The sequence below is a fragment of the Gemmatimonadaceae bacterium genome, assembly GCA_019752115.1.
Taxonomy (GTDB): domain Bacteria; phylum Gemmatimonadota; class Gemmatimonadetes; order Gemmatimonadales; family Gemmatimonadaceae; genus Gemmatimonas.
Map to the genome: position 1 here is coordinate 1 of JAIEMN010000004.1, position 57,671 is coordinate 57,671.

49 protein-coding genes (1 of these 49 running past the window's edge) are annotated in these 57,671 nt (G+C 67.3%); 21 read left to right on the forward strand and 28 right to left on the reverse strand.

The window, feature by feature from the left end; translation table 11 throughout:
* Positions 1-461 precede the first annotated feature (461 nt).
* Together K2R93_01765 and K2R93_01770 are read right to left on the reverse strand one after the other, a co-directional pair.
* On the reverse strand, positions 462-950 hold the full coding sequence (locus tag K2R93_01765; GenBank protein ID MBY0488543.1) for a hypothetical protein: 489 nt from the start codon (positions 948-950) through the stop codon (positions 462-464).
* Entirely contained in the window at positions 947-1,477 is a 531-nt protein-coding gene (locus K2R93_01770; protein ID MBY0488544.1) for a DinB family protein, read from the reverse strand. The genes K2R93_01765 and K2R93_01770 overlap by 4 nt, the downstream gene beginning before the upstream one ends.
* Before the next feature lie 100 nt (positions 1,478-1,577).
* Between K2R93_01770 and K2R93_01775 the strand changes: the two genes are divergently transcribed.
* Positions 1,578-2,516: a ChaN family lipoprotein gene (locus K2R93_01775; GenBank protein ID MBY0488545.1), complete on the forward strand. Its 939-nt coding sequence runs from the start codon at positions 1,578-1,580 to the stop codon at positions 2,514-2,516.
* 6 nt (positions 2,517-2,522) lie between these two features.
* Here K2R93_01775 and K2R93_01780 read toward each other — a convergent pair whose 3' ends face one another.
* From K2R93_01780 to K2R93_01790, 3 genes are all read right to left on the reverse strand, one after another.
* Positions 2,523-3,104, reverse strand: coding sequence for a hypothetical protein (locus K2R93_01780; protein ID MBY0488546.1), 582 nt, complete (start codon positions 3,102-3,104; stop codon positions 2,523-2,525).
* Positions 3,105-3,155: 51 nt separating this feature from the next.
* Positions 3,156-3,713, reverse strand: a complete 558-nt coding sequence (locus K2R93_01785; protein ID MBY0488547.1) for a hypothetical protein — start codon at positions 3,711-3,713, stop codon at positions 3,156-3,158.
* Positions 3,714-3,890: 177 nt separating this feature from the next.
* On the reverse strand, positions 3,891-7,151 hold the full coding sequence (locus K2R93_01790) for a hypothetical protein (GenBank protein MBY0488548.1): 3,261 nt from the start codon (positions 7,149-7,151) through the stop codon (positions 3,891-3,893).
* A gap of 72 nt (positions 7,152-7,223) precedes the next feature.
* Between K2R93_01790 and K2R93_01795 the strand changes: the two genes are divergently transcribed.
* From K2R93_01795 to K2R93_01815, 5 genes are all read left to right on the forward strand, one after another.
* Entirely contained in the window at positions 7,224-8,276 is a 1,053-nt protein-coding gene (locus K2R93_01795; protein MBY0488549.1) for an NAD(P)-dependent alcohol dehydrogenase, read from the forward strand.
* 124 nt (positions 8,277-8,400) lie between these two features.
* Positions 8,401-8,940, forward strand: a complete 540-nt coding sequence (locus tag K2R93_01800; protein MBY0488550.1) for a GAF domain-containing protein — start codon at positions 8,401-8,403, stop codon at positions 8,938-8,940.
* Positions 8,940-9,224, forward strand: a complete 285-nt coding sequence (locus K2R93_01805; GenBank protein ID MBY0488551.1) for a hypothetical protein — start codon at positions 8,940-8,942, stop codon at positions 9,222-9,224. The genes K2R93_01800 and K2R93_01805 overlap by 1 nt, the downstream gene beginning before the upstream one ends.
* Positions 9,225-9,376: 152 nt before the next feature.
* The gene (locus tag K2R93_01810; GenBank protein MBY0488552.1) at positions 9,377-10,099 is read left to right on the forward strand and encodes a response regulator transcription factor; all 723 of its coding nucleotides are present in this window, start codon (positions 9,377-9,379) and stop codon (positions 10,097-10,099) included.
* A gap of 3 nt (positions 10,100-10,102) precedes the next feature.
* Positions 10,103-11,221 (forward strand): PAS domain-containing sensor histidine kinase, encoded by a 1,119-nt coding sequence (locus K2R93_01815; protein MBY0488553.1) that lies wholly within the window; start codon positions 10,103-10,105, stop codon positions 11,219-11,221.
* Here the strand turns inward: K2R93_01815 and K2R93_01820 are convergent.
* Positions 11,214-12,335: a hypothetical protein gene (locus K2R93_01820; GenBank protein MBY0488554.1), complete on the reverse strand. Its 1,122-nt coding sequence runs from the start codon at positions 12,333-12,335 to the stop codon at positions 11,214-11,216. The genes K2R93_01815 and K2R93_01820 overlap by 8 nt on opposite strands.
* A 27-nt stretch (positions 12,336-12,362) precedes the next feature.
* Positions 12,363-13,373, reverse strand: a complete 1,011-nt coding sequence (locus tag K2R93_01825) for a DUF4956 domain-containing protein (protein MBY0488555.1) — start codon at positions 13,371-13,373, stop codon at positions 12,363-12,365.
* Positions 13,374-13,559: 186 nt separating this feature from the next.
* Between K2R93_01825 and K2R93_01830 the strand changes: the two genes are divergently transcribed.
* Entirely contained in the window at positions 13,560-15,170 is a 1,611-nt protein-coding gene (locus K2R93_01830) for an alkaline phosphatase family protein (protein ID MBY0488556.1), read from the forward strand.
* Between the two features lie 102 nt (positions 15,171-15,272).
* Here K2R93_01830 and K2R93_01835 read toward each other — a convergent pair whose 3' ends face one another.
* Positions 15,273-16,442 (reverse strand): aminotransferase class I/II-fold pyridoxal phosphate-dependent enzyme, encoded by a 1,170-nt coding sequence (locus tag K2R93_01835; protein MBY0488557.1) that lies wholly within the window; start codon positions 16,440-16,442, stop codon positions 15,273-15,275.
* Between the two features lie 57 nt (positions 16,443-16,499).
* On the opposite strand from K2R93_01835, the gene K2R93_01840 reads away from it, so the two are divergent.
* From K2R93_01840 to K2R93_01855, 4 genes are all read left to right on the forward strand, one after another.
* Positions 16,500-16,967, forward strand: coding sequence for a DUF3429 domain-containing protein (locus K2R93_01840; protein MBY0488558.1), 468 nt, complete (start codon positions 16,500-16,502; stop codon positions 16,965-16,967).
* Between the two features lie 651 nt (positions 16,968-17,618).
* Complete coding sequence (locus K2R93_01845; GenBank protein MBY0488559.1) at positions 17,619-18,770, forward strand: type IV pilus twitching motility protein PilT; 1,152 nt, start codon at positions 17,619-17,621, stop codon at positions 18,768-18,770.
* Between the two features lie 127 nt (positions 18,771-18,897).
* Positions 18,898-21,924: a protein kinase gene (locus tag K2R93_01850; GenBank protein MBY0488560.1), complete on the forward strand. Its 3,027-nt coding sequence runs from the start codon at positions 18,898-18,900 to the stop codon at positions 21,922-21,924.
* A gap of 15 nt (positions 21,925-21,939) precedes the next feature.
* Positions 21,940-22,851, forward strand: coding sequence for a hypothetical protein (locus K2R93_01855; protein ID MBY0488561.1), 912 nt, complete (start codon positions 21,940-21,942; stop codon positions 22,849-22,851).
* A 10-nt stretch (positions 22,852-22,861) separates the two neighbouring features.
* Here K2R93_01855 and K2R93_01860 read toward each other — a convergent pair whose 3' ends face one another.
* A complete protein-coding gene (locus K2R93_01860) occupies positions 22,862-23,320 on the reverse strand; it encodes a RidA family protein (GenBank protein MBY0488562.1) in 459 nt (152 codons plus the stop codon).
* 82 nt (positions 23,321-23,402) lie between these two features.
* On the opposite strand from K2R93_01860, the gene K2R93_01865 reads away from it, so the two are divergent.
* Positions 23,403-25,088 carry a GMC family oxidoreductase gene (locus tag K2R93_01865; protein MBY0488563.1) on the forward strand — a complete coding sequence of 562 codons (1,686 nt, stop codon included), beginning with the start codon at positions 23,403-23,405 and terminating at the stop codon, positions 25,086-25,088.
* Between the two features lie 10 nt (positions 25,089-25,098).
* The gene (locus tag K2R93_01870) at positions 25,099-25,746 is read left to right on the forward strand and encodes a gluconate 2-dehydrogenase subunit 3 family protein (protein ID MBY0488564.1); all 648 of its coding nucleotides are present in this window, start codon (positions 25,099-25,101) and stop codon (positions 25,744-25,746) included.
* 16 nt (positions 25,747-25,762) lie between these two features.
* Here the strand turns inward: K2R93_01870 and K2R93_01875 are convergent, their stop codons facing one another.
* The gene (locus tag K2R93_01875) at positions 25,763-27,133 is read right to left on the reverse strand and encodes a hypothetical protein (GenBank protein ID MBY0488565.1); all 1,371 of its coding nucleotides are present in this window, start codon (positions 27,131-27,133) and stop codon (positions 25,763-25,765) included.
* Between the two features lie 135 nt (positions 27,134-27,268).
* Here K2R93_01875 and K2R93_01880 point away from each other — a divergent pair, with 135 nt between their 5' ends.
* The gene (locus tag K2R93_01880; GenBank protein MBY0488566.1) at positions 27,269-27,772 is read left to right on the forward strand and encodes a hypothetical protein; all 504 of its coding nucleotides are present in this window, start codon (positions 27,269-27,271) and stop codon (positions 27,770-27,772) included.
* A gap of 10 nt (positions 27,773-27,782) precedes the next feature.
* Here the strand turns inward: K2R93_01880 and K2R93_01885 are convergent, their stop codons facing one another.
* Both K2R93_01885 and K2R93_01890 read right to left on the reverse strand, forming a co-directional pair.
* Entirely contained in the window at positions 27,783-28,685 is a 903-nt protein-coding gene (locus K2R93_01885; GenBank protein MBY0488567.1) for a histone deacetylase, read from the reverse strand.
* Positions 28,686-28,810: 125 nt separating this feature from the next.
* Complete coding sequence (locus tag K2R93_01890; protein MBY0488568.1) at positions 28,811-31,807, reverse strand: hypothetical protein; 2,997 nt, start codon at positions 31,805-31,807, stop codon at positions 28,811-28,813.
* An 82-nt stretch (positions 31,808-31,889) separates the two neighbouring features.
* On the opposite strand from K2R93_01890, the gene K2R93_01895 reads away from it, so the two are divergent.
* Positions 31,890-33,797 carry a M20/M25/M40 family metallo-hydrolase gene (locus K2R93_01895; GenBank protein MBY0488569.1) on the forward strand — a complete coding sequence of 636 codons (1,908 nt, stop codon included), beginning with the start codon at positions 31,890-31,892 and terminating at the stop codon, positions 33,795-33,797.
* 142 nt (positions 33,798-33,939) lie between these two features.
* Here K2R93_01895 and K2R93_01900 read toward each other — a convergent pair whose 3' ends face one another.
* Both K2R93_01900 and K2R93_01905 read right to left on the reverse strand, forming a co-directional pair.
* Entirely contained in the window at positions 33,940-35,487 is a 1,548-nt protein-coding gene (locus K2R93_01900; protein MBY0488570.1) for a HAMP domain-containing protein, read from the reverse strand.
* Between the two features lie 8 nt (positions 35,488-35,495).
* Entirely contained in the window at positions 35,496-36,176 is a 681-nt protein-coding gene (locus K2R93_01905) for a response regulator transcription factor (GenBank protein ID MBY0488571.1), read from the reverse strand.
* Positions 36,177-36,263: 87 nt separating this feature from the next.
* Here K2R93_01905 and K2R93_01910 point away from each other — a divergent pair, with 87 nt between their 5' ends.
* The gene (locus K2R93_01910) at positions 36,264-36,509 is read left to right on the forward strand and encodes a hypothetical protein (protein MBY0488572.1); all 246 of its coding nucleotides are present in this window, start codon (positions 36,264-36,266) and stop codon (positions 36,507-36,509) included.
* Between the two features lie 84 nt (positions 36,510-36,593).
* Here the strand turns inward: K2R93_01910 and mprF are convergent, their stop codons facing one another.
* A complete protein-coding gene (gene mprF, locus K2R93_01915; GenBank protein MBY0488573.1) occupies positions 36,594-39,287 on the reverse strand; it encodes a bifunctional lysylphosphatidylglycerol flippase/synthetase MprF in 2,694 nt (897 codons plus the stop codon).
* Between the two features lie 115 nt (positions 39,288-39,402).
* On the opposite strand from mprF, the gene K2R93_01920 reads away from it, so the two are divergent.
* Both K2R93_01920 and K2R93_01925 read left to right on the forward strand, forming a co-directional pair.
* A complete protein-coding gene (locus K2R93_01920) occupies positions 39,403-43,515 on the forward strand; it encodes a glycosyltransferase (protein MBY0488574.1) in 4,113 nt (1,370 codons plus the stop codon).
* Positions 43,516-43,650: 135 nt separating this feature from the next.
* Positions 43,651-43,998 carry a hypothetical protein gene (locus tag K2R93_01925; GenBank protein ID MBY0488575.1) on the forward strand — a complete coding sequence of 116 codons (348 nt, stop codon included), beginning with the start codon at positions 43,651-43,653 and terminating at the stop codon, positions 43,996-43,998.
* 99 nt (positions 43,999-44,097) lie between these two features.
* Here K2R93_01925 and K2R93_01930 read toward each other — a convergent pair whose 3' ends face one another.
* From K2R93_01930 to K2R93_01950, 5 genes are all read right to left on the reverse strand, one after another.
* Entirely contained in the window at positions 44,098-44,940 is an 843-nt protein-coding gene (locus K2R93_01930; protein MBY0488576.1) for a hypothetical protein, read from the reverse strand.
* 1 nt (position 44,941) lies between these two features.
* Entirely contained in the window at positions 44,942-47,131 is a 2,190-nt protein-coding gene (locus tag K2R93_01935; GenBank protein ID MBY0488577.1) for a penicillin acylase family protein, read from the reverse strand.
* Between the two features lie 55 nt (positions 47,132-47,186).
* Entirely contained in the window at positions 47,187-47,726 is a 540-nt protein-coding gene (locus tag K2R93_01940) for an RsmD family RNA methyltransferase (protein ID MBY0488578.1), read from the reverse strand.
* Positions 47,727-47,729: 3 nt separating this feature from the next.
* Positions 47,730-48,110 carry a group II truncated hemoglobin gene (locus K2R93_01945; GenBank protein MBY0488579.1) on the reverse strand — a complete coding sequence of 127 codons (381 nt, stop codon included), beginning with the start codon at positions 48,108-48,110 and terminating at the stop codon, positions 47,730-47,732.
* Positions 48,111-48,178: 68 nt separating this feature from the next.
* Positions 48,179-48,883, reverse strand: a complete 705-nt coding sequence (locus K2R93_01950) for a hypothetical protein (protein ID MBY0488580.1) — start codon at positions 48,881-48,883, stop codon at positions 48,179-48,181.
* Between the two features lie 190 nt (positions 48,884-49,073).
* On the opposite strand from K2R93_01950, the gene K2R93_01955 reads away from it, so the two are divergent.
* Complete coding sequence (locus K2R93_01955; GenBank protein MBY0488581.1) at positions 49,074-49,724, forward strand: nuclear transport factor 2 family protein; 651 nt, start codon at positions 49,074-49,076, stop codon at positions 49,722-49,724.
* Here K2R93_01955 and K2R93_01960 read toward each other — a convergent pair whose 3' ends face one another.
* The 8 genes from K2R93_01960 to K2R93_01995 form a co-directional block, all read right to left on the reverse strand.
* The gene (locus tag K2R93_01960) at positions 49,725-50,453 is read right to left on the reverse strand and encodes a hypothetical protein (GenBank protein ID MBY0488582.1); all 729 of its coding nucleotides are present in this window, start codon (positions 50,451-50,453) and stop codon (positions 49,725-49,727) included.
* Between the two features lie 20 nt (positions 50,454-50,473).
* Positions 50,474-51,259 carry a hypothetical protein gene (locus tag K2R93_01965; GenBank protein ID MBY0488583.1) on the reverse strand — a complete coding sequence of 262 codons (786 nt, stop codon included), beginning with the start codon at positions 51,257-51,259 and terminating at the stop codon, positions 50,474-50,476.
* Positions 51,253-52,611 (reverse strand): hypothetical protein, encoded by a 1,359-nt coding sequence (locus K2R93_01970; GenBank protein ID MBY0488584.1) that lies wholly within the window; start codon positions 52,609-52,611, stop codon positions 51,253-51,255. Before K2R93_01970 ends, K2R93_01965 begins: the two co-directional genes overlap by 7 nt.
* Positions 52,612-52,613: 2 nt before the next feature.
* The gene (locus K2R93_01975) at positions 52,614-53,387 is read right to left on the reverse strand and encodes a hypothetical protein (GenBank protein ID MBY0488585.1); all 774 of its coding nucleotides are present in this window, start codon (positions 53,385-53,387) and stop codon (positions 52,614-52,616) included.
* 208 nt (positions 53,388-53,595) lie between these two features.
* Positions 53,596-54,069: a tRNA (cytidine(34)-2'-O)-methyltransferase gene (locus K2R93_01980; GenBank protein ID MBY0488586.1), complete on the reverse strand. Its 474-nt coding sequence runs from the start codon at positions 54,067-54,069 to the stop codon at positions 53,596-53,598.
* An 8-nt stretch (positions 54,070-54,077) separates the two neighbouring features.
* The gene (locus K2R93_01985; GenBank protein ID MBY0488587.1) at positions 54,078-54,419 is read right to left on the reverse strand and encodes a cupin domain-containing protein; all 342 of its coding nucleotides are present in this window, start codon (positions 54,417-54,419) and stop codon (positions 54,078-54,080) included.
* Between the two features lie 10 nt (positions 54,420-54,429).
* Positions 54,430-54,900, reverse strand: coding sequence for a hypothetical protein (locus K2R93_01990; GenBank protein MBY0488588.1), 471 nt, complete (start codon positions 54,898-54,900; stop codon positions 54,430-54,432).
* Positions 54,901-54,988: 88 nt separating this feature from the next.
* Complete coding sequence (locus tag K2R93_01995; GenBank protein ID MBY0488589.1) at positions 54,989-55,429, reverse strand: SRPBCC family protein; 441 nt, start codon at positions 55,427-55,429, stop codon at positions 54,989-54,991.
* A 124-nt stretch (positions 55,430-55,553) separates the two neighbouring features.
* Here K2R93_01995 and K2R93_02000 point away from each other — a divergent pair, with 124 nt between their 5' ends.
* Positions 55,554-56,006: a heme-binding domain-containing protein gene (locus K2R93_02000; GenBank protein ID MBY0488590.1), complete on the forward strand. Its 453-nt coding sequence runs from the start codon at positions 55,554-55,556 to the stop codon at positions 56,004-56,006.
* Between the two features lie 122 nt (positions 56,007-56,128).
* Positions 56,129-57,671, forward strand: the 5' portion of a protein-coding gene (locus tag K2R93_02005; GenBank protein MBY0488591.1) for a PAS domain S-box protein. It continues 578 nt past the right edge of the window; only the first 1,543 of its 2,121 coding nucleotides appear in the window; it begins with the start codon at positions 56,129-56,131; the stop codon falls past the right edge of the window.

Sequence of the window (57,671 nt, forward strand, 5' to 3'; positions counted from 1 at the left end):
CGCCGGGCCGCTCGACGCAGCCGCCATCAACCGAATGGGATCGTGGGATTCCGTGAGGATTCGGGGATAACCGAAACAACATGAGGGATCAAAGAGGATCTCACGGATTTCGCGGATACTGCATGCCGTATCCCATTGATCCCGTTGATCCTTGAAATCCTTCCTGCTGTTTCTGTTATCCCGAGATCCGACGAGCCATCGAACGCGCCGGGCCGCTCGACGCAGCCGCCATCAACCGAATGGGATCGTGGGATTCCGTGAGGATTCGGGGATAACCGAAACCGCATGAGGGATCAAAAAGGATCGCACGGATTTTGCGGATACTGCATGCCGTATCCCATTGATCCCGTTGATCCTCAAAATCCTTTCTGCTGTTTCTGTTATCCCGAGATCCGACGCACCATCGAACGTGCCGGGCGTTTCGGAGTCGCTCGCTTCGACGGGCGAGAAGGTGCCCAGCGTCAGGAAGACTCGGGCACCGGCGGCGCGACGCCGCCGAGTGAGGACACGAGCGGCAGCAGCCATGCGTCGAGCGTCTCATGGGTCACCGGCTCTGGTGCCGGCAGGCCGGCCTGGGCGAGCATGTACCATTCCTCGCGCAGCTTGATGGCCTCGACAACGTCGGCCGGCAGCGCGGTATCCGTACGCATCACGCGCAGCATGTGGAGGCGATCGGCGACGCCGCGCGTGTGGCGCGAAGGATCGTGGGCCAGTGCGGCGAGCACGACGATCGCCACCGCATCGGCCGGCGCCGAGGCGGCGAGCGGCGCGAGCGCCTCTCGCAGCGGCGACAGGGCGACCAGTGCCGTGATGACGTCGACCAGATCGGCGGACACCTCATGCAGCTCGAGCCACCGGAGGGCCCACGCGTGCACGTCCGTCTCGCGACTGAGTCCCACGAGCAGCGACAGCCGATGCACCGCGGCTTCGAAGGCGAGGGCCGTGTTCATGCGCGCAGCGCCTCGGGGAGGCGCGCGCGCAGCAGGCGAATCTGTCCGCGATGATTGAGTTCGTCTTCCATGACGTGATACCACGCCCAGAACGGCGTCGCGGGCCCGCTGAGCCAGGGGAGTGTCAGCGTGGTGGTCAGCCACGCGTCGGCGCGCTGCGACAGCGCGGCGACGGTGCGGGCGCGCACCGCGGCCATCACCCCGAGCAGGTCGTCGAGCGAGCGCCCTTCCGCCGCCGCCCAGGCGGCCGGACCGAGCCGGATCAGCGGACCGTGAACGGTCCATTCGTCCATGCTCGGTGGCGTCGTTTCGAGGGTGGCCGTGAGATACGCGTACTCGATGGCCGTGATGTGGGCGATGAGCGCGCCGATCGGATTGGCGGTCGCATCGTGCCGGTGCGCCAGCGCGGCGGTCGACAGGCCGGCCACGGCCGCAAGGGTGGACGCGCGGGTCGCCTCGAGCATGGCGAGGAGGGCGCCGATCTGGGGGGAGGCGCCGGGGGTCGGCTGCAACAGCAAGACAGACATGCGGGTGGGGTTGGGTCTCCAATCCTAGCACCGGGCACGCCGCACGGTGCATCGAACTCCCGAATCGGGTAGCTTCCCGGTGACCTCTAGCCCATTCGCCATGCGTGCTCCCGCCCTGCTCTTCCTCGCCGCCAGCACCCTGCTGACGTCCGCCTGTGCCTCGCTCGGTCGCGGTGCAAGCCAGTCCCTGCAGCCGCAGGCGGCGGTGCGCATCTACGACACCAAGTCGGCGAAGTTCGTGACCTGGCGGGAGTTCACGCAGGTGGTGACGAGCAAGGACCTCGTGTTCTTCGGGGAGCAGCACGACGACCCCGCGACGCATGCCTCCGAAGCGGCGGTGCTGGCGGCGATCGGCGAAAAGCGCGACCACGTCGTGCTGTCGATGGAGATGTTCGAGCGCGACGTGCAGCCGCTCGTCGATCAGTACCTCGCGGGGACCATCTCCGAGCAGAACTTTCTCGCCGGCTCACGACCGTGGGATCGCTACACCACCGACTACCGCCCCATGATCGAACTGGCGCGCGTGCACGGTTGGCCCGTCGTGGCGGCGAACGTGCCGCGGCGACTGGCCAGTGCCGTGAGCCGCCGTGGCCTGGCGCTGCTCGATACGCTCAATGCTGCCGACAAGCGCTTCATGGCGCGTGAGCACCTGTGCCCCAAGGACGCGTATTACGAGAAGTTCGCCGAGACGATGAAGGGGCACGGTGCCGGCGGCGGCCCGCCGACGGCCAGCGACGCGGCGATGATGGCCTCGATGACGGACAAGTTCTACGAGGCGCAGTGCGTGAAGGATGAAGCGATGGGCGAAGCCATCGCCGACGCGTGGAAGAAGGCGCCGAAGGGCGCGATCGTCTTTCAGGTCGACGGGGCATTCCACAGCGACTACGGACTGGGCACCGCCGCTCGGGCGCGACGCCGGGCGCCCGAGGCGAGCAGCGTGGTGATCACCGCGGTGCCGGTGGAGAACCTCGCCAAGGCGAAGGCCGGCGAGGACGCGAAGAAGGCGGACTATCTGCTCTTTACGCGCGCGCCCAAATAGGGCGCGTCACCCGTCCGTGGTGTCGGCGGCGTCGCCGTCGCCCGTGCGGTCGCCCGTGCCGTCGGCGTAACCGCGCTCGAGCAGGAACGCCCGCACCTTCTCCGGATTGCGCTCCACTTCGAGGGAACCCGGGCGCAATCCGGTGCGAATGAGAATGCCGCGCCCGGCGCCGCTCGCGACCACAAAGGCGTCGGTGGTGATGCACACCACCTCGGCCGTTTCCGACAGCTGCTGCGGGTGTCCGGAGAAGTGCATCGCCGCGCCCTGCTGCACCCCGGCGGCGTTCATGCCGCCGTGCGGTTCACTCCAGGTGACGCCGGTGAAGAGCACAACGTCGTTGCCGCCGTCGATGAAATCTTCCACGGGCACGCCCAGCAGCCCGGGATTGTCGGCCACGTCGGCGCGCACGCGATAGGCGTCGAAGAGCCCTTCGACATCGGCCGTGTCGATCCCGATGCGCACGGCCTGCCCGTCGCGCAGCACGACGGTGAGTTCATGCTCGGCGGTGATCAGTCCGCGCCACGCGCCGCGCAGCTTGCGGAGCGCCTCGATAGTGTCGGCCGTGGCCTGAAAACGATATTCGCGCATCCCGGCAATTTATCCCGCGGCGCCAGTCGGGCGCGCGGGCCCGTGGCGCTCCTACTGGGCGCGTCGCAGCTGGTACTGGTGCCGGAACGCCATGGTCTGCCCATTGATCGCCGTCTCCTTGAGCAGGTGCACCGCCCCCGCCGACACCACGAACGTCTCGCGGATGCGCGCCGGCTGATCGTCGTCGCGGCCGTCGGTCTCGAGCACCAGCCGCACGGGTTCACCGTTGCCCCCGCCGGTGCGCCCCTGCACCACGAACCGCTGCAGCGTGCTGTCCTTCACGCCACCCCACCGCGCCTGCTGCATGGCCCGATCGAAGTGCAGGTGATCCACGCTGCGCACCGTCTTGCCCGGCCCGTCGTCGTACGTGTAGCGGAGCTCGAGACCGTCTTCGTCGGGCGCCGGCACGATCTGCAGCTGCGTCGGCAGCGTGACGCGGCGGGTGGAGTCCTGATAGTCCTTGTATTCGAGCGTCCCGTGCCATGTCCCGATCAGACTGGCATAGAGCTGATCGCGCGGCTGAGCCTGCGTGAGTCGCGACGTGCGCACGCAGGCCGCGAACAGCGCAGCGATCGCCAAGGCGACCAGTGGCAAACGGAGACGTGACACGAGGCAGGGACGTAAGGGCACACATCGACGCGCACTCGCGCGGCACAGGAGATAAGACGCAACGACCGGGCAAAGGGTTGCAAGGCGCAAGCCGGTAGGCAAACGGCGGCGTGTCTCTCGGAGACACGCCGCCGTCTGGACTGCCCGCGGCGATCGGAATCGCTGCGCGCCTATCGCTTACTTGTTGCGGAGCCCGTCTTCATCGAAGAAGCCAAACGGGCTCGCGCCACCGACCGCGCCGGTGTTCTCGACGCGGAGCTTCACCTTCTGCGTAGTCGGGCCAATCTGGAGGACGACGCCATAGTCGCCGGTGGTGGCGGTCCCACCGCCACCGGCGCCGCCGAATCCGCCACCGCCGCCGCCACGACCACCCTGCGCCGGCATCGGCAGGCCGATCAGCGCGAAGATCTTCTGCACTGCCGGATTCGATCCGGCGTTCGCGAGCTGCTCCGCCTGCGCCTGCGCCTCACCAGCGGCGGCGGCCGCACCGCGACCCGCCGCGGCAGCCCCTTCCGCCGGACGCGCGCAGAACGGTTCCCACTGCGTCAGCGGACGCTCGCAGGCGCCGCCGGCGCCGCGACCGCCACCGCCGCCACCGCGACCGGCAAAGCCCCCGCCGAAGTTCGGCGGATTCACCAGGCGCTTCGCGAGCGCGATCGCCGTGCTGTCGTACTTCGCCTTCGTGAGCGAATCGAACACCGCCGGTGCGCGCACCGCCCGCAGGATGCTGTCGCGCTTCTCACTGGGCGAGAGCGCCGCGCGCGGCGCCGGACGACCGACGAGCGCATAGCCCCAATTCACCGTGTGCAGGCCGGCCGTGGCCGGCCCGTTGATGGTGCTCACCGTGTCACCACCCGCATCGACGATGCTGATCCGGGCCGTCGTGCCCGGCGTCGTCACGCGATACGAAATGCTCGCGCCATAGGGCGGGTTCTGCGTGGTGAAGAAGTTCTGCGCGTTGCCGTTGCCGCTGGCGCCGCGGAGCGGCTCCTCACCCCACTGGAAGCCGGTCTTCGGCTCGAAGAGATGCACGGGCTTGGCCGCCACCGTCTTCGTGAGCTGCTGGAGCGGCGCGACATCCACGATCCAGATGCCACGGCCGTGCGTCGAGGCGATGAGCTCGCGATCGCGCGGATGGATCTGGAGATCGTAGACCGGCACGCTCGGCAGATTCGCCGCGAACTTGGTCCACGTCGCGCCCCGATCCACCGAGGCGTAGACGCTGATCGACGTCCCGACGTAGAGCACGTCACGGTTCGTCGGATCCTCGCGGACGACGTGCAGGAAGTCGCCCGGCCCACCCGTGGGCAGGTTGTTCACCAGGCTCGAGAACGTCTTGCCACCGTCCTTCGACACGAACAGGTACGGCTTGAAGTCACCCCAGCGATGGTTGTCGAAGGCCACGTACACCACGTTGGTGTCGAACTTCGACGCCTCGATGCGCGTGACGTACACTTCGCCGCCGTTCGGCAGACCGGCGATGTTCTTGCCGATGTTCTCCCACGTGGCGCCGTCATTGCTCGACTTCCAGACGTTGCCGTCGTCGGTGCCGGCGTACAGCAGGCCGGGCTTGGCCGGGCTCTCTTCGAGCGCCACCACGGTGCCGTACGTCTCGGCGCCGGTGGCGTCGAGCGTGATGCCACCGGTAAGGCGCAACGACGTGTCGAGCTTGGCCGTGAGCTGCTTGGACAGGTCGGGCGAAATCAGCTGGAGCTCTTCGCCGCGCTTGCTCGACTTGAGCACGCGATTGCCGCCGAAGTAGATCACCGCCGGATTGTGCGGCGAGATGAAGAACGGCGAGTTCCAGTTGAAGCGCAGCGACAGCGCCACCGAGTCCGCCTGCTGCTGCTTGCGCAATGCCGCGATCGCGGCCGTCTGCGCCTTGGTGGCGGGCACGAGCGGATCACCGCGCACGATGGCAATGGAGTCTTCCCACTGGCGGTACTTGGCCTGCCAGCTGGGCTTCTGGAAGCCCATCCGCTCACCCGTCTTGAGGTTGAGCCGCGACACGTTGCCGCCCTGCGACTCGCCGTACACGATGTTCGGATCGGTCGGATCCATGGCCGCGTAGAAGCCGTCGCCGCCGGCGATCGTGAACCAGTAGCCGAGGCTCGTCTGCGGCGTGCGGCGCTTGCTCGGGCCGCACCACGTGCCGTTGTCCTGCGCGCCGGCGCACACGTTGTACGGCACGCTCATGTCGTACGCGACTTCGTAGAACTGCGCGACCGGGATGTTCTGCGGCTGAATGAAGTTGCCGCCCTTATCGAACGTGATGGCGATGCCACCGTCATTCGCCACTGCCCAGCGGTCAGTATCGTTCGGATCGATCCAGATGCCGTGCGTGTCGATGTGCACGCCGTTCGCGGCAACCCGGTTCGTCTTGCCGCCGTCTTCGGAGAACTGCAGGTCCGTGCTCGAGAAGTACACCCGGTCCGGGTTCTTCGGATCACTGCGCACCTGCGAGTAGTAGAACGGGCGGACGTTGTAGTTGTTCATCTGCTGCCACGTCGTGCCGCCATCGGTGCTCTTGTAGAGCCCGTTCTTCTTGGGGCTGCGCTCGCCGACGATCGGGCCGGTGGTCTTCTCCGACGCCTCGATCATCATGTACATGACGTTCGGGTTGGCGAGATTGATGTTGAGGCTCATGCGCCCCTTGAGCCCCTCGGGGAAGCCGTTCCCCTTCACCTCGGCCCACGTCGTGCCGCCGTCGGTGCTCTTCCAGAGCGCCGAGCCCGGGCCACCGCTCCACAGCGAGTACGGGGTGCGGAAGCGCTCCCAGCTCGTGGCGAACACGATGTTCGGATCCTTCGGATTGATCGCGACGTCCACGAAGCCCGCCTTGTCGCTGACGAACTTGACCAGCTGCCACGTCGCGCCGCCATCGGTCGTGCGATAGAGGCCACGCTCCGGATTCGAACGCCACGCGGCGCCCAGCGCCGCCACGAAGACGATGTTCGGGTTGGTGGGATGCACCGCGATGCGACCGATGTGCTCGGTCTTTTCGAGACCCATCGGCTTCCAGGTGATCCCGCCGTCGGTGCTCTTGAAGATCCCGCCACCCGGTTCAATCGAGTTGCGGGAGTTCGGCTCACCCGTGCCGGCCCATACCTGATTCGTGTCGCTCGGCGCGATGGCGAGCATGCCCATCGAGATCACGCGCTTGTCGTCGAAGACGGGGCGCCAGGTAATGCCGTTGTTGGTGGTCTTCCAGATGCCGCCACCCGCCGCCGCGGCGAAGAGCGTCTTGGAGGGGCTGGGGATGCCGACGATGTCGGACATGCGCCCCATAAAGTTCGCGGGGCCGACGGTGCGCCACCGGAGGCCGGCGACGAACGCCGAGTCGATCGACTGCGCGAGGGCGCTGCCGGCGACCAGCGCCGAACCGGCCACCAGGGCACCGGCGTGGGCCAGACGAACGGCGAGACGGAAACGGGTCATAGAGTGCGGAGGGTTTGGAGTGGGTACAAACACCACCTACCAAACGTGCACCCGGCCCCACACGTTTAGCGAATGATTCCAGCCATCGGCATAGCCGCGCGCGACGCGGCCGGACCGCTCTCTCCGTGGACGTTTGAACGCCGCGATGTCGGCCCGCGCGACGTCCAGATCGAGATCCTGTATTGTGGCATCTGCCACTCCGACCTCCACACCGTGCGAGGTGAGTGGGGGCCGGTGCAGTACCCGCTCGTCCCCGGCCACGAGATCGTGGGCCGCGTGGTCACCGTTGGCGGCGACGTCCACCGCTTCAAGGCCGGCGATCTGGTCGGTGTTGGCTGTATGGTCGACAGCTGTCGCGAATGTGACTCGTGCCGCGCTGGTGTCGAGCAGTACTGCAGCAACGGCATGACCGGCACCTACGACAGCCCGGACAAGGTCTCGGGCGGGCGCACGCAGGGCGGCTACTCCACGACCATCGTGGTCACCGACGACTTCGTACTGCGCGTGCCCGAGACGCTCGACACCGCGGCCGTGGCCCCGCTGCTTTGCGCCGGTATCACCACCTGGTCGCCGCTCCGCCATTGGAAGGTCGGCCCGGGCTCCCGCGTCGGCATCGTCGGTCTTGGCGGGCTCGGCCATATGGGCGTCAAGCTCGCGGTCGCGCTCGGCGCCCACGTCACCGTCTTCACGACCTCCGAGGGCAAGGTCGAAGACGCCAAGCGCCTGGGCGCCCACGCCGTCGTGATCTCCAAGGACAAGGCCCAGATGAAGGCGGTCCGCAACTCGCTCGATCTGATCCTGGATACCGTCAGCGCCCCGCATGACATCGAAGCGGAAATGTCGCTATTGCGGCTTGATGGTGTTCTGTGTCTGCTTGGCGGATCGCCCGAACCTCACCCGTCGCCGGCCCCCTTCACGTTCATCCTGAAGCGTCGCTCCCTCGCCGGATCGCTGATCGGCGGCATCAAGGAGACGCAGGAAATGCTCGATTTCTGCGGCGAGCACGGCATCACCTCGGACATCGAACTCATCACCGCCGCCGACGTGAACACCGCCTACGAGCGGATGCTCAAGGCGGACGTGAAGTACCGCTTCGTCATCGATCTGAAGACCCTCTCGGCCTGAGCCGGCAGGCGTAGCCGTCGGCTCGTACGCCGATCACAAAACTGATCGCCACGTCGTGTGACTGACGGGGCAGCCATTCGTCCCTCGGATGTTGGCTGTCCCGTTTCTCCATTGACCCCGCATCATGTCCGGAACTCCCCCGCTCTCCGACGCGCAGGTCCGCGCCGTGCTGGAGCAGCGTGAACGATTGCAGGAGATCGCCGATCTCCGCCTGACCGCGCCGGACATTCAGGCGCTGCTGCAGGCCTCCTGCGAGCAGGCCGCGCAGGAGTTCCAGCTCCCGATCGGCCTCGTCTCGATCGTGCTCGACGAAGCGCAGTACTTCGCCGCGCGCGTCGGTATCCCGGACTGGATCGAACAGGCCGAGGGGACGCCGAGCGAGTGGAGCTTCTGTCGCTACGCCGTGGCATCCCAGGAGCCGCTGATCGTGGACAACGCCGCGCAGGATGAGCGGCTCAAGGACAATCCGCTGGTCACCGTGGACGGCCTGCGCTGCTATGCCGGCGTGCCGCTCATCAGTTCACGCGGGCATGCGCTGGGATCATTCTGTGTCGCGGGCGTCGAAGCTCGCACATTCTCCGACGCGGAACTCGCGCGACTGCACGAGCTGGCGTCGGAGGTGATGCGGCAGATTGAAGCCCGCCGCGTTCGTGGGCCGGCCTGATGCCCAACCCACGCGTTCCCCTGTACGACCTCGAGGCGCCGACCCTCGCCCTCATCGTCACGTCGCTGTCGCGCTACGTCGATGAGGACGAAGTGCCGGCCTTGCTGACCGCCGCGCGCGCCGAGGCCGGCTTGGAGCCCGAGCATCCGGAGACCCCCGAGGTGCTGCTCCGGCTGGTCGAGGGGCTGGAGCGGCAGGGCGACTTCGCCGCCACCTGCGCCAAGGGGCTGCGGGTGCGCATCAAGTCGTATCTCGTTCTCGCCGCCGCGCACCGCAGCCCGTAAGGCGCGGGCGCTGGTGCGGGCGCCGGTGCGAGCGCCGGTGCGAGCGCCGGTGCGGGCGCCGACCGCCGCGCCGGACCGGGGCCATGGTTTGGTGCGTTCCCCCTTGGACGGTTAGGATAGAGCACGTCCCGCTTTCGCCTCTGTCCACCACCGTGCCGCATTCTCACGTCCCTGATTGGCCGGATCCCGAGCGTCTGCTCGTCGTTGAAGACGACGACTCCTTGCGCGACACCCTCGTGCAGACCCTCTCGACGGTGTGTCGCTCGGTGCGGACGGCCTCGACCGTCGCCGAGGCGGAACGCGAGGTCGCGCAGCACCCACCGGAGCTGATCGTCCTCGATCTTGGTCTCCCTGACGGTGACGGCGCCGATCTGCTGCGGCGCCTGCGCAAGACGACCGATGTGCCGATGATTGTGCTCTCGGGGCGCGACAGCGAGGAAGAGAAGGTCGCCCTGCTCGATGCGGGGGCCGATGACTTCGTCATCAAGCCGTGCGGCGCGAGTGAACTGCTGGCCCGTGTGCGTGGACAGATCCGCCGCGCCTCGACGTCATCGGCCGCGCGTTCGTGGGCACGCGTGTCGGTGGATGGGGTGGAGATCGATCTGATCGAGCAGCGCGTGGTGCGACACGGCACGCCGCAGCGCCTCACCCCCACCGAATGGGCGCTGCTGCGCGCGCTCGTGCTGCACGCCGGTCGGCCGCTCTCGCCCAAGCAACTCTGGGACATCGTGTGGGCCCGCGAGTTCGGCGACTATGCCACTCATGTACGCGTGCACATGACGCATCTGCGGCGCAAGGTCGAGCCGGATCCCTCGATGCCGCGTCTCATCGTGACGGAGCCGGGCGTCGGCTATCGCTTCGCGGCCCCGCGCTAGCCCGTGGAGCTGCCGAATCGCCGACGGGTCTGGGTGCTCTACCTGAGCGCCTGGTTACTCGCGACCGTCGTCTTCGATCGCATCTCGGACAACCCCGACCTTCGTATCGCCCACGGCGTCCTGACCTATCTCCTCCTGATCATCGGGGCGAGCCGGCAGGGGGGGGGGCGCTGGCTGAGCGCGGTGATGGTGTCCATCAGCTACTTCGCGGTGGACTACTTCTTCGTCCCGCCCCGACGACAGTTTGGCGGCGCGAGCGAGTTGAACGCCCTCATTCTCATCGGCTTTGCACTGACCGGGGTGCTCGTCACCGCGCTGTTCGATCAATTGCAGCGGGCGGTCGCGGTCGCCCGTGAGCGCACCGCGGAAGTGGAGCGCCTCAGCGCCGAGCGCCTGCAACTCGAGCGCGACGCCGCCACGGCGCGGGTGCTCACCGAAGCCGATCGCCTCAAGAACGCGCTGCTGGGCTCGATCGCACATGACCTGCGTTCGCCCGTGGCGACGCTCGCGCTGCTGGCCGATCCGGCCGGTGGCTTTGGCCCCACGCAGGCGCTGCAGCGGGTGGGCGAAGAGTCACGCCGTCTGGGCGACTATCTCGCCACGCTGCAACGGTTCGCGAACACCAGCGGCACCGCGCTCCAGCTCGAGGCGCATGACCTCGGCGCGCTGGTCCAGGTGGCGCTGCGATCGGGGGAAGCCGTGCTGTCCAAGCGGACGGTGCGCGTGCACGCGGCGCGTCAGGAGACGCTCGCCTGGTGCGACCAGACGCTCACGGTGCAGGTCCTCGGCAATCTGCTGCAGAATGCCGCGCGCTACTCGGCGCCGGACACGTCGATCGACGTGTTCTGCACGAGCACGCCGGACGGGCTCGAGATCGTGGTGGCCGATCGCGGCCCCGGCCTCGACGAGAGCGATGTCGAGCGCCTCTTCACGCCGCTTCGCCGCAAGCCCGCCCCGTGGAGCGAACCGGTCACCGAGGCGGCGCGCATGGGGATGGGCCTGTCGATCGCCCGCACCTTCGCCCGCGCGCAGGGTGGCGATGTGATGTACCGGACGCGCGACGGCGGAGGATCGTGCTTCGTCCTCCGCCTGCCCGCCCCCGCCAACCGCCCCGTTACTTGATGCAGTCGGTCAACACGCGCCGCTGCGCCTGCTGCGGCGTCTTGATGGCCTCGTAGAAGTCGTTGAAGAACGACAGGTGGCTCTTCACGATGTTCGGCGCCAGCAGCTTGCCGATGTCGTCGGTGTAGAGCGCTTCGATGGCCGGCCGCTTCGTCTTGAAGAGCTCCCAGACCTCGGGATAGGCATCCTTGTGCAGGCAGTAGCCGCGGAAGAGCCGCTCGCGCACCGACTTGATGGGGAGTGACGGATCGACGCCCGCGTAGCTCGCGTTGATCACCCCGGAGAAGTCGAAGTCATACGCGATGGGAATGTTGCGGCCATCGGCGAACGCGATGATCTCTCCGTTGTGCAGGCCGTTGAACGACACATCGGTATTGGCGACGAAGTAGAGGAACGCGTAGGCAATCGCCGTCTGCTTCGGTTCGAGATCTTCCGCGGTGGCGCCCTTCTGCTTGACGCGCCCGCCCCCGAGCCGCGCGGCGACCTGCGAGGGGTCCTCAATGAAGAACGCCCAGCGCGTCATCTCCACCTTGCCGGTGGCACTGTCGGCGTAGGTCATCTTCACCAGGCGCACCTGATGGGACGCCTCGGTGAGGAGGCGGTAGATGCGATAGAGCTGCGCCTCCTGCACGATGTACGACTCGTAGGTGTCGTTGTTGCGGCAGACGTTCACGAGCTTGGGCTCGTCGGCGTCTTCGAGCAACGTATGGTCGGCCGTCTTGTTGGAGACCTTGATGCGGATGGGCGGAAACTCGCAGTTCTTGAGGCGCCAGATCCCGCGTGTCTTCGCCTGCACGGGGACCACGATCTCCTTGCCCGTGGAGTCCTTGTACGTGAGCGATGCGGCGCGCCAGGGCGCATCCGCATTCCGATCCTTCCGGATCTGCTTCACGTTGATGGTGAAGGTCATCTCGAGCGGCGTCTCGCTGCGATACAGCTTGGGGCGCGGGATCTTCTTCTCCTTCGGATCCTTGGGATCCTTCGCGTCCTTGGCATCTTTCGCCTCCTTCTGCTCCTTGGGGGCCTTGGCCGCCTTGGGCGGCTGCTGGGCACGGAGCGTGGTGCTCGCGAGGAGCAGGGGCAGCACGAACAGGGCACGGGCGGCAGCGCGCATACGAACACTCCGGGTAGCGAAAGACATTTACTCCAACTCCGCGGCCTCGAGCTGCGACGCGCCGGTGGCACGCACGAGCGAGAGCAGTTCCTCCGGGCCGGTCTTCTTCTTGAGCTGCACGCGATACTCGAGCACCGTGGTCCCATCGGCGGTTTGCATCCCGCCAAACCGCCACGTCTTCGTGTGCTCGGCCAGCCGGGGCTCGAGCACGCGGCGCAGCATCGCGGGATCGCTGGTCGTGAGCCGCAGGGTCCGCTCCTCGAACACGACCGGCATCTCGGTGGTCATGTTGTTGGCCTTGGCCCGGCGGAACGCGCGCTCGGCGAGCCCTTCGAGCTGCTCGGTGGTCATGTTGCGCAGGACTTCTTCGTCCATCCGCGCGACGAAGGTGCCGGTCCGGGCCATCTGCTTGGCGCGGGCGAGGCGCTTCTCGGCCAACCGTCCGTCGAGTTCCACGGCGTGTCCGAAGTCGGTGAACCAGAGCGCGAGAATCAGCACGTTGAAGCCGACACTCAGCACGAAGGCCACCGGCATGTTCACCGCCGCCGCGAGCCCCAGCCCGGTGGCGAGAAACACGTAGACCGCGTCCTTGCTGTCGTCGAGCGAGTTGCGGAAGCGCACCGCCGCCACGATGCCGGCCAGCGAGAAGGCGAGGGTGACGGAATACTTCACCAGCAGCACGATGCCACTGACCACCGTGGGCAGGATGATCAGCAGCTGCACCACCGACTGCTGGTAGCCCCGCTTGGCGCGGGTGAGCTGATAGATCCATGCCACGGGCAGCGACAGCAGCGAGGCCGCCGCCATCGCTACGGCCATGGTGAACGCCAGCGTCCCCTCATCGAGCGGAGCGGCCGACTGCTGCTTGGACACCGCGTCGGCCTTGCCGAAGAGCGCGTCGAGCGACGACGGGATCTCGGCGTTGCCGCGCGGCAGCACCTCCCACGCCATGGTGGCGAGGACGGCCAGCGCCACGTACAGCACGACGCTTCGCAGGATCACGCGCGTGGCGGGCGCCGAGCGCCAACTGGAACTCACGCCAGAAACTCCTGAAATGGGAACACGACCTCGCGGGGCGCGGACCAGCCCGCCGCGCGCAGGGTAACAGAGGGGCAATCGGCACCAAACATCGTGCTTTCCCCGCGGTTCCGCCATCGGCCGTGCTGCTGCCGCCACCGATGACCGCCGCTTGCCACCCCCCGATCGGTCCGGCACATTCGGCCCATGATGCGCTCACTCCTCGTCACCCCTGCCGTCGCCCTGCTCCTGGTGGCCGCGGCCTCGCGTCCCGGCCCGTCACGCCCGGTCCCGGCGCCCGCTCTTGACCGCCATGCGTCAGTCGCGCAGCCCGCCAAGCCGTCGCTGGTGGTGCTGATCGCGGTGGACCAGTTCAAGGCGGACTATCTCGATCGGTTCGGCCCGGAGCTTACCGGCGGACTGGCTCGGCTGGCGAAGGGTGGGGCGCGCTTCACAAACGCGCATCACGACCACGCCATCACCGAAACGGCGCCGGGCCACGCCACGCTGTTGTCGGGGCGCTTTCCGCGGTCCACCGGCATCATGCTCAATCGCGAGGGCGTGGAAGACAACGCCTATCCGCTGGTGCTCGGCGGCTACGGCACCGGGGCCTCGCCGCGTCGGTTCAAGGGGACCACGCTCGCGGACTGGATGAAGGCGGCCGACAAGAATACCAAGACGCTGTCGGTGTCGATGAAGGATCGCGCCGCGATCCTGCCCATCGGGTCGTCGAAGAGCGACGTGTACTGGTATGCGATCGATGGGCGCTTCCTCACCAGCACGTATTACCGCAAGGACATCCCGGCGTGGTTGCAGCAGTTCAATGACCGCAACCTGATCTTCAGCTATGCCGGCAAGACCTGGGACCTGCTGCGGCCGGCGAGCAGCTATCCCGAGCCGGACTCGGTGCCGATCGAGATGGGCGGCAAGAACTTCACGTTCCCGCACAAGCTGAGCGACGACCCCATCGAAACGGGGAGCGAAATTCGCATCACCCCCTTCATGGACGAGGTGACGGTGGCCCTCGCGCTCCACGGCCTGGAGGCGATGCAGCTTGGCAAGGGCGCGTCCACCGACCTGCTGTCGTTCTCCCTGAGCGCGACCGACGTCATCGGCCACAATTACGGCCCCGATTCGCGCGAGATGCACGACCAGATCCTGCGCCTCGATCGCACGCTCGGCGTGTTTCTGGATTCGCTCTACACGCTGCGTGACTCGACCAAGGTGACGCTCGTGCTCACCGCCGATCACGGGGTCGGGACGATTCCCGAACTCAAGACGGACATCACGCCGCGACCGGTGCGGGCCAATCTGTATCCGCTCATGCCGGCCGTGCGCGCGCAGCTCAAGGCGCTCAAGGTCGATACGACGGCGGTGGAGCTCGACCAGCAGATCGTGCTGGTCAACCGGGCGGCCTTCAAGAAGCCGGCGGATCTGGACAGTGTGATGGAGGCGTTTGCGCGCGCCGCGCGCACGCAGCCCGGCATCGCGCGCGTGGATCGCTGGTCCAAGATCCTGGCCGACTCGGCGAGCGATGACATCGCCCGCCGATGGGCCCACCAGTTCCCGGCGGAGTCGAATGTGGACGCGGTGGTGACGCTCACGCCGTACAGCACGTGGGGCGGCAACATCGCATCCCATGGTTCGCCGCGCGACTACGACTCGCAGGTCCCGATCATCTTTTTCGGCGCCGGCGTAAAGCCGGGCGTGCGCGACCAGAAGGTACGCACGGTGGATATCGCGCCGACGCTCGCCGACCTGCTGGGTGTGAAGCCGCTCGAGCGGTTGGATGGAACCGTGTTGCCGATTCGCCCGTAGACCAGCATGCGCAAACTTCAGATCGCCATGGTGGTGTTCATTGTGCTGGTGCTCGGCCTGCTCTGGCGCTCGGCCACGATGTAGCGCGACCGGGCGGTGGGTTCACCGCCCGGCGTTGGCTCGCACCGTCAGCTGCGCCAGCCGTTCCCCGGCGGCGCGCAGCGTTTCTTCGCGCTTCGCGAAGTGGAAGCGCACCAGGTGGTGCACCGGCTCGCGGAAGAAGCTCGACCCCGGCACCCCGGCCACGCCGATCTCCTTGATGAGCCACTCGCTCGCCAGCGTATCGTTGGCAAAGCCGAGCGGGCTGACATCGACCATGACGTAGTACGCGCCCTGCGGCTCGGTGTACGACAACCCCGTCGTCTTGAGGATGTCGAGGAAGAGCGTGCGCTTGGCGGTGTAGAGCTCGGCGAGCCCCTGGTAGTAGCTCGGGGGCAGTTCGAGTGCGCCGACGGCCGCCTCCATGAGTGGCGCCGCGGCCCCTACGGTGAGGAAGTCGTGCACCTTCTTGGCCTGCGCAATGACGTGCGCCGGTGCGTGCACATAGCCCAGACGCCAGCCGGTGATGGAGTACGTCTTGGAGAGCGAGTTCACCGTGATCGTGCGCTCGAACGCGCCGGGGAGCGTGTTCACGTACACATGCTGATGTGGCGCGTACACGATGTGCTCGTACGGCTCGTCGCTGATGATCCAGGTATCGTGCTGCTCGGCGTAGCGGATGATCGTCATCAGCTCATCGCGCGTGAACACCTTGCCGCTCGGATTCGACGGATTGCAGACGACGATCGCCTTGGGGTTCTGGGCGAAGGCCTTTTTGAGATCGTCTTCGTCGAAGCCAAAGCCCGGCGGATGCAACGGGACGTAGATCGGTTCGGCCCCCGAGAGGATCGCGTCGGCGGCGTAGTTCTCGTAGAAGGGCGAGAAGACGATGACCTTGTCGCCCGGATTGCAGGCGGTCATCATCGCGCACATCATCGCCTCGGTGCTGCCGCAGGTCACGACGAGGTGCTGATCGGGATCGACCTCCAGCCCACTGAAGTGGCTGATCTTGCGGGCGAGCGCCTGCCGGAAGCGCGGCGCGCCCCAGGTGACCGCGTATTGATGGAACGGCCCGTTGCGCGCGCGGTCGAGCCCTTCGAGCAACACCTCCGGCGGATCAAAGTCCGGGAAGCCCTGCGAGAGGTTGATGGCGCCGTACTGATTCGCGAGGCGGGTCGTGCCCCGGATGACGGACTCGGTAAAGACGTTCAGGCGGGAGGCGGTGGTGGGCATAACGCGCACATATAGCGCCGGATTCCGCCCTGCGCCAATCCGGCACAGCTTACGCGCATGACTCCTTCTCCAGTATCTGCGGGGCCGGCGATGCCGAGCCGTGCCATCTGGCTGATCAGCTGTTCCGGGCTCGTGCCCTTTCTCGTGTGTCTTGGCCTGATCTACGGCGTGCCCTCGCAGCGCGCCGCGGCCATCCAGGCGTTCGTCGCCTACTCGGCGCTGACCCTCACCTTCCTCGGCGGCGCCCGGTGGGGCGCCGAGCTCGTGCGGGCACCGGACAGCCCGGCGCTGGGCCGGCTGATGGCCGCCGCCATCCCGTCGGTGGTGGGACTGTTCGCGCTCCTCCCGCAGGTCCCCCCGCGGTTGGCGATTGGCCTGCTGCTGTCCTCAAGCGCCTGGCAGCTGACGTGGGACGTGGCCGCGGCGCGCGCCGGCCTGCTCCCGGCGTGGAATGGCCGGGTGCGGACGGTGATGACGGTGCTGGGGACGGTGTGTACGGTGGGGGTGTTGCCGGCGGTGTGGTGATCCGAAGTCCGAAGCCGGGGCCGAGTTGAGATGTGAGTAACCCCTGAGAGCTCAGGGGGCAGACTTTCAGGGGGTAGAGCTCAGGACCGCGGTTGTCGTCCTGAGCTCTACCCCCTGACGTTCTTCCCCCTGAGCTCTCAGGGGTGACGACATCAGTTCTGTGACATACCCCATTGGGGCGGCAAGGGCCGGCCGGTGTCACCCAACCCTCCCTCGGTCGTCATATTCCGGTATCGCCGGGTGTGCCGGCCATGAAACTGTCTGACGAGACAGTTTCTCGAATTCTCTGCCTTGTCCGTGACAGCTGTGGCCCAACTTGATCGCCTTCTCCCGCGCCTGGAATCGGGCGCCGCGTCGTTGATCCTGCTGGAAGCGGATCAGCCCATCCGGTGTGTGACGCCCGGCGGCCTGCAGCAGGTCAGCACGCAGGTGCTCACCTCGAGCCAGGTGCTCGCGCTCGTGAGCGAGCTCGCGAAGCCGGAGGACAAGCCGGCGATCATCGCGGGTACCGGCATCCGATTCATTTACGAGTTCAACGGCAAGCAGTGGCTCGTCCAGCAGGACGAGAACGACCCGTCCATCCTGCGCGTCCGCGTGCGCCAGTGGGTGGATCGCCCGGCGACCGGCACGCCCGGCACGGGCGCCGGTGCGGTGCGGCGGCGTGAGTCGGACGCCCCGTTCGGTCCATTCTCGAGCAATGAGGAAGCCCAGGCTGCGCTCGAGAAGCTGTTGCGCATTCAGGTGTCGCGGGGGGCGGCCGACCTCCATCTCCGCGTGGGTGAGCCGCCAATCTTCCGCCTGGGCGGCGACGTGATGCGACTTGAGGGGGAGAATCCGCTGCAGCCGGACCAGGTCGATGCGATGCTCAAGTCGATCATGCCGGAGAAGAACAAGAAGGAGTTCGCCGAGCGGTGGGACACCGACTTTGCGCACGAGATCGAGGGCGTCTCCCGGTTCCGCGTGAACGTGCTGCGCGACCGGAAGGGCACCGCGGCCGTGCTGCGTACCATTGCCAGCGGCACGGTCACCGTCGAGGAGATGGGGATCAGCCCCGAAGTGCAGGCGTTGTGCAACCTGTCGAAGGGGCTGGTGCTGGTGACCGGCCCGACGGGCTCGGGCAAGTCCACCACGCTCTGCGCGCTGGTGGATCTCATGAACCGGACGCGCTCCGATCACATCATCACGATCGAAGACCCGATCGAGTTCGTCCACCAGAGCAAGAAGTGCCTCATCACCCAGCGCCAGGTGGGCGTGCACACCGAGTCGTTCAAGAGCGCGCTGCGTGCGGCGCTGCGTGAGGATCCGGATATCGTGCTGGTCGGCGAGTTGCGCGACCTCGAGACGATCGCGATCGCGCTCGAGACCGCCGAGACTGGCCACCTGGTGTTCGGTACGCTGCACACCAGCACGGCCGCGAGCACGATCAACCGCATCGTGGACCAGTACCCGGCCGACCGGCAGGAGCAGATCCGCATCATGCTCGCCGAGTCGCTCAAGGGCGTGATCTCGCAGACGCTGTGCAAGAAGATCGGCGGCGGCCGCGTGGCGGCGCGCGAGATCCTCATCGTGAACAAGGCCGTGAGCGCGCTCATTCGTGAGAACAAGACGGTGCAGATCAACAACGTCATTCAGACCCAGCGCAAGCTCGGCATGGAGACGCTGAACGACGCGCTGATGAGCCTCGTGAAGAGCAAGACAATCGAGCCCGAAGAGGCTTACATGAAGAGCGTCGAGCGCAAGGACATGATGGCGAAGCTCAAGGCGCTTGGCTATCAGGTCGAGGGCGTGTCGGGCGACGAGTAAGGGAGCAACGCCGGAGCCGCCCCACGTATACGAGGTACGTATACGCTCCACGTATACGCAGGACGTATACGCCCTTAACAATTCCCACCCCCAGGGCTAGAATTGGGCGACCAATTCCCCGCCCCGAATGCCCGTAGTCCCTCCATTCCAACTGCTTGACCGCTACGACGTGATCGAGGAGATCGGTCGCGGCGGTCATGCTGTGGTCTACCGGGCATACGATCGCGCGCTGACGCGCGACGTGGCGGTCAAGGTCCTGCGCGAGGACGTGCTGGCGCCGACGATCAAGGCGCGCTTCACGCAGGAAATCCAGGTGATGGCGACGCTGCAGCACCCCCATATCCTGCACGTGCACGATTCGGGGACGTTCGAAGGGCAGCCGTTCGTCGTGATGGCACTGGCGCCGGCCCAGACGCTGGCGCATCGACTCGAGCGCGAGCCGCAGTTGCCCATCCAGGATGCGGTGCAGATTGCGCGCGAGGTGGGGAGTGCCCTTGCGCATGCCCACGCGCGCGGGGTGCTGCACCGCGATGTGAAGCCCGAGAACATCCTGCTGAGCGACGGCGGGGCCATTCTCGCCGACTTCGGCATCGCGCGCGTCACCGGGGAGCTCGCCATCTCGCGCATCACGAGCACCGGCGAGGCGGTGGGCACGCTGCAGTACATGAGCCCCGAACAGCTGTGCGCCGAGCCGGTCGATGCGCGCAGCGATCAGTATGCGCTGGCGTGCGTGCTCTACGAGATGATCGCCGGCATGCATCCCCATCCGGCGGCGACCTTCGAGGCACTGCGCGCACTGCGGTTGATGGGGCGCCAGACGCCGCTCTCGCTGCTGCGCCCCTCGGTCTCGCCGGTGCTGGAGGAGGTGGTCACCCGTGCCATGGCCGTCACGCCCGCCGACCGGTTCCGGTCGATGGACGAATTTCTCATGGCGCTCGACCTCACCCGCACCGGCGACGCGACCATCGTGGGCGTCACGGGGAGTGGGGTGGCGATTCGGAGTGACAGTCGCGGGCACGCGGCGGTGGCGGCGCCCGTACGGCGCTCGGGCCGCCGCGCATGGGTCGCCGGCGGCGTCCTGGCGATGGGCGCCGCCGGCGCCGCACTCTGGACGTCGGGTGGAGTCCGTGCATCACCGGCGGTCACGGGCCCGACGGTGAGTCTCGCGATCGAGGGCGACTCCCTCACGCGTGCCTTCAGCGAACGCGTCCAGCGCGAACTGTCTGCGTGGGATGGGGTGACGATGGTGCCACGCGACGGCACCTGGCGCCTGCAGGCAACGGCTACGGTGCTTGGGGATTCCGTGCAGCTGCGGCTCGAGGGGAGCGGCACGCCACTCACGACCGGCGATTCCGGAGGGCCGGCCACGACGCGCCTGCAGATTGCGCAGATGCTGCCTCGGGTGGAGGTCGCGACGGCCGACGAACGGACGGCGATGATGGTGCGGCATGTCCTAGCCGGCGCTCCATTCGGTGAGGTGCCGGGTCTCGATGGGCTGCCCGGGCGTTCGCTCGCTGCCCTGCGATCCTACGTGCGCGGGCACGCGCTGCTGCGCGTCGGGCAACTCGACTCAGCCGCCACGTCGTTTCAGGTGGCGCGCGATGCAGAACCACGCTTTGCGCAGGCCCGATTCTGGGCCGCGCAGAGCGCCGCCTGGAATTCGCCGCGCGTCGTTGATCGCTGGAAAGGTGATGCCGATGAAGCGGTCCGACTGGGAACGCTGCACGGTGTAGATTCGCTGCTCGCAGCGGGGTTGCAGCACATGGCGGCCGCGCGGTTTCCCGAGGCCTGCGACGCGTATCGACGGACCACCGGACTCGACGCCGAAAGCTTCAGCGGATGGTTCAACCTCGGACTCTGTCAAAGTCTTGATCGAGCGGTCGTTCGCGACGCCGGGAATCACCCACAGTTTCGCGGCAGTGCGTGGAGTGCGCTGAAGGCCTTCAGCATGGCGGTCCAGACGGCACCCACGAGTGAACTGCTCGCTCGCGTCTTCGGGGTGATCCGTGCCGGTACCTACTCAACGGGGAGCGAACTTCGCCGAGGCGCGGATGGCGCCACCGCCTTCGCCGCCTACCCAGAACGTCGGGGTGACTCCCTCGCCTTCGTACCGATCGATACGGCCAGCCTGCGCACGGGTGGCGCCGCGCTGATTCCGACCACGTGGACGGCGGGGCTCCGCTTGGGACGCGAGCGCGCCATTCTGCTCGCGGAACAGTGGCGGAGCCGTTTCCCAGGTTCGGTGCAGGCCCGCCTCGTCTACATCGAGTCGCTCGAGCGCGCGGGCCGGCTCACCGGCGACGATAGCGTTGCCATTCATCTGGCCCTCGGCGCGGCCGACTCGACACAGCGCAGTGCTGCCGACCAGGCGCAACTCGCGATCGCTCGCACGCGAATCGCGCTGCGGCGCGGCGACCTGACGGGGGCGCGATCGGCGGGCCGAGCCGCGCTCGCTCTGGTCACGACGGTCACCGACACGCTTGTCCGCCAGCAGTTGACTGCGGTGGCCGTCTTGCTCGGCGACGCCGGCGCGCTCGATGCGCTCGCCGCACGCAACACCGATCCTGGGCAGATGCCCGCGTCGGTCGCGACCCCCTTCCGTCAACTTGAATCCGCGCTGTTTCTGGGGCGCTGCGCAGAAGCGATGCAGCGGCTGGCCCAGACGGAACGCGCCTTGGAGGGCGCACTGCCACGCTCGGAGCACGCCGGTGCCCGACTGCAGTGGATTCGACCGCTTACGCGCTGGGGACTACCCTGTCTCGGCGTGGAACGCGCCGCGCAGTACCCGATGCAAGTCCTGCTCGACAGTGCCGTCGTCCTGTTGTCGCGGAGCCGACCTGATCAGTCCCGTCGCCTGCTGGCGACGATCCGTGCGCAACGGAGTGGTGCAGCGGTCGGTAGCATCACGTGGGACTACCAGTTTCCCGAGTCGTGGCTGACCATCGCGGCGGGCGACACGACGGCTGGGCTCAACCAACTCGTGGATGCCTTGAATAACCTGGCCACGATGAGCGCCTATACGCTGATCGAACCGCCGCAGGCCGCGTCGCTTCGCAATGCACTGCAGTTTCTCGCCGAGTTTCCGGCACCCCGCGATGCACAGTCTTCCCTTGCGCGCTGGCGGGAGCGCGCCCGCGGCTTTCTCACCCCTTGATTGAACGGAGTGTCCATGCGGCCTGTTGTCTGCTCATCGAAGCATCGCGTGCTCGCGCTACTCACCGGCATCGCCTTGATTCCCGCCTGCTCGCTCGGAGCGCAGGCAGCGAAACCTCGCCCGGGCAAGCCGAAGTACGAGTGCAAGCAGAACATCCACGCCCCGAGCGACCCCGGTGCCTGTTCCGGATTTCCGGAGGCGCCGCTGGCCGACGGCAGCAGCGATGCCAAAGCGGTGAAATGGCTCATGAAGACGGCCAAAGACAATAAGAAGTGGGGGCGCGCGGTGTCGCAGTGGCGCAAAGGCGCCCCGGGCAAAGCACCGACCTATTTGACTGTGCAAGCCATTCGGGGCCTCGACAGCATTGACGTCGAGAACGTGACCAGCCACGGCCTGGTGTTGGCGAAGATCGTGCCCGAGCCCGGCGGGAGTGGCGACTCGCGGTACGGCTTAGGTGCCGATGATGTCGTCGGCATGCAGGGCGAGTTCTTCTTCGTGGTGACTGGCTACACCGGCGGAAACGTGATGGCTCCGTCGTACAAGATCGGCACGTGGGCGATCTACGGCCTGACCACCGGCTCGAAGCCGACCCTGAAGGTGATGAGCAGTGGCGCCCTGCATCAGTGCAGCGGCACGCATCTCGATCAGTCCACCATCACCACGCGATTCAACGGGTGCGATGATGCGCATTTCGCCATGGCGGCGGAATCCAAGCCGGGTATCAAGGCGCTGCTGGGCGGTCGACGATTGACTGAGGCCGTGCTCTCCCGTGAATACCCGGTCGGCACCTCAGGCAATCTGAACGCAAACGACGTGCTCCGTCTCATGCAGGGAGAATGGGACGGACCCGCCTGGATTCTGTGTGGGACCGGATGCTGCACCTTCGAAGGCGGGCTTCGCACCACGGGTCGCGCGCCGACGAAGTAAGCGACCGTGCCTACTTCGCCGCCGCCACGCACTCCAGTTCCACGCGCGCGTTGAACAGCAGCGTCGCCTGCACGGCCGTGCGCGCGGGGAACTTTCCGTTGGGGAAGTAGGTGCGATACACCGTGTTCATCGCCGGCCATTCCTTGAGGTCGGCGATGAACGCCTGGCAGCGCACGATACGGTCCATGCCCAGACCGGCCGCGTTGAGCGTCCGCTTGATGTTCTCGAGGACCTGCCGGGTTTCGGCCTCGATGCCGCCCGGCACCAGCGTCCCGTCGGGCTTGGTGCCCAGCGTGCCGGACACGAAGACGAGATTGCCCACGCGGACCGCCGGGGAGAACGGATTCGCCGGCGGGCCGTCGGGCTGAATGAACGTGGGGTCGACCGAGGCGGTCTGACGGGCGCAGGCCGTGGTGGCCACCAGCAGGAGCGCGGTGAGCGCGGCGCGAAACGTGACAGAAGTGGGCATGTAAACGATTTGCCGCCCACATTCGTCCCCGTCAAGGCGCGACCGTCTCGCGGATCCGTGGCCCCGCGGTATGTTCGCCGGTATGCAATCCGAACCGACTGCTTTCGACGCCATCGTCGTCGGCTCCGGCATCTCCGGGGGCTGGGCGGCCAAGGAGCTCACCGAAAAGGGGCTCAAGGTCCTGCTGTTGGAGCGCGGCCGCATGGTCGAGCACATCAAGGACTACACGAACGCCACCAAGGGGCCGTGGGAGTACCCGCACCGCGGCGGGCGCACCCAGCGCATGATCGCCGACTATCCGGTGCTCAAGCGCGACTACCCGCTCAACGAAAAGAACCTCGACTTCTGGGCGAACGACAAGGACTCGCCGTACACCGAGGTCAAGCGCTTCGACTGGTACCGCGGCTACCAGCTCGGCGGCCGCTCGCTGATGTGGGGGCGCCAGAGCTACCGCTGGAGTGATTTCGACTTCGAAGCGAACGCCAAGGACGGCATCGCGGTGGATTGGCCGATCCGCTACAAGGACATCGCGCCCTGGTACTCGTACGTAGAGAAGTTCGCCGGCATTCAGGGCACGCGCGAAAACTTGCCGCAGCTCCCCGACGGCGAATTCCTCCCCGGCTTTGAGCTCAACTGCGGCGAGCGGGGGGTGAAGGCCAAGCTCGAGAAGCACTACGCCGGCAAGCGGCACCTCATCATCGGCCGGACCGCCAACATCACCAAGCCCATGGACGGGCGCGGGGCGTGTCAGACGCGCGATGCCTGCTGGCTGGGATGCATCTACGGCGCCTACTTCAGCACGCAGAGCTCCACGCTGCCGGCCGCCCGCAAGACGGGCAATCTCACGCTCAAGGTGAACAGCATCGTGCACGAACTCGTGTACGACAAGAACACCAAGCGGGTCTCGGGCGTGCGGGTTACCGATGCGCTCACGCAGCAAAGCACCGAGTACACGGCCAAGATCGTCTTCCTGTGTGCGTCGACACTGAACTCGACGTGGCTGCTCATGCGGTCGGCACGCGACATCTGGCCCGGCGGTCTGGGGAGCAGCAGCGGCGAGCTTGGTCACAACCTCATGGACCATCACTTCCGCCTCGGTGCCTCCGGGACGCTCGAGGGGATGGATGATCAGTACTACAACGGCCGCCGCCCCACGGGCTTCTACATTCCCCGCTTCGTGAATCTCTTTGGCGACAAGCGCGCGTATCTGCGCGGCTTTGGCTATCAGGGCGGCGCGGGGCGCGACAGCTGGCAGCGTGGTGTCGCCGAGTTGGGGGTGGGTGGCGCGTTCAAGGACATGCTCACCGAGCCGGGGCAGTGGAATGTGGGCGCCAACGCCTTCGGCGAGATGCTCCCCAACCACAAGAACATGGTCAGTCTCGACGAGACCAAGACCGACAAGTGGGGCATGCCGGTGCTCAAGATCGACTGCGCGATCGGCGAGAATGAGCAGCTGATGCGCAAGGACATGATGAGCGAGATGGCCGAGATGCTGGAGGCGGGCGGTGCGAAGAACGTGCACACGTTCGACAACGGCTACGCCCCCGGCATGGGCATCCATGAGATGGGCACCGCGCGCATGGGCCGCGATCCGAAGACCAGCGTGCTCAACGCCAACAATCAGGTGTGGGACGCACCGAACGTGTTCGTCACGGACGGCTCCTGCATGACCAGCTCGGCGGCCGTGAATCCGAGCCTCACCTACATGGCGCTCACCGCGCGCGCGGTGGACTTTGCCGTGAACGCGCTGAACAAGCGCGAGCTCTGAGGAGGCGGCGATGACCGATTTTGAACCGACCCCGCGCGGTGTGGACCGGCGTGAAGCGATCCGGCGCGTGAGCGTCCTGCTCGGCGGCGCCGCCTTCGTGGGCGGCACCGGACTGTTGGAGGCGTGCGCGAAGGAGCGTGGCGGCAGCGCCGACACGGCGCGCGCGACACCCACGGGACCGCAGGCGATTGGCAGCTTCAGCGTGGCCGATCAGGCCTTTCTCGACGAAGTGGCCGACACCATCCTGCCAACGACGGCGGCGTCGCCCGGCGCGAAGGCGGCCGCCACGGGGCCGTTCATGGCGCTGATGGTGACCGACTGCTACGAGCCCAAGGACCAGCAGATCTTCCGCGAAGGGATCCGCACCCTGGATGCGGCGTGCGAGACGATGCACGGCGCGGGGTTCCTGAAGGTGAGCGCCGAGCAGCGCACGGCGCTGCTGACGGCGCTGGACCGGGAGGCGCATGACTACATGGCGAAGAAGGCGGCCGACGCCCCCACGCACTATTTCCGCATGATGAAGGAGCTCGCCCTCCTCGGCTTCTTCACCTCGGAGATCGGATGCACCCAGGCCCTCCGCTACAAGGAGAGCCCGGGGCCGTTCGAAGCGTGCGTGCCATACAAAAAGGGCGACCGCGCCTGGGCGGGGCACGCCTGACTGCGACGTCGTTCGGTCAGTTCTTCTTGCGGAAGATCCGGTAGCCCCACCCTTCCATCCCAATCGCCGGGAGCCCCACGCTGCGCGTGGCGGCTCCCGGTCCCACTTCCTCCCACTGCCCGCTCACTTCCACGCCACCGCCAAACTTGCGGTTGCTGAGGTTGATCACCACCAGCACCGTGTCGCCCGGCGCGGTGCGGAGAAAGCTCAGGATGCGATCGGGGTCGGCGTTGTTGACCCACTTCACGTCGCCGCGACGCAGTGCGGTCGAGCTCGCGCGCAGCGGGAGCATCACCTTGAAGAACTCGGCGAACTGCGGCACGCGCTCCTTCATGTCCCAGAAGACCGGCATCTTCTCGAACAGCGCCGGCGCACCGCTTTCGGTGGGATCACCGACTTCGTTGCCGTTGTAGAGCAGCGGCAGGCCGTCGAGGGTGAGCATGAGCGCATGCACGGCCAGCGCGCCCTTCTCGCCAAAGCGCGTGATGGCACGCTTTTCGTCGTGGCTGTCAGGGAGGCGCATGTGGATTGCGCCCTTGGGGTAGGTCGCGCGCTCCTCTTCCCAGGCGTCACGCACGACAGTCGCACTCTTCCCCTCCTGGATGACCGAGGCCGTGGCATGGTACAGCGGCCACGAGTAATCGCTGTCGAACGCCTTCGGGATGAGATTGGCCTGATGCGCCTCCGCGAGGAGCATGATGTCCTTCTTCACCGCCTCGAGCTTGGGGCGGAGTTCCTCCCAGAAGTCCACCGGGACGTTCCACGCCACATCCATGCGGTAGCCGTCGATGTCGTACTCCTTGATCCAGTGCACGTACAGATCGGTCATGTACTGGCGGAGCTTGGGGCTCTTGTAGTCGAGCTGCGCCACATCACTCCAGTCGTACGGCGAGAGGACCTCCCCCTTGGCGTCGCGCACGTGGAGCCCGGGCGTCTTGAGCATCACGTTGTCCCACGCGGTGTGGTTGGGGACTTCGTCGATGAGGACCTTGATCCCCTGCGCGTGGGCGGCCTGCACGAGGCGCTTGAAATCAGCCTTGGTGCCGTACGACGGGTTGACGTCGTAGTAGTCCTTCACCGCATAGGGGCTGCCAATCGTGCCCTTCCGCTTCACCTCGCCGATGGGGTGAATGGGCATCAGCCAGATGATGGTGACGCCCATCTGCTTGAGGCGGGGCAGGCCGTCGATGACGCCCTGGAAGTCGCCGCGCGCGGAGAAGGTGCGCGGGAAGATTTCGTAGATCACGCCGTCTTTCACCCACTCGGGGGAGGGGCGCGCTGGGAGCTTCGAGACGTCGCCCTGCGCCGCAAGCGACGACGTGAGCAGCGTGCTGGAGAGTGCCAGCGCCAGAAGCGCGGCGGAACCGAAGCGGGCGGGACGTGGCATGGGGATGTGCTTTCGCGCGGAGAGAAGGTGGAACGCGGCGACCACTGCCTTGAAGCTCGTGGTGCGTTCCGCCGGCATCAAGCACATTTTTCAGCGTAACCGCTTACATCACCCCACTTTCGTCCCGCCCTCCCGATGTTCACGTCACTCGAGGCGTTTCTCGCCGCGTGGAGCTACGAATCCGCCACCACCCAGAAGCTGATGGACGCCCTGACCGACGCCTCGCTCGCGCAGCCGGTGCACGAGGGTGGGCGCACGCTCGGGCGGCTCGCCTGGCATATCGCGCAGACGATCCCGGAAATGATGAGCAAGACGGGGCTGCACATCACCGGTGTCGATGAGCATGCGCCAGCGCCGGCGCGCGCGTCGGCCATTGCCGCCGGCTATCACGACACCAGCGCCTCGCTGGATGAACAGCTCCGCGCGCACTGGAGCGATGCGACACTGTTCGAGCAGGACAACCTCTACGGCGAGTCGTGGACGCGCGGCTTTACGCTCTCGGTCCTGCTCAATCACCAGACCCATCACCGCGGCCAGATGACCGTACTGATGCGGCAAGCGGGGCTGACTGTGCCGGGGATCTACGGGCCAGCCAAGGAAGAGTGGACGCTGATGGGGATGGAGCCGCCAGCGATCTGACGCGGCACGCCTACGCGAATTCGCGCAGGACCCGCACCGTATTCACGTGCACGGCCACGGTGTTGCGCACATCGTGGCCATAGCCGCCGCTCATGGTGGCGCACACCGGCAGCCCCACCTCGCGGCAGGTGCTCACCACCAGCATGTCGCGGCGCTGGAGCCCGTCGAATGTGAGCTTGAGGCGCCCCAGCCGATCCCCCTCATGCGGATCGGCGCCAGAGAGATAGACCACCAGGTCAGGCCGCGCCTCGCGGAGCACCTGGGGCAGATGCTCCGCGAGCAGGGCGAGATACTCCTCGTCGCCCGTGCCATCGGCGAGTTCGACGTCGCGCGTCCCCGGCACCTTGTGGAAGGGAAAGTTCTTGGCGCCGTGCATGCTGAAGGTGTACACGTTTGGATCGCCGGCGAAGCAGCCGTGCGTACCGTTGCCCTGATGCACGTCCAGATCCACCACAGCCACCCGCCGTACCTTGCCGAGCGCCTGCAGGCGCCGCACGGCGATCGCCACATCGTTGAAAGTGCAGAACCCTTCGCCGCGATCGGGGAACGCGTGATGGGTGCCGCCGGCGAGGTTCATGGCCACGCCATGTTCGAGCGCGGCCTCACTGGCTTCGATGGTCCCCTGTACCACACGAAAGGCGCGCTCCACGAACAGCTCGCTCCACGGCAAGCCAATGCGCCGCTGCTCGAGCGGCGGGAGTGTGCCCTGCTCGATGTGCGCCACGTATTCGGGCGTGTGCACCCGCAGCACATCCTCGCGCGCGGCGCGATGCGGGTCATGTAACCGCTCCGGCGCCACCAGCCCCTCGGCGAGCACCGCCTCCCGCAGCAGCGCGTACTTGGCCATCGGAAACCGATGCCCATCGGGCAGCGGGATGGCGTATTGGGCCGAGGACCAGAGATGCAGCGGCATGCCCTTAACGTAAAACAACAAAAAGCTCGTCGGGGACACGGGGGATCGGGGAGGACTGCGCGAACTCACGGTCCACGCGGCCCTCCCCGCCTCCCCGTATCCCCGACGAGTTTGTTTCTAGTGAATTACTTCGCGAGTTGGTCCAACTCCGCCGCCATCTTCTTGTAGTAGCGTAGCTGCGTCTGCTGGTCGGCCGTCGGCGCGCCGGTCCAGCGGCCGACGGCGCTGTACAGCGTGCCGAGGCGCGCGGCGAGTTCGTTCGCCTGGCGCTTGCGATCGACCGTGGCCGAGTCGGTGCCGGTCTTGGCGCGCCAGCGGCCCTGCACTTCAGCGAAGCTCGTCGCCAGCGCCGCGATGTCGCGATGGAAGGCCGTCCACGCGGCACGCTGCGCCGTGGTGACCGTCAGGCGCGGATCCTCTCGCACCACCACCTTCTGCGTGGCCGTCACGCCACCGCTCTCGAGGCGCACGGTGTACGTCCCCGGCAACACGAACGGTCCGGGCGTCGAACCGCGCGGCCCTTCGTCATCGTCTTCACCGCCACCGCTGCGAATGGGCAGGTCGGCGTAGCGCAGATTCCATTGCACCCGGTTGATCCCGTGTGCGTTCGTCCCCTTGATGGTCTGCACCGTGCGACCGGCGCTGTCGAGCACGGTGAGCGTCACCGGCGCGCCAGCGTCCTTGATCCAGTAGTCAATGAAGGCCGCGACCGGCGGGTTCTCACCGCGAAAGAGCATGTCGCCCGTGTGCGGGCGGTTGTTCGTGGTGCGGATCTGATACGCCGGCTGCATCGTGAACAGATGCGCGGCCTTCTGCATGACCGCGGGCGTGAGCTCCTGCAGCACGTTGGCCTGATCCAGAATCCAGACACCGCGGGCGTGCGACGCCAGCACGAGCGCGTTGTCACGCGGATGCACCACGAGATCGTTGAACGGCATTGTGGGCATGTTGGCCTTGAAGGGGACCCACTGCCCGCCGTCATCGGGAGAGATGAAGAGCCCGAACTCCGTGGCCAGATAAAGCAGCTTGGCGTTGCGCGGATCCTGCCGCACCGTACGCGCCACGCGATTGGCCGGCAGGCCGGCATCGATGCGCGTGAACGTCTCGCCAAAGTTTGTGCTCTTGTAGACGTAGTTGGCGAAGTCGTTGCTGCGGTGATTGTCGATGGTCACGTACACCGTGCCGTCGGCGTGCTTGCTGGCTTCCACGCCGGCAAACCACGATCCCTTCGGCGCACCCGGGAACTTGTCCTGCAGATCCTTCCAGGTGGTGCCGCCATCCCGCGACACCCGGAAGCGTCCGTCGTCGGTGCCCACGTAGAGCAGCCCCTTGACGCGCGGGCTCTCCGCGAGGGCCGTGGAGCCCGGGAAGTATGGCACCCCGTCATCGATCGACAGCGTGTTCTCGCTCGGCTTGCGCCCCATGAGCGGCAGCGTGCTGCGATCCACACCGGTCGTCATGTCACCGAGGTCCGTCCACGTCCGACCGCCGTCACGCGAGCGGAAGAGATGCTGCATACCGGCGTAGATCGTGTTCGTGTCGTGCACGCTCACGATGAAGGGCGCATCCCAGTTGGCCATGTGCATGGCGTTGCCAAGGACCTGCGACGCGCCCGGCTTGCCCCACGTATCCCAGTTGCGACGGCCGGCGATGTGGCCCGTGGGGTCACCCGGGCGGATGTCCTGCGTCTGCCAGGTGAGCGTGTCGTTCTTCTGGAGCCCGAGGAACTGGCTCGCCGAGTACACCGTACGCGCGTTCTTGGGGTTGGGCGCCACCCAGAAGCCGTCGCCGCCGCAGAGGCGCGACCAGTGCTCGTTCAGCACGCCGTTGGTGTTCCAGCTCGCACTCGGCCCCATCCAGCAGCCGTTGTCCTGCAGACCGCCATACACATTGAAGGGCATCGCGTTGTCCACCGTGATCCGGTAGAACTGCGAGAGTGGGAGCGAGCTCACGAAGAGGAACGTCTTGCCGCGATCGTACGAGATCCCGATGCCGCCGTCGTCGAGCTTGACCACATGGCGGCTGTCCTTCGGATTGACCCACACGAAGCGGTCGTCACCGTGCGTGGTGGTGCGCGGCGCGGTGAACGTCTTGCCGCCATCGTCGCTGTACGAATACGCGTTCAGCATGTACACGCGCATGTCGTCGTTCGGATCGATGATCGGCTGGCTCGCGTACATGGGGCGCGGGTTCCAGTCGCTCAAGAACTTCCACGAGGCACCGGCGTCGTCGCTGCGATAGAGCCCCGCCTTGCGAATGATGTAGGCCGTGCTGGCGTTGTAGCGCTGCCCCTGCTCAATGCTCACCACGACGACCTTGGGGTTCTTGCGGTACACCCCGATACCGATGCGGCCGTACTCCCCGCTCGGCAGGCCGTTGCCGGTGAGCTTGGCCCACGTGGTGCCGCCGTCGGTGCTCTTCCAGAGCGCGCTGCCGGGGCCGCCGCCATCAAAGCCGTACGCGCTGCGACGGCGCTGGTACGTGGCCGCGTAGAGCACGTTCGGGTCGTTCCAGTCCATCGCCACATCGGTGGCGCCGGTTTCGTCGTCCACGTACAGCACGCGCTGCCACGTTTTGCCGCCGTCGTTGGTGCGATACAGCCCGCGCTCCCCACCGGCTCCCCAGACACTCCCCTGCGCCGCCACGAAGGCGATGTCGGGGTTCGTGGGATGCAGCTGAATGCGGCCGATGTGCATGCTCGTGCGCAGCCCCATGTTCACCCACGTCTTGCCGGCATCGGTGCTCTTGTAGACGCCGTCGCCCCAGCCCACGCTCTGGCGGCTGGCGCGTTCGCCGGTGCCCACCCACAGGATGTTCGGGTTAGGCTGGAAGACGGCTACATCACCAATGGAGTGGACGGGCGCGTCAAACACCGAGCGCCAGGTGACGCCGTTGTCGGTGGTGCGCCAGAGGCCGCCGGTCGCGCCGGCCACGTACATGGTGTAGGGGTCCTTTTCGACCACATCCATGTCCACGACGCGGCCGCTCATGGAGGCGGGACCGATGGAGCGGAGCTTGAGGCCGCCGAGGTCGGCGGGGGAGAGGGCGCTCTGGGCGCCCAGCGAGGCGGTGGCGGCTAGGAGCGCCGCGACCGAAGTCAGGAAACGGGGGCGGGTCAGCATGGGCCCAATATGGGGCGTAATTTGGGAGACTGCCGGCTGTCCGGTTCGGACACCCCGCTCCACTTCCCCCGAGACCGACGTGATGTCTTTCCGTCCCATCCGCGCGGCCGCGCTGCTCGCGCCGCTCGCCCTGACGCTTCTGCCCCGTGCTGCGGCCCACGCGCAGGACAAGGCGCCCCCGGCCAGGAAGGTGCAGGCCAAGGTCCAGATGCCGAAGCCGTTCTGGCCCGATGAAGGGCCGTTCAAGTGGGCGCCCCGCCCCACCGAGAACGCCATCACCCCGAACGATCTGCGGACACGCCTCTATCAGCTGGCCGACGACTCCATGATGGGACGTCGCATCGGCGAGCTGGGGAACTACAAGGGTACGGCGTATGTCGCGAGTGAGTTCAAGCGCCTGGGGCTCAAGCCGGCCGGCGACAGCGGCACCTACTTCCAGGTGCTCCCCTTCGGCCCGAGCGGCTTTGACACGACCAGCATGACGCTCACCGTGGGCGGCAAGACGCTGGTCGCGCGCAAGGACTGGATTCCCACCGTGCCGACCGCCGCCAATGGCATCGGCCCCAAGGTCAGCCTCACCAACACGCCGGCCGTCTACGCCGGCGTCTGGGGCGATACGGCCGTCATGCTCGACGAGCAGATGATTCGCGGCAAGGTGGCCGTGTTCATGGCGTCCCCCGCGATGCGCGCCGTCGCGGCGAGCCAGGGCGCGCCGGTGAGCTTCGTGAGCTGCGCCGACGTGCCCGACAAGTTCGGCGCCAACGCGGCCATCGCCGAAGAGGCGCGCCAGCGCGCCGCGGGTGGGGCGGCCGCGGCCGCGCGGCGCCCGAACGCGCCGACCGCCGTGCGCGACACCCGCGCCATGCGCGCCGGGGCGGCCGCGGTGCTGATCATCGGCCTCGATGACATGACGCCGGCCGCGGTCAATCAGGTTTTTGCGCAGCCCATGAGCATGCGCCCCACCACCCCGCTCAACGACGGCGCGGTGGGTGGGGGCAACATCTCCAAGGCCGCCGCCGAGCAGATCTTTGGCAAGCCGGTCGGCGAACTGCAGGTCGGCACCGTTGGGCAGCCGATCAGCGCGCAGTGGCAGCATGCGTGGCGCATGTCGCCGACACCGGCGCGCAACGTCATCGCCGTGCTCCCCGGCAGCGACCCCAAGCTGGCCAGCGAATACGTGCTCGTCGGCGCACACAACGACCACGTGGGCGTCAACACGACCACGGTCGATCACGACTCACTGCGGGCCTACAACATGGTCGTGCGCCGTCAGGGCGCGAATGACCCGGTGTGCACGCCCACGGCCGAGCAGCAGGCCAGGATCAACGCGCTCATTGCCAAGGCGCGCGCCACGCGCCCGGTCCGCAAGGACAGCATCATGAACGGCGCCGACGACGATGGCTCGGGCACGGTGGTGATGCTCGAAATCGCCGAGAAGTTCGCGAAGGAGCAGCCCAAGCGCTCGATCATCTTCATCTCGCATGTCGGTGAAGAGGCAGGGCTCCTAGGCTCGCGCTGGTTCACCGATCACCCCACGCTGCCGCTCGAGCAGATCGTGGCCGCGCACAACATGGACATGGTCGGCGCGGGCCGGAACTGGGAAGTGAAGTACGGCGGACCGAATTCGGTGCAGATGCTGGGTCAGCGCCGCCTGTCGCGCGAATTCGGCGACATCATCGACTCGGTGAACGCGAACATCAAGGAGCCGATGGCGATCGACAAGAGCTGGGACGTGCCCGCCAACCCGCTCAATCGCTTCTGCCGCTCGGACCAGGTCAACTACGTCCGCAAGGACATCCCGGTCGTCTACATGTCACTCGGCTACGCCGTGGACTACCACCAGCAGAGCGACGAACCCCAGTACATCGATTACGACCACTCGGCGCGCCTGGGGAACTTCATTCACCAGGTGATGACCGCGGTGGCGAACCGACCGAATCGGCCGGCGATTGCGGGGGCGGATCCGACGATGCCGACGTGTTCACGGTAGGAAGCGCCGTCGGCGCTGGTGGTTGAAGTGGAGAGGCGAGAGGCGAGTCGGAGTGCGAGTGCTGTGGGGGAGTCGTGAGCGCACGACTCGGGCTCACCACCCCAACTCCCACTCGCCTCTCGCTTCTCAAGGAAACCCCAAATCATCCACCAGGAATAGAAAGCTCAAACACCGACCCCCTCTCATCACTCCGAACGAGCCGCAGCGTCCCTCCGTGTGCGTTCGCAATCCACGCCGCAATCGGCAGGCCGAGTCCGGCGCCGGTGGCGTCGCCGAGTCCGACGCGGTTGGTGGTGTGCTGCACGCGATAGAAGCGCTCGAAGATGCGCCCCTGATGTTCGAGCGGGATGCCGGGGCCGGTATCGGAGACGCGTACGAGGGCGCCGCCGCCGGGGGTGGGCTCGGCTTCGGCCAGGACGCGGCCACCGGCGGGAGTGTACTTGATGGCGTTGTCGAGAAGGTTCATCACGACGCGCCGCAGCAGGGCTTCGTCGCCGGTGATCGGCACCTCGCTCACCGGCGAGAACTCGAGGCGCACCTGCTTGGCCTGCGCGATCGTCGCAATGGCATCGACGCAATCGCCGACGAGCTCCTCGGCAAAGAACGCCTGCGGGTTGAGCTGCTGCTCGGCGGCATCACCGCGCGCCAGCAGAAACAGGTCGGCGACGATGAGCGCGAGACGCCGGGCCTCCCCGTGAATGACCTGCAGCGACGCGCGGTACTCCTCGGGCGTGCGCTCGGCGGAGAGCGCGAGTTCGCTTTCCCCGATCACGATCGCCACCGGCGTACGCAGCTCGTGTGAGGCATCGGCCGTAAAGCGCCGGCGCTGGGCAAAGGCCTCTTCGACGCGATCGAGGAGCGCGTTGAAGGTCTGCGACAGACGTGAGAGTTCGTCGGTCGCGCGGGCCACCGGAAGGCGCTCATGCAGGTTGCTCGCGGTGATGCGCGCCGCTTGCGCCCGCATGGCATCGACCGGACGCAGGCTGGCCGCGGCGAGCAGATAGCCGCCGAGCGTGGCCAGCAGCAGAGAGAGCGGCAACCCCACAAGGAGCGTTTCGCGCACCCGCTGCAGCACGCGCTCGTTGGTTTCGATGGACTGACTGACGGCCACCACGAACACGCCACGCCGCGTGCGGACGGGCATCGAGACCACCCGTTCGCGATAGGGCGCGAGCGTGACGACGTCGGTGTCCATGTCCGCCAGCGCCCGGACGGCGGACGTACTGGCCTTCTGCCACCCGGCCAGCCCGCCAAAGAGGCGCGTCGCACGTGAGGTGCTGTCAACGGCGACCAGTGTCAGCGATGGGGCCGTGCGCGCGGGGATGGCGCGAAAGATCGCGACACCGATGTCGCGGAACCGATGGTTGTTGATCGTGGTGGCGGCGGCCCACGGGACCGCCAACGAGTCGGCCTGCCGATCACGCGGCACGGTGGCCAGCGCGAGCTGCAGCGACGCGCCCACCGCATCGGCGGTGTCCGTAAGAAATGTGTCGGCGTCGCGACGGGTGATGTTCACCAGCACCAGATACGTGGCGACGCCCACCACCAGCACGAGGAGACCGAATGCGGTGGTGTAGTAGAAGGCGAGTCGCGCGCGAATGGAGAGGTAGCGCCGCGCGGCCGCGGGTTCCTCGCCCGCCGCGGTGGCCGGCGGCGACGCGAAGATGTCGGCGTGAACGCGATCGGGCACGCGGGCGCTTACTCGGTCACGTCGGCCGAGAGCAGGTAGCCCGAGCCGCGACGCGTATGCAGCAGCGATGGCCCACCCGCCAGATCGAGCTTTTTGCGGACGCGCCCGATGTACACCTCGAGCGCGTTGGAGGCCGGATCGTGATTGGCATCCCACACATGCTCGGTGAGCTCGGCGCGCCCCACCACCCGGCCGGCGTGGCGCGCGAGATACTCGAGCAGGGCGTACTCGCGAGTCGCGAGCCCGACGGGCAGTCCGCCGCGGGTGACCTGCTGCGCCCGCGTATCGACCACCAGATCCCCGACCGTGAGCCGTTCCTCCTGCAGCACGGGGCCGCGCCGCATCACCGCACGGAGGCGGGCCAGGAGCTCGTCGAGCTCGAATGGCTTCACCACGTAGTCATCGGCGCCACTGTCGAGGCCGGCTACCCGGTCCTGCAGGGCGTCGCGAGCCGTGAGCATCAGGATGGGGGTCTTTCGGCCACGCCGGCGGAGTTCGCGGCAGACATCGAGCCCGGTCCGCCGGGGCAGCATGACATCGAGCACGATGGCGTCGTACTCGTTGATGGCCGCCTCCACCAGCGCCGACTCCCCGTCGGTCACGACATCCACCGCGAACGACCGTTCGCGGAGGGCGCGCGCCAGCAGGTCGTGGAGCCGCGCGTCATCTTCGGCGATCAAAATCCGCATTCCGAGTCCCGTTATGGCGCCGTCAGGTACCCAGCGCAATACTGTTGCCACGTTCCCGCAGTTCAACTTTCAAGGAGACACGATTCCATGCGTCGCGCAACCGCTATCTTTGCCGCTCTGTCGTTCGCCGCAGTCGCTGGTGCTCAGCAGCCCGCCAAGCCGGCGGCCATGAAGCATGACTCCACGAAGGCCAAGGCGGAGATGGCGAAGCCGGCCGCCGCGCCCGCGAAGGGTGGCGAGATGGCCAAGCCCGCTGCTGCGCCGGCCAAGGGTGAAATGGCCAAGAAGGACACCACCAAGAAGCCCGCGGCCGCGAAGAAGCCGGGCGTCTGAGTCCTTCCCGTCGTTGCACGCGCGGCCGCACCGAGTCTCCTCGGTGCGGCCGCTTCGTTTCCGTCCGGCGGCGCCCTGGTCTGACTACTTCCGCACCAACCCGCCCACCCCGCCGGCAATCAGCGTGGCCACGTTCGTGAGCACCCGCGGCAGCGCGATCCCTCCCGGCGAGGCCAGATAACGCGGTTCCCACACTGGTGAGAATTTTTCCTTGAAGCCGCGAAGCCCCTGGAAGTTGTAGAAGCTCTCGCCGCGGCCGTACAGGAAGGTGCCGGCGCGCGCCCAGAGCGGCGCAAGATCGGGCCGCGAGAGCGCGGGGTCCATCAGCCCGGCCAGCGGCGTCATCCCCAGGTTGAAGGCGCGATAGCCGTTGGCCGCGCCCCACTGCAGCAGCGACACGAACAGGTAGTCCATGACGCCTTTCGGCGCATCAGCCGCCCGGCGCATCAGGTCCGGCGAGATCTCCCCACCCGCGTGTCCCGTCCAGAGATTCGCGAACGCCACCACGCGCGACGGGCCGTCCGCCGGCGCATGGCGAATGACGGCCATCGGGAAGTGCTGCAGGTACGCCTCATCGAAGCGCCCGAGCGAGAAGCCTTTCTCGCGCGTCGTCTTCCCTTGCAGCCACTCATCGGAGATGTGATGCACCTCGGGGAGCAGCGCTGGTACACCCGCCGCCGGGATCACCTCGAACGACATGCCCGCCTTTTCGGCGTCCTTGACTGCCCGGCGCATCCACTTCCGTTCGCCGCCGTCGAGTGAGAAGCCGGTCAGCGGCACGATCGCTTCTTCACCGAGCTTGAGCATCGTGAGGCCGAGATCGATATAGAGCGGCAAGCGTTGCGGGGTGACCAGATAGAACACCGTCCACGCACCATGGGCATCGGCTTCTTCCTTGAAGCGCCACGCCGCGTCGGCCTGACCGGCACTCGAGCCCACGGGATCGCCCATGGCAATCCAGCTGCGCCCGGAGACGCCGTACATCACGAAGGCATCCTGCGCCTCGGTGAAGAGCAACGACTTGTCACCGAGCAGCGCGAGCGACGGGGTACTCTCCGGCACGCGCTCAATCACCGACTTGGCGAGCGCCAGTTCGTCGGCGGTCGGCAATTCCGGTTCGTGCGCCGCCGGACGGAAGAGCCGCCACATCCCGACGCCGATGAGCGCAAACACCGCTCCGGCGCTCGCGCGCAAAAAGCGTGGCGCATTCGCACGCACCGCGAACTGCCACCACAGTTCGCTGGAATAGTCCACATGGCGATACGCCAGCACGCCAATCCAGATGCTCGCCCCCACCACGGCCGCCAACGACGCGAGCCACCCCGGCGACAGCACGTCGCTCGTGAGCGCCGCCGGCCGGTAGAAGGCACGACGCGAGGGAATCAGGATCAGGAGGACGAGCCCCAGCACACTGGCTTCTTCCCAGTCGAGCCCTTTGAGCAGTGACGACGAGATACCGACCACCAGGAGCACCACCGTCGCGCCCCACGCGGCATCGAGTCGTCGACGCAGCGCGGCGCCAAGCACCATGAGCCCCACGCCGGCCATGCTGCCAGCGAAGTGACTCAACTCCACCAGGCCGAGCGGTAATGCCCCCGAGAGCGCGCGGAGGCGTCCGTGCGCGGCGGGCGTGGCGCCTGAGAAGAGCAGCAGGGCCCCACCGGCAAAGGTGCTGATGCCGATCACCGTCGGCAGCATGGGCTGCAGCAGCACCGCCGCACGCGCCGACACGCTGAGCACCGCATTCGCGCGGGTGGAGACGGTGCCGATGAGCACTGGCAGCTTGGCGCGATGCTGGGTCACCTCCAGCGCGGCAAGCGTGACGAGACCGAGCAGAAACGGCGCGAGATAGTAGACCGCGCGATAGACGAGCAGCACACCCAGCACGTCCGCCGGCGCCGCGGTGTCGCGGAGCGCCAGCAGCATGATCGACTCGAAGACGCCGATGCCGCCCGGCACATGGCTCACCACGCCGACGAACTGCGCGAGGGCGAAGACCCCGAGAAATGCCAGCGGGGAGAGCGGATGGCCGGCCGGCAGCAGTACGAAGAGCACGAGGCCGGCGACCCCCCAGTCGAGGAGCGCGAGCACGACCTGCGCCACCGCCATCAGGGGCGACGGCGCCGGAATCGTGCTGCCGGCCACCGTGAGCGACTGGCCGCGGCGCCGTGCCGTCCAACCGATGTACCCGAGCACCGCCGCCAGCAGCAGCGCGCCGAGCGCCCGGGCGACGATCGGCGGCACATGCAGCAGCGTCAGCAGCGCGGCGGGCTCGAGCAGGAGCGCCAGGCCGCACACGGCCGCCACGCCCACTGTGAACGTCACGCTCACGAAGGCGGTCGCGCCGGCGATCTCCGACGTGGAGAGCCCCCACATGCTCCAGAAGCGCACGCGGACGGCCCCACCCGTGAAGAGCGGAAAGCCGAGCGTCTGACTCAGCGCGTACGCCAGCGCACTCGAGAGGGCCGTTTTGCCCACGGTGAGCGGGTTCCCCACGAAGCGCAGCGCCAGCAGATCGTACCCGCAGAGGAAGACGTACGCCACCACCGTCAGCAGGGCGGCGTTGAGGATCTGCACGCGCGGGACCTGTCGAACAGCCGCACCCAGCGCGGCGTACGCGGTCCCGCCGAGCTCGCGATGCACCACCCAGAGCGCGGTGGCGATGAGCAGCAACATCGCGACGGGCGGCGCCCAGACGCGCCACGCGCGGCGCGGCGGCTCATCCCCCTCGGGGGTGGCGGCTGGCATGGCGCGCGTCGGATCGGACGGCGAAGACATGGTCGGAAGGGACAGGGCGGGTATGGTCACGCTTGAAACATCCCGCGCACAGCTGACACCGTGCTAACGCGCGGCGTTAGCGATGTGTCAGGATCGGAGTGTTTCCGTACGGACCATGGCGGTCTTTCTCGATCCGACCGGGCGCCGCTGGCGCCGCGTACAACGGACGGCGTTGGCAGTCGGCATCGTCACGACCGCGCTGGTCGCGTACGTCCTGGTCGGCATTCTGGTCCCGCCGGCCCTCCCAACATGGGCGATGCCACGCGCCCTCGCCAGCGTCGCGCGCGCACGCCGCGCCACCGATACCGTGGCCCGCGATCGCGCGCGTTCGCAGTTGCTCTCGTCGTTGCGGGCCCCCGATCGGACCCCCGTGCCGGTCGTGAAGCACGTGGCCAATCGGACCCCCGGACGGACCGCCGCCTCGCGCAGCGTGGCGGCGCCGATTCACGCCGCGTTCTACGTGAACTGGGACGACGACGCGTGGCAGTCGCTGCAGCAGCACATCGGCCAGCTCGACTGGGTCGTGGCGGAATGGGGGTTTCTGCGCACGCGTGATCTCACGCTCGATGTCAAGGTTGATCCGCGCGTGCTGCAGCTCGTCGCCGCGCAACCGGCGGCGAGTCGTCCGCATGTACTCGCGATGCTCACGAACGTCGACAGCGGCGGTGCCACCTTCTCGGGCAGCCGGATCGCGGCGCTCGCCGGCTCGCCGCGGGCGCGGGACCGACTCGTGCACACGGCCGATTCGCTCGTGGCCACCCTCGGGTTGGGCGGCGTGGTGGTGGACTTCGAGCAAGTACCACCAGCCGCGCGTGCCAACGTCGACGAGCTGCTGCGCGCGCTCGCGACGGCCATGCACGCGCGCCACGCGACGCTCGCCGTGACCGTCGCCGCCGATGAGGACGACGAGGCCATCCGCCAGTGGGGCGAATCGGCCGACATGACGATCGCCATGCTCTACGATGAGCATTCGGCGCAGAACGACGCCGGCCCGGTGGCCAGTCAGCGCTGGTACCGCGCGGCCGCGGAGCGCATGGTGCAGCTCGTCCCGCCGAGTCGCCTGATCTTTGCCTTCGGCACCTTCGGCTACGCGTGGAGCGACGCCGTGCCCGCCGAAAAGGTCGAGGCGATGACCTACACCGAAGCGGTGGCGGAAGCGCGCGACCACGGCGTGCTGCCGCAGTGGAACGCCGATGCGCTCGAACCCACGATCGCGTGGACCGACGCCGACTCCACCGATCACGTCATCTGGTTTCTCGACGCCGCCACGAGCTGGAACGCCATCCACACCGGCACCGCGCTCGGCGTGGCCGGTCAGGCCGTCTGGCGCCTGGGCGCCGAAGATCCGGCGCTCTGGCGCATCTTCGGTCACGGAACGCGCGAAGAAGCCTGGTGGGAGCTGAGCAATCAGCCGCCCGGCTACGGCGTCGCGATGCATGGCGACGGCGAGCTGCTGCGCGTCACGTCGCACCCGACCCCGGGGCTGCGGCAGCTGACCCACGATTCGGTGTCGGACCTCATCACCACCGAAAAGACCGTCGCGCTCCCCACCGCCTGGACGGTGGAGCGCAGTGGCGCCGCGTATCCGCATCGCGTGGCGCTCACCTTCGACGACGGACCCGATGGCACCTGGACGCCGATGATTCTCGATACGCTGCGCGCACGACATGCACCGGCCACGTTCTTCGTGATCGGCGATCGGGTGCAGACGCAGTTGGGGCTCACCCGTCGCATTGCGCGGGAGGGGCATGCGCTGGGCAGCCACACATTCACGCATCCGGATCTCTCCCGGGTGTCGCCGTTCGTCACGCGACTCGAGCTGGATGCCACGGCGCGGCTGCTCGAGGCCGTCGTGGGCGAACGCACGCTGCTCTTCCGCCCGCCCTACTTTGGCGACGCCGAGCCCAGCACGATCGACGAACTCGTGCCGGTGGAAGAGGCGACGTCGCTAGGCTACATCACCGCCGGTGTGCACGTGGACAGTGATGACTGGCAACGGCTGCCGGCCACCGAAATCGTGAAGCGCGTGCTGGAGGATCGGCAGCGCGGACATATCGTGCTGCTTCACGATGGCGGCGGCGACCGCGCGGCAACCGTGGCCGCGATCGGGCCGATCATCGACTCGCTGCGGGCGCGTGGCGATACCATCGTACCGCTGGCCGGTCTCGTGGGGGCGGCGCCGGAGGCGTTCACGCCGCCGTTGTCGGCCGACGGTGCGCGCCGACGCTGGCTGGCCTTCACCGGTTACAGCCTGGTGAGCGGGACCGAGTGGCTGGCGGTTGCCGTGCTGGGCACCGGTGTCACCCTGGGCGTCCTGCGCCTCGTAGTCCTGATGGTACTGGCAATCCGCCAGCGGCTGCGGGCACACCGCGCGACCAGCGCCGCCGAGTTGGCGGCCTTTGCGCCCAGCGTGAGTGTGATCGTGCCGGCGTACAAGGAGCAGGCGGTCATCGTGCAGACGGTGCACAGCCTGTTACAGCAGGTGTATGCGGGTCCACTCGAGGTCATCGTCGTGGACGATGGTTCGCCGGATGACACCTACCAGATCGCACGCAACACCTTCGCTGGCGACCCGCGCGTGCTCGTGGTCACCAAGCCGAATGGCGGCAAGGCGTCGGCGCTCAACGCGGGCATTGCGCTGGCGCATGGCGAAATCCTGGTAGGGCTCGATGCCGACACCGTCTTCGCCCCCGACGCCATTGCGCGGCTGGTGCAGCCGTTGCGCGACGAGCGGGTGGGGGCGGTGGCGGGCAACGCCAAGGTCGGGAATCGGCTCAACCTCGTGACGCGCTGGCAGGCGGTGGAGTACATCACGAGCCAGAACGTCGATCGCCGCGCGTTCGCCGATCTCAACGCCATTACGGTGGTCCCGGGCGCGATCGGCGCGTGGCGGGCCACCGCCGTGCGCGAGGCGGGCGGCTTCAGCGACGATACGCTTGCCGAGGATCAGGACCTGACGATCGCGCTCCGTCGCAACGGCTGGCGCATCGCCTACGCCGACGACGCGGTGGCCTACACGGAAGCCCCCGACACGCTGCGGACGCTCGCCAAGCAGCGCTTCCGCTGGGCGTTCGGTACGCTGCAGTGCGCCTGGAAGCATCGCGATACGCTCTTGCGTCCGCGCTACGGCACGCTCGGACTGATCGCGATGCCGAATACCTGGATCTTCCAGCTGCTCTTCACCGCCCTGTCGCCGCTCGCCGATGTGCTCTTCGTGTGGAGCTCCGTGCACGTACTGCTGGTGGCGCGCACACACGGCGCGACGTACGCGCGCACCGACCTCGAGCAGCTGCTCACCTTCTACGCGGTGTTCGTACTGAGCGAACTGCTCGCCGCGCTGGTGGCGCTGTTCATGGAACCGCACGAAGACCGCCGGCTCGCCTGGCTCGTCGCGCTGCAGCGCTTTGCCTATCGGCAGGTGATGTACTGGGTCGTGCTGCGTTCCATCAAAGCAGCCTTCCGCGGGCGCCTCGTGGGCTGGGGCACGCTCGAGCGGAAAGCCACGGTCGCCACCACGCAGCTGGCCACCGTCTTGCTCGGCGCGGTGCTGCTTGGCGTCGCGGCGCCCCGCCTCTCGGCGCAGCCCGCCCCGGCGGCGTTGCGGGCCTTGCCGGTCACGGAAGTGCCAGCGGCGGCCGGCAAGACGCTGGCGCTCTTCTGGAGCGGCGACGGGAACTGGAAGGAGCTCACCGTGGAGGTCTCGAACGCGCTCGCCGCGCGCGGCGTGGCCGTGGTGGGCGTGGGCTCACGCGCGTGGCTCACCAGCGGCAGCGACAAGTCGGTAGCCGATCTCACGCGCGATAGTGAAGCCCTCCTGCGCTGGTATCTCGCGCACTGGCACAAGGAGCGCATTCTGCTGGTGGGCTTCTCCCGCGGCGCGGGGTTCAGCGCGCTCCTCTACGAGCGGCTCCCCGCCGATCTCCGCGAGCGCGTGGACGGGATCGCGCTGCTGGGTGCCGAGCATACGGCCAGCTTCGAGTTTCACCTGATCGATCTGGTGAAGAACGTCAACCGCCCGTCGGACATTCTGGTCAAGCCGTATCTCGACCGCATCACGACCACCAGGATCCTGTGCGTCTACGGCACCACCGAGAGCGATACGGTGTGCCCGGAGCTCGACCCCAAGCGCGTCCAGCTCGACCGGCGCGAGGGGGATCATCACTTCGACAAGAACTACGACGCGATCGCGGAGCGCATTGCCGGGCTTCGCGCCGAGGCTCGGCCCTGAACTGCCGGTGCTCGCTGCGCTCGCGAGGGCACGATGACCAAGGAGGGCACGAAGAACCACATCGGTGGGTTCTCCGTGCCCTTCGGTGTCTTCGTGCCCTCGCGAGCGCAGCGAGCACGGGCTTTTATTAGGAGCATGTCTCCCTTCCTGCTGCTGCAGCTCGTCGGCACGATTGCCGGCGGCAATCCGGTGACGCTCGAGGCGGCCACCGTGAAAAAGACGCCCGCCGAGATCACCGCGGTGTTGCGCACGACGTTCACCAAGCCGGCCAAGGCTCCCGGCGGGGAGTGGTTCGGGACCCGCACCAAGGTGGCCGTCCGCTGCAAGGACGGCACCGCGGCAGTGCTCGAGAATCGCTACTACAGCGACGCGAAGTTCACGAAGGTCGCGAACGAACGGATCATCAGGCAGCCCGGCTACGCGGCGCCGGTGCCGGGGTCGGCGCAGGCGCTGGCGTACACGCATTTTTGCACCGCGAAGTAGTCCACAACCCGAAGTAACCCACAACCCAATACCTAAAGCCCGAAACCCTGAACTGATCAGTTACTGATCAGTTGAGGGTTTCGGGTTTTTGGTTGTGGGTTATGGGTTTGCTAGCCTTTCCTGCGTCACCAGCATCGCCCCCAGCGCCGTGGCCATGCCGCCGTGCTCGGGGATCTTGATGCTCGCGTGGTAGAACTGTCCCACGGCTGCGAGCGTGCGCCGAATACTCGGCAGGTCGGCGAGATGCCCCACGATCACGGCGTGCTCGAGCTGCTGGGAGCGGGCGGCGTTGATGGCCACCACGCCGATCACCTGCCCCACCATGTTCACGAGCGCGGCCGCGGTATCCTCGCGCGATGCGTGTACCGGATGCCGCGCCACCCGCCCGAAGTTCACGGCGGTCGTTTCCGGGGGCAGCCCCCCAATGGCCTGCCCGAGGATCTCACCGATGGTGAGATTGTGCGCGGTATCGGTGCCCGCGAGCGCGAGCGCATCGATCTCCTGTGGGCTCACGACGTCGATCAGCAGACGGGCGAGCCCGACCAGTGTGCCGCCGCCGACGCCGGTGCCGGTCACGTGCTTCGACCCTTCCGGATGCGCGGCCACCACGGCGGTGCCCGATCCCGCGCTCGTGACCACGGCACGCCCCAGTCCCGACAGGGCGAGCCCACCGCGGCCGATCGCCTGCACTTCATCCACACGATGCAGCGGCGTTCCACCGATCGCGTCCGACAACCCAGAGCGGTTGCCACCGGTCACCGCAATCCAGTCGAGCGCCTCCGGTCGCAAATCACGCACGGCGAGCACCTCGCGCACGCGCGCATCATTGGGCTGCCCTTCGCTGGGTAAACGCCAGTGATGCGAGCCCGCGCCGTCGTGCACCACCACCTTGGTGTTGCTCGCGCCGAAATCGATCGCCGCCACCATCCCCGTGGTGGCCACCTTACTTGCCCGGGTGGTAGGTCCGCGTCGCGTTCTTCTCGACGTCCTCGCGGTAGTAGTTCACGTCCTTGAACTCGCCCTTCGCATACCGCTCGGCCTGATTGAAGAAATACGGGCTCTTCGGATCGCCGTTCACCCCACCGGCCAGCACACTCTTCGCGCGCACCTTGGGCCCGAACTCCACGCCGGCCACGAAGCTGTTGCCGCGGTCGCCGTAGATGCGCTTGGTGGTACGCACGCTGCTCTGGCCGAAGCTGGCCAGCGAACCCCAGTTCGCGCTGGCGAACGGCACCGGTACGCTCGGCTTGCTGTCGTCAAAGCCGGCGTTGATCTCGCCGGAGAGCCGCTGGTAGCGATTGATCTCCCCCCACGGCGTCTTCCAGGTGCCGAAGTCGCGGGCGATGCGATCGACGGCGCGGGCGAAGGCGCCCAGCACCACCGCGCCCGGTGCCCGCGTCGCGACATATGCATTTACCGGCATCCCGGCCTGCCGCGCGCCGGCCATCGCCGCGCGCGTGACCTCTTCGGCGTAGTAGTTGCCGAGCGACATGCCCACACTCTGGAGCGCGAAGCGACGATCCCACGTGCGGATCACCGTCACCGGCTCCGCCAGGCGCACGCGCAGCGTATCGCCGCTCGGCAGAGCATCCCATGCGGCCGCGAGGGGCGGCACGAGCTGCTCGAACGCCGGCAGATAGCTGTCATACGCGCCGGCGATCATGCTTTCGAGCGTGAAGTCCTTCTTCGTGCCGAATACGAGCTCCGCGTGCACGCCGCGCGGCGAGTTGTCGCGCTGCGCGGACATGTACACCGGATAATCGGCTTCCTTGGGGCTCGAGGCACCGGAGGCGCTGAACGGCCAGTTGTTCGAGTTGTAGATCCAGCCGCTCGCCGGGTTCTTGAGATGAATCAGCTCATCGAGCGCGTGCAGCCCCTGCCAATCGGTGGCCGGGTCACTGCCATCGACCGGCTTGGTCCAATCGAACTTCGGATTGCGCTTCGGGACGAAGTTGCCGTGGAAGTACGCAATGTTGCCGTCGGCATCGGCGTACATCGTGTTATTCGACGAATTCGTGCGGAAGTTCATCACCTGCTTGAACTCGTCGAAGCTCTTCGCCTTGGTGCGCCCGTAGCTCTGCTGGATCGCTTCGAGCGGATTGTTCATCATCTGCACGGTCACCCACTTGCCATCCTGCTCGCGGATGACCGGGCCGTGGTGCGTGAAGTACGCCGTCACCGTGCGCGAGGCCACGCCCGTGGCGGTCTTGTACGGCAGCACGATCACCTTGGCCTTCACCGGCTTCTGCACGCCCCCGTGCAGATACGTGAAGCCCTTGCCAGCCGGCGTGATCGTCTCGAGGTATTCGTCGGTGACATCACCACCACCGGACGTGTGCATCCACCCGAGGCGGCTGTTGAACCCCTGGTAGATGAAGAACTGCCCCCACGTCACCGCCCCATACGCATCGAGCCCCTGCTCCGAGGCCATGTGGATCTCGGGGCGGAAGTAGAACGACGTGTGAGGATTGATCATGAGCATCGCATGCTTCGTCGTGGTATTCGACGGTGCGATGGCCATGCCGTTGGACCCACCCGGCTCCGGTCCGAACGGACTTCCCGCGGCGTCCTCCGCATCCTTCGCGCCCTCGGAGGTCGCGCCCCGCGCCTTCCCATAGAACGCCTCAATCCCCCGCAGCGCGACCGACTCGATGTCGCCACCGATGGACCCTTCACTGAAGCTCAGCGCCATCCACGGCTGGAACTTGGTGATGAGCCGCGGCTTCACCGCCGGATGCGTTGCGAGGAAGTAATTCAAACCATCGGCCCACGCCGTCATCAGCGCCTGCATCTCCTTCGGCGTCTTGGCATACAGCGCCTTCAGGTCGAGCGTATCGATGAACAGCTTCATGCGCAGGTCGCGCCAGAGCTCCTTCTCCCCTTCGACCTCGGCGAGGCGCCCCATCGCGTTGATGTAGTTCGTCTCCACGCGATTGAAGTCATCCTCCGCCTGCGCGTAGATCATCCCGAACACGGCGTCGGCGTCGGTCTTGCCGTAGACGTGGGCGATGCCGTACTGGTCGCGGATGATGGTGACGTTCTGGGCCTGCTGCGCCCACTTGGCGGGCTGGGCAGGCAGCAGGGGAGCGGCGAGCAGGAGGCTCGCGACGAGGGCGCGACGAACGAGTCGCATGAGGCAGGTCAGGTAGGAGTGAAACGCCATCCCGGGGGACGACGCAAAATAGCGCTCAGCCCGGAGGCGCGGGTGGAACCGGCGCCCGATAAATCGAGACGCGCGACTCCCCCACGATCATGCTGTACGACGCGGCCGGCAGCGACGTGTGCGTGAGCGCATGCTCGGCGACCAGCACTCGCGACCAGGGGGCGCGCACCCAGCGCTCGACCAGGCGATCGAGCATGCGCGATTCATAGGGCGGATCGGCGAACGCCAGATCGTAGCGCGCTTCGGGGAGCGCATCGGCAAACGGCAGCGCGTCCTTCTTGTACACGCGCGTCTTCTCACGCACGCGCAGCGCCGCGATGTTCGCCTTGAGCGCGAACAGGCTCCCCGGACGGAACTCCACAAAGTCCGCGTACTTCGCGCCGCGCGACAGCGCTTCAAGCCCCAGCGCGCCGGTACCGGCGAACAGGTCGAGCACTTTCGCGCCGTCGATGTCGGCCGCGATGGCTTTCATGATCGCCACGCGGACCGGCTCCGCGGTCGGGCGCACCCGTTCTTCCGGGCTGGTGAGGGATCGCCCCGCAAACTTCCCGCCTACAATGCGCATCGGTTATTCCGGTTGATTGCGCATGTGATCGGCCAGGGCGTGCAGCTTCTCGCGCAGAAAGGTCTTGAGTTCGGCGGGCGCTTCGTGTTCGTCGAGCGCCGTATCCATGCACCAGAGCCACTCGTCGCGCTCACGCGCGCCGATCGCGAACGGGAAGTGCCGCATGCGGAGCCGCGGATGCCCGTACTGCTGCTCGTAGAGCGGCGGTCCGCCGGTCCAGCCGGTGAGATACTTGAAGAGCTTCTCGCGCGACGCCTTGAGGCTGGTGGCGTGCAGCGCGCGGACGTTCACCGCTTCGGGGGCGGTGTCCATGAGATCATAGAAGCGATCGACGAGCTGGCGAATGCCGGCCTCGCCGCCGAGTGATTCGAAGTGACTGGTCACCCGCGAAAGATAAGGGCGCGACCTCCGAGTCCGGAGATCGCGCCCTCACGTCCGACGAGCGGTGGTACTCAGTAGCGCGGGAAGGTACCGCGCCCGATGACGCCGCCGATCACGCCACCGATGATGCCGCCACCGCCCATGCCACCCATGCCGCCCATCCCACCGGGCATGCGGCCCCGGCGGCCGATACCGCCGCGCGGTTCGCAGTGATCTTCACCCGCGCTACCGCCGCGGATGATCACCCCGCCGATCCCACCCATGCCGCCATCGCGTCCGCGCCCCGTCCCCATCGAGCCGGTGCCGGTGTTGTCGCTCGGTCCGCGTCCGGTGTTCTGGCCTTCATCGTAGATCACGCCCCAGGTCGGCCGCGGAGCGGGGGCATCGGTGGCCGGCGTCGGCACTGGAGCCGGGGCCGGCGTGGCGTTGGCCACTTCCACCACCGGCGCGGGGGCCTCCGCGACCTGCTCGGTCACCGGCGCCTCCAACGTGGTGGACGCCTTGGGATTCACGCGCGGCGCCCGCTGCGGGCGGACGATGTTGTCGCGCCGCCCCCGCTGCTCACCGCTGGGCGCATGCTGTGGCCCGCCTTCCAGCGCCGAGACGACCTGGTTGGCCGGCCGCGCCGCACTGGACGCCAACGCAAGGTCGCGCTCGAGATCGGCCGTCATGACGCCCTGCGTACGGTCACTCCCGCACCCCAGCGCGATCAGCGCGAGCGTGCCGGCCGTGGTGAGGCGGAGCGTGGTTGAAACAGCGGGGCGACGCAGGGGCACCGGAACCTCCCGGCCAGAAGGCCGACGGGGTGCGAGCAGGGTGAGCGGCGAGGGGTCGGCACACAGGCCGTACGATATGGCAAGGCAATTGCCTTGCCATCACTGTAACGTGCAGTCTCCAAGGGGAAATACGCAAACCGCGTGTTTGAACGTCCCCTCGGGAGGACACGTCACTGTCCCCGGAGTGAGAATGACACAGGGCCGCCGCCCTCCCGGTCGCCGTCGGATTTTCCCGTTTCTGCATCTCGCGGTCCCGCTGGCGCTGGTGGCCGGAACCGCCGCCTGCGCGGACCCGCTCCGGGTCTCGCCGGCTGACCGGAACGCCATTCGGGATTCGCTGAGCACACTCGTCGCGCAGGCGTACGACTTTTCGCACCCCGAGTCCCCCGACCGGCTCCTCTCGCTGTACCCCGACAGCGGCCGCGTGATCTCCGCGGCCGGCGGGCGCGTCATGACCAACCGCGACACGCTCGCCGGCGCCATTCGCGGGTTCTGGCAGCGCGTCGGCCAGAACATGCGGCAGCCGCAGTTCGTGCTCGGCTCCACGTACGTGGATGTCCTCACGCGCGACGCGGCCGTCATGACGATCACCTACAGCATTCCCCATCTCACCCCGCAGGGGGCCCGCCACATCGTGAGCGGCGCCTGGACGATGCTCTGGCGCCGTCAGAGCGGGCGCTGGATGATCGTGCAGGAGCATCTGAGCGACACCCCAGAGAGCACGGCCGCCGGCCCCACCGTACTCGCGCCATCCGACAGTGCAGCGCTCGACTCCACCATGCACGCGCACGGCATGACGATGCCGATGCCTACCTCCGCGCCACCCCCCGCGCGCCGCTAGTCAGCGGCGGCGCTTCCCCTTCGGCGGCCGCTCGCTCGGTTGCGGGCGCGGGTCCTGCCCGTCATCCACCCGCGCCACGTAGATCGTGTGCCATGGCCCACTCGTCGCGTGCGCGCGCGCGGTGTGCGTCTTCACGCGCAGCCCGCAGTTCTCGAGGGCCGACACGAAATCGTCGTCGGCGGCCACGCTCCAGTAGGCGATCACCCCACCGGGCACGAGCGCACCGATCGTGCTCACGATGCCGCGTCCCGTGTAGAGCCGCGCATTCTCCTTGAGGATCATGCCATCGGGCCCGTTGTCGGTATCGAGCATGATCGCGTGGAACGCCCTCGGATTGGCGCGCAGCACATTGGTCACGTCGTCGTGCACGATCTTGACCCGCGGGTCCGCCATGGCCTCGTGCGACAGCGCATACTCGGGATTCGCATTCCATGCGATCACCTCGGCCATCAGCTCGGCGACCCACACCTCGGCATCGGGGCCCACGTGCCGCAGCGCCTCCCGCAGCGTGAAGCCGAGCCCCAACCCGCCAATGAGGACGCGCGCGCCACGGGTGGCGGCGAGCGGTGCGCACGCCAACTCGGCGAGCTTGTCTTCGGAGTGATGGCGCCGCGTGGACATCAGCTCGACACCGTCGGCGCGAATGAGATACGCGCCGTCGTGGCGATAGAGCTGCAGGAGCGAGCCGTTGGGCGTACGGGCGTCGCCGAGCTTTTCGAGGGGCTTCATCCCCTCAACTTAGCGTTGCGTCAGTCCACCTTCACGGTGTAGGTCAGCGGAATCGCCGACGCCGACTGCGAGAGCACGGTGAGGGTGGCCATCTGCGTGAGGCCCTGCGTGGTGGTGGACAGCGTGCCCGTAAAGCTCCCGGGGCCAAAGTCCTGTAGCGTGGTGCCGACGAGATTGACCGTGCCGCGCCGGTCGACCGTGGTGGTGACGCTGAAGGTGGCGGGCGTACCGGATACGACGGCGAACGACTGATACTTGCGACCGTCGGGCACGAAACAGCTCGTGACGTTGAGCGCCCCGGTGTACGTGGCGCCCTTGGTCAGCGCGATGCCGCTGTTGCACGCCGTAACGACGAGCGCCGGCGCCGACAGCGTGTAGGGACCGTCGGCACCGGTCATGGAATCGATGCGCAGCAGGTAGGTCCCCGGCCCCAACACGATGGGAATGGTCAGCGATGGATCCTTGTCGTTCCGAATCGCCAGGTATTTCCCGTCGCTCGTATAGAGGCCAATGAACCCCGGGAACGCGTTGCCGCTCATCGTCAGCGTGACCGCCGACGATTGCGTCACCACCAATTCGTAGATGTTGCCGACGTCGCTGCCGAGTCGACAGCGATTCGCGCCGGTATTGCCGGTGACTGAACCGCCAATGGTCAGCGTGCCCTTGTTGCACGCGGTGCTGCCGGCGTCGGGGCCGGTCGTGGATGAGCCAACCCCACCGCACCCCATCAGCAGCGCAGCGCCGAGCAGACGCGACGTGGCGGCTCGGCGGCGGGCGCAAATCGCTGAGTCACGCGCGATCAGCATGGGTTGGCCGTAAACGTTCCGAGGTAGTTGTCGGTATCGGTGTAGGTGCCGCTGAACGTGGTGCCACTGAGCGTGCCGGCGACGTACGCGTACCCGCCCGGAATCATGCCGAAAATCCACGAGCCACCGGCCGTGGCGGTGAGCAGGCGAGAGGCGGCGGCCTGGCCGAGCACCATCTTCGCCGCGGCGCCGCGCGTTACGAAGGCGATCGCGCCGGTCTTGTTTTGTCCAAACGGGTTTCTGCCCGCATAGGTACCGCAGTACCGCGTCACCGGATTGCTGCTCGTGGCACCGAGCCCGGTGATACCGAAGACCACACCGTCCGACGCGCGCACCATCTGTCCGACCACACCGGAATCCGAGGCCGTGGCGGAGAGCGTGTAGCCCGGCGACGTCATCTGAAAGCTGCCGTTCCCCGTCCCGGTACCGGCGGTGAACGTTCCGGTGAATCGAACGATCGGCACCGACCCGCCGAAGTCGAACGCGCCGGTGGCCGGTGGACCCGGAATGAGATCGTTCTTGAAGATGTTGCCGTTCCAGTATGCCACGCTGATGTAACTGGTATACGCCGCCGGCGCCGTCGCATCGATGCACCCCGCGGTCGTCAGGACCACGTTCGTGCGCTCCGCGGGATACTGCGTGGAGGTGCCGACGCCCGTCGCCGTCGTGCCGTCGAAGGTGAAGGTGGCGGTCAGCGTGTTGGTCTTCTGCGGATTCGAGATGCTTACCGTGGCGGAGTTCGCCGTGGCCGTGCCGGTCATGGTGCCCTGCCCGCCCATGATCACCAGATTCGCCGCCGCCGTCGTGCCGTTGATGATCAGATCGATCATGGCCGCATCGGAGCCGGTCCCAACGCCGCAGTAGCGCGTGGTCGTCGGCGGTGTTCCGGTCGTCGTTGCCGCGGTCACCGCCGTCAAGGTCGCGTTGAGCGCTAGCGCGCCGCCCGACACACTCCCTGTCAGGATCGTCGGTGCCGCCGTCGTCGCAAACACCGGGCCGGTGGGACTCGGCGCGAGGCCATCCGGCGCGGCGTCGGCCGCGGTGGTGCTCACCGGCTGCGCCGTCACGGTATACCCGCCGCCGGTCATGTTGAACGTACTCGACGCCGCCGTGAAGGTGCCGGTGAGTGCGACATCACCGGCGATGCCATTCACATGCAGCGTCCCGGTGGGCGACGCCCCGCTCGTGAGCGAAATCGTCCCACGCTGGCCGCCCGTGCCGAAGGTGCCGGTGTACGTGCGCGGTGTGCTGCTCGTGGTCGTGGTACTCCCGGTGTCGGTCGTGCCACCACAGGCCGCGAGGGCCACGGCCGCACACACGCTCGCCAGTCGCACAGAAAGCGCGCGGGTCATCGTTACTCCGCCTTGATGGTGTAGGAAATGGGCAACGTCGAGAATGCGGCCACGTGCGTCACGTACGCCGTCGCCATGTGGTACGACAGCAGCGCCTGGGTCGGCATGCTCCCGGTCACATTCCCCGGGCCGCCCGAGGTGATGATGTTCGGCGCGCCGCCGTTGAAGAGCACCGCGGCCTTCTTGTCGAGGGTCACGGTGAACGCGAGCGTCTTCGCCGTGCGCGTGCCCCAGGTGACGGCCTGCGTGCGATTCCCGCCCTCGTCGACACAGCCGTTGGCGGTGACCGTCCCGGTGACGATTGCCCCCTCAGTGGCCATGAGGTTGGCAACGCAGGCATTCAGCGTGAGCGGCGATGCGACGATCGAGTAGGGCCCGTCGGCGCCGGTCATACTGCCGCCGATCACCGTGTAGGTGCCGGGACCGAGCACCACCGCGATCGACAGCGGCGGAACATTCGGGTTGCGCTGGGCGATGACCTGCCCGCCGTCGTAGAACAACCCGAGGTAGCCGGGGAACGCGTTGCCGCTCATCGCGATCGTGACCGGCGTCGTCTGCGTCACCGTCAGCGTGAAGAAATTGCCACTGTTCCCGTTGCCATCCCGGCAGATGGTGGTGGCGGTATTCGCCGTCACCGAGACGCCAACCGTGAGCGGCGTCTTCGTGCAGGCCAGGTCAGTCGACACCGGGCCGGTACTGTCTGCGCCGCCGCCACAGCTGGCGAGGAGCATGGCGGCCAACGTCAGGCGGCCGAGCGGGTGGAGGGGGTGTTTCATGCGCGCTCATATAAGCGCGCGGCGTTAGGCGGGCGTTGGCGGGGGTGGGGGGCGTTGGGTAAGGTGTTTGGGGGGAAGGACTTGGGTTGGGTTACCTTGGAGAGGCGAGAGGCGAGTGGGAGTTGGGGACATGAGCCGGAGTGACGGGCTCACCACACCGGCTCACGTCCCCAACTCCCACTCGCCTCTCGCTTCTCCAGGGCAACCCCTACCCCCTTCCTTGCCCCCGCTGCCGAACCACCTCGTACACCCCAAGCGCCACCGACGTCGACAAATTCAGCGACCGGACCACCTCGCCCCGCATCGGAATCCGCACCGCGTGGGCGCCCAGCGTGTCGGTCACCGCGGCCGGGAAGCCGCCGTTCTCGCGGCCAAAGATGAGTACAACATCATCCGACGCACCGAGTGGCGCCTCCCAATAGAGACGGTCGGCATGTTCGTCGAAGAGCCACGGCGTGCCCAGCGTCGGCAGGACCTCGGCGAACGCCGCCCACGAGGGCCAGACGTGCAGGTCGACGTGCTCCCAGTAATCGAGCCCCGCCCGCTTCACCTGTTTCTCGTCGAGCGAGAAGCCGAGCGGTTCGATGAGGTGCAGCGTGGCGCCCGCCGCGAGACAGGTGCGGCCGGCGTTGCCGGTGTTCCAGTGGATTTCGGGGTGCACGAGCACGACGTGGAGCGCCATACCGAATGCTACGGCACGAGCTCCCGGTCGCCATGGCTTGGCGGCGCCGACACAACGAGAAACGTCACGTCGGCACCACTGCGATTGAACGCCTGATGCGGCGTCCCCGGGGGAACCTCGAGCCCCTCGCCGGCGCGCAGCAGCTGCGTCTCGCCATCGACCTCGAGCGTCAGGGCGCCGTCGAGCACCCGAAAGAACTGCAGCGCTCGCACATGGCGGTGTCGGACCTCGTGCGTGCCCGGCGGCATACGCTCCTCGATCACACTCAGGGAGTCGGTTCGCACCAGATGCCAGCCGTCACAGCCGTCGCCCCAGGCATAGTGCTCGGCATTCTCGCGACGGCGGGTCATCAGCAACTCCTCAGGATGGCATGAACCAGTGCACGAAGCCGCACTGCGTGCAGATATAGCAGTCGGCCGACGGCGCCGTCCACTCCACGTTGAAGAATGACGCGAGCGCCGTCTGCAACTGCGCCTTGCGATGCCGGAAGCGTGTGTGCTTGCAGACCGCGCACGCCAACCGCACCGATCCGATGTACACGTCGGCCGCGGGCGACTGCTCGTCGAGTTGATCGAGCGATGGGCTCGCGTCATCCACCGTCGTCGTGCCATACGGCAGCGAGTTGCGCTGATCGAGCAACACCTCGACCTCGGCTCCTTCCTGCCCCTCCAACGAGGCCGCGAGGTTCTCGAGCAGTTCGGCGGATGCCCCGCGCTCCAGCAGCATGTCGAGCGTGGGACGGTCCAGCCACACGACAGTCGCCGGACCGCCGCCGTGCTCGAGGTGCTCAAGCAACCACTGCGCATCCGCCGGATGAATTGGGCCAATCAATTGTTGAGACAACGCCGGTCGCAGGTACGCCATTCGCCATCCATGCATGTGAAGGGATCTTTAACGTAGCATCCCAACGCGGCCACGCTCAGACCGTCTCGAGCAAGCGCCGCAGGTTGCGAGCGGCGTCGGTGGTCTGCTTGCGCAGCCCCAGTCGAATGAGCGGCGACATGAGCCGCCCCATGAGCGTTTTTGGCGTAATGGCAATCCGATGGGTGGTGCGGGTGCCGTTGGCCGCGGGCTCCACACGCAAATCGACAGACACGGTGAAGGCCGAGTCGTCGTAGAGGCAGTGCAATCGCGCCCCCGCCTCCCGTGCCACAATACGCCCGCTCATCTCCTGTTGACGGCCGCCCTGCTGAAAGACATACCGCAGCGTATCGCCCACGGCGTTCGGGCCGGAACCGACCTTCGACAGGCTGACGCACGGCGGCAGCCACTCCGCGAAGCGCGGCAGATCATCGATCAATTGCCAGGCACGCTCGGGAGTGGTCCGGATCTCTTCGATGTGTTCGACGGCGATGGGCATCGGCGCAAGGCGAGGGAACGTCGAATGTGCAGCCCATCCCGGACCTCCGTAAGCGGACGACATGGCGCCGCCGCCTCAGGGATCTCCCGCTGTCCGGCGGCGGGTTCGGCCCCTATGCTGCGGTATGCGCCCGTCCCGTCTCGTCTTCGGTCTCGCGGCGGCGTTTGCCGCCGCGCAGCTCGTCCCCATCGCGCGTGAGAATCCCCCGGTACAGGATGAGATGCCGGCGCCGCCGGCAGTTCGGGAGATTCTGCGACGCGCGTGCTACGACTGCCACTCGAATGAAACCAGCTGGCCCTGGTACAGCCGCGTGGCGCCGGTGAGTTGGTGGGTCCTCGACCACGTGAAGGAAGGGCGCGGTGAGTTCAACGCCTCCGAGTGGAATCGCATGAGCGACGCCCGCAAACTGCGGCTCCCCCGTCGGCTCTGGCGCGAGGTGAGCGGCGGCGAGATGCCGCCGTGGTACTACACGCCCATGCACCCGGCGGCGAAGCTCACGGCCGGTGACACGGCGGTCCTGCACGCGTGGTATCAGGCGCAGCCGCCGGCCCCCGAGCCGACCCCCCCTGGCCGCTGAGACGGGGCCGGTCGTAAGCATGTAAGTGCTTGCGAGCAAAGGTCTTGCACAAAGACTGGGACGAAACACCAGAAATCGTTTTCACCTGCCGATACTTGCAGGGGTGCGACGATGCACAGCTGATGCCCCCTGCCACGGGGCATGTCCCGGATGCGGTACCCAACCAAATGATTGGCAATGATGGCCGTCCCGTGATGGGTACGGCCGGGGCTTCGCTGCGCGAGGCCTATGATCAGCAGGCGGCCATGCTGCGCCGCTTCCTGCTCACCCTCGACTCGTCGCCCGACCTCGTGCTCATGTGGTCGTTGGCGGGTGACATCGTGTACGCCAATCCGGCGGCCATTCACACCCTGCGCGGGATCACGCGCCGTCCGGGGATGCACCTGCTGCGCTTCGTGGAGCGCGAAGACATGCACCGCCTGCGCTACGAAGTCCTGCCGCACGTCATCGAGCATGGCATGTGGCAAGGCGAAACCGTGCTGCGCGCCGCGGGGCGCGAGAACTGGCCGGTCAAGCTCACGATCACGGTGCAGCGCGATCAGTTCGAATACCCGGAAGTCTTTGTCGCCACCGCGCAGGATCTCTCCGCCGAACATGCGATGCACACGGCGATGGCCGAGCGCGAAGCGCTGCATCGGGCCGTGATCGATTCACTCGCCGAAGGTGTGCTGGTACAGGATCGCAACGGCGACGTCGTGGCCTGGAACGATTCGGCGTTGCGCATTCTCGGCGTGGCCGGGGAACAGCTCGCCGACAGCAACTTCCTTGGCGAACTCGACGCGACGCACCGCGATGGCCGCGCGATGCTGCCGGAGGAGTTCCCCATCGTGCGCGCCCGCACGGAAGGCGAGCGCATCGACAGCTTCCCCATGAAGATCATGGCGGGCGACGGGACGGTGCGCAGCCTGTCGGTGAACGCGCGACCAATGTTCACGGGTGACCTCGATGACCGGCCGGGCGGCGTGGCCACCTTCCGCGACGTGTCGCAGCAGGAAGCGTTGGCCGAAGAGATGGAGCGGCTGTCGGTGATCGTGCGCCAGAGTGACCACGCCGTGATCGTGACCACGCCGAGCGCCCGGATCCTGTGGGTGAACGATGCCTTCACGACACTGACGGGCTATTCCTGGGCCGATGCACTGGGCGCATCGCCCGGCAAGATGCTCCAGGGCGTACACACATCGCGCGAGACGGTGGCCCGCATTCGCGAGGCGGTGCAGCAGGGCGCCAGCTTCACCGGCGAGATCCTCAACTACAAGAAGTCGGGCGATCCGTACTGGGTCGAGCTGTCGATCACGCCACTGCGCGATACGCACGGCACACTCACCGGCTTTGTCGGCCTCTCCCGTGACGTCACGGCCCGCCGTGTGGCGGAACGCGAACGCCAGACGCTTGCCGCGGCGCTCGCGGTCACGGCCGACGGCATCGCGATTGTGGATGCCGTGGGCGCACTCGAGTTCGTCAACGACGCCTTCGCCCGCATGCTGGGTGACCGACCGCTCGCGTTCCACGGACGCCCCTGGCTCACGCTCTACGACGCCACAACCGCCGCGACGCTCACGCAGCAGGTGCGCGCCGCCGTGACCCCGCTGGGCTTCTGGAACGGCGAAGTCGATGCCCAGCGCCTCGACGGCAGCACCTTCCCGCAGGAGCTCTCCATCACCGCGC

What these genes read in the sequence shown, in the direction of transcription:
- mprF (MBY0488573.1), bottom strand. Translation starts at nt 39,287, where the DNA reads ATGTCTTCGCCGTCCGATCCGACGCGCGCCATGCCAGCCGCCACCCCC.
- K2R93_01790 (MBY0488548.1), bottom strand. Translation starts at nt 7,151, where the DNA reads ATGACCCGTTTCCGTCTCGCCGTTCGTCTGGCCCACGCCGGTGCCCTG.
- K2R93_01970 (MBY0488584.1), bottom strand. Translation starts at nt 52,611, where the DNA reads ATGACCCGCGCGCTTTCTGTGCGACTGGCGAGCGTGTGTGCGGCCGTG.
- K2R93_01835 (MBY0488557.1), bottom strand. Translation starts at nt 16,442, where the DNA reads ATGCCCACCACCGCCTCCCGCCTGAACGTCTTTACCGAGTCCGTCATC.
- K2R93_01840 (MBY0488558.1), top strand. Translation starts at nt 16,500, where the DNA reads ATGACTCCTTCTCCAGTATCTGCGGGGCCGGCGATGCCGAGCCGTGCC.
- K2R93_01795 (MBY0488549.1), top strand. Translation starts at nt 7,224, where the DNA reads ATGATTCCAGCCATCGGCATAGCCGCGCGCGACGCGGCCGGACCGCTC.
- K2R93_01880 (MBY0488566.1), top strand. Translation starts at nt 27,269, where the DNA reads ATGTTCACGTCACTCGAGGCGTTTCTCGCCGCGTGGAGCTACGAATCC.
- K2R93_01965 (MBY0488583.1), bottom strand. Translation starts at nt 51,259, where the DNA reads ATGCTGATCGCGCGTGACTCAGCGATTTGCGCCCGCCGCCGAGCCGCC.
- K2R93_01855 (MBY0488561.1), top strand. Translation starts at nt 21,940, where the DNA reads ATGCGGCCTGTTGTCTGCTCATCGAAGCATCGCGTGCTCGCGCTACTC.
- K2R93_01885 (MBY0488567.1), bottom strand. Translation starts at nt 28,685, where the DNA reads ATGCCGCTGCATCTCTGGTCCTCGGCCCAATACGCCATCCCGCTGCCC.
- K2R93_01875 (MBY0488565.1), bottom strand. Translation starts at nt 27,133, where the DNA reads ATGCCACGTCCCGCCCGCTTCGGTTCCGCCGCGCTTCTGGCGCTGGCA.
- K2R93_01910 (MBY0488572.1), top strand. Translation starts at nt 36,264, where the DNA reads ATGCGTCGCGCAACCGCTATCTTTGCCGCTCTGTCGTTCGCCGCAGTC.
- K2R93_01995 (MBY0488589.1), bottom strand. Translation starts at nt 55,429, where the DNA reads ATGCCCATCGCCGTCGAACACATCGAAGAGATCCGGACCACTCCCGAG.
- K2R93_01985 (MBY0488587.1), bottom strand. Translation starts at nt 54,419, where the DNA reads ATGACCCGCCGTCGCGAGAATGCCGAGCACTATGCCTGGGGCGACGGC.
- K2R93_01895 (MBY0488569.1), top strand. Translation starts at nt 31,890, where the DNA reads ATGTCTTTCCGTCCCATCCGCGCGGCCGCGCTGCTCGCGCCGCTCGCC.
- K2R93_01975 (MBY0488585.1), bottom strand. Translation starts at nt 53,387, where the DNA reads ATGAAACACCCCCTCCACCCGCTCGGCCGCCTGACGTTGGCCGCCATG.
- K2R93_01865 (MBY0488563.1), top strand. Translation starts at nt 23,403, where the DNA reads ATGCAATCCGAACCGACTGCTTTCGACGCCATCGTCGTCGGCTCCGGC.
- K2R93_01955 (MBY0488581.1), top strand. Translation starts at nt 49,074, where the DNA reads ATGACACAGGGCCGCCGCCCTCCCGGTCGCCGTCGGATTTTCCCGTTT.
- K2R93_01775 (MBY0488545.1), top strand. Translation starts at nt 1,578, where the DNA reads ATGCGTGCTCCCGCCCTGCTCTTCCTCGCCGCCAGCACCCTGCTGACG.
- K2R93_01960 (MBY0488582.1), bottom strand. Translation starts at nt 50,453, where the DNA reads ATGAAGCCCCTCGAAAAGCTCGGCGACGCCCGTACGCCCAACGGCTCG.
- K2R93_01890 (MBY0488568.1), bottom strand. Translation starts at nt 31,807, where the DNA reads ATGCTGACCCGCCCCCGTTTCCTGACTTCGGTCGCGGCGCTCCTAGCC.
- K2R93_01920 (MBY0488574.1), top strand. Translation starts at nt 39,403, where the DNA reads ATGGCGGTCTTTCTCGATCCGACCGGGCGCCGCTGGCGCCGCGTACAA.
- K2R93_01830 (MBY0488556.1), top strand. Translation starts at nt 13,560, where the DNA reads ATGATGCGCTCACTCCTCGTCACCCCTGCCGTCGCCCTGCTCCTGGTG.
- K2R93_01860 (MBY0488562.1), bottom strand. Translation starts at nt 23,320, where the DNA reads ATGCCCACTTCTGTCACGTTTCGCGCCGCGCTCACCGCGCTCCTGCTG.
- K2R93_01935 (MBY0488577.1), bottom strand. Translation starts at nt 47,131, where the DNA reads ATGCGACTCGTTCGTCGCGCCCTCGTCGCGAGCCTCCTGCTCGCCGCT.
- K2R93_01925 (MBY0488575.1), top strand. Translation starts at nt 43,651, where the DNA reads ATGTCTCCCTTCCTGCTGCTGCAGCTCGTCGGCACGATTGCCGGCGGC.
- K2R93_02000 (MBY0488590.1), top strand. Translation starts at nt 55,554, where the DNA reads ATGCGCCCGTCCCGTCTCGTCTTCGGTCTCGCGGCGGCGTTTGCCGCC.
- K2R93_01940 (MBY0488578.1), bottom strand. Translation starts at nt 47,726, where the DNA reads ATGCGCATTGTAGGCGGGAAGTTTGCGGGGCGATCCCTCACCAGCCCG.
- K2R93_01820 (MBY0488554.1), bottom strand. Translation starts at nt 12,335, where the DNA reads ATGCGCGCTGCCGCCCGTGCCCTGTTCGTGCTGCCCCTGCTCCTCGCG.
- K2R93_01905 (MBY0488571.1), bottom strand. Translation starts at nt 36,176, where the DNA reads ATGCGGATTTTGATCGCCGAAGATGACGCGCGGCTCCACGACCTGCTG.
- K2R93_01980 (MBY0488586.1), bottom strand. Translation starts at nt 54,069, where the DNA reads ATGGCGCTCCACGTCGTGCTCGTGCACCCCGAAATCCACTGGAACACC.
- K2R93_01850 (MBY0488560.1), top strand. Translation starts at nt 18,898, where the DNA reads ATGCCCGTAGTCCCTCCATTCCAACTGCTTGACCGCTACGACGTGATC.
- K2R93_01805 (MBY0488551.1), top strand. Translation starts at nt 8,940, where the DNA reads ATGCCCAACCCACGCGTTCCCCTGTACGACCTCGAGGCGCCGACCCTC.
- K2R93_01800 (MBY0488550.1), top strand. Translation starts at nt 8,401, where the DNA reads ATGTCCGGAACTCCCCCGCTCTCCGACGCGCAGGTCCGCGCCGTGCTG.
- K2R93_01765 (MBY0488543.1), bottom strand. Translation starts at nt 950, where the DNA reads ATGAACACGGCCCTCGCCTTCGAAGCCGCGGTGCATCGGCTGTCGCTG.
- K2R93_01780 (MBY0488546.1), bottom strand. Translation starts at nt 3,104, where the DNA reads ATGCGCGAATATCGTTTTCAGGCCACGGCCGACACTATCGAGGCGCTC.
- K2R93_01870 (MBY0488564.1), top strand. Translation starts at nt 25,099, where the DNA reads ATGACCGATTTTGAACCGACCCCGCGCGGTGTGGACCGGCGTGAAGCG.
- K2R93_01770 (MBY0488544.1), bottom strand. Translation starts at nt 1,477, where the DNA reads ATGTCTGTCTTGCTGTTGCAGCCGACCCCCGGCGCCTCCCCCCAGATC.